This is a genomic window from Streptomyces sp. NPDC000348, assembly GCF_042898795.1.
GTDB lineage: Bacteria > Actinomycetota > Actinomycetes > Streptomycetales > Streptomycetaceae > Streptomyces.
Genome location: NZ_JBIAZD010000001.1, coordinates 631,075 through 686,777, shown reverse-complemented (window position 1 = coordinate 686,777; position 55,703 = coordinate 631,075). Strand labels below are relative to the sequence as shown.

The window sequence follows — 55,703 nt, the reverse complement described above, 5'->3', positions numbered from 1 at the left end:
AGGCCGAGCGGTGCCCCGAGCGCGGCCGACACGGCCCAGGACAGGGGAGGGGAGTAGGCCTCCGGATCGAAGATCCGGCCGCGCTTGGAGGAACGCCGGGCGGGATCGACGAACACGGCGTCGTATCCGGCCGTGCCCACCTCCGTCACGTCGGCCTCGCGCACCTCGATCAGGCCGGCGAGACCGAGCGCGTCGGCGTTGGCGCGGGCGGCCTCGCAGGTCAGCGGATCGCGGTCGACGGCCAGCACCCGGATCCCGGCGCGGGCGAACGCGATCGCGTCGCCGCCGATCCCGCAGCACAGGTCGGCGACGGACCGCACCCCGAGCGCCCGGAGGCACTCGGCCCGATACGCCGCCACACTCGCCCGCGTCGACTGTTCCACCCCGTTCGGCGTGAAGAACATCCGCCGCGCGTCCTCCGCCCCGAACTTCGCCACCGCCCGCTGCCGCAGCCGCGCCTGGCCCAGCGCCGCCGACACCAGGGCGGCGGGGTGCTCGCGGCGCAGCCGGGTCGCGACGGCGAGTTCGTGCGCCGGGTCGGTGTCGCGGACCTCGTCGAGGAGGGCGCGGCCTTCGGGGGTGAGGAGGGGAGCGAGGTCGTTCACCGGGTCATTGTGGGCCAGTCGGTGGACCGTGCGCCTCCGGCCGCGGTGTCGGACCGGGTCCGGACCGTCCGGCTGCGAGGATCCGGCACCATGCGAGCAGTAGGACAAAACGATAAAAAGCTTTCATTGGGTGGTGTGCGGATCGGTCTCGCGGCGCTGGCTCTCGCCTCCATCGCCTCGGGCTGCGGACCGGGCGGCGCCCCGGCCGAACCGGCGGGCGGCCAGCAGCCCCTGAAGGCGCCTCCGGCCCGCGCGCTCGACGCCTACGCCACCAAGCTGCGCGCGGCGCACGCCGCGAGGGTCGCCGCCGCGAAACGCTGGGGACTGGAGCGGGTGCCGCTGACCGCCCCGCCGCCCCCGGCGAGGAAGCCCCGGATCACCACCCGCGACGGCTTCGAGGTCGACGGCCACCTGCGGCTGGAACTCCCCCCGGTCTTCACCACCGTCCCCACCGAGGAGAAGGTCGTCTTCCTCACCATCGACGACGGCGCCGAGAAGGACCCGGCGTTCCTGCGGATGATGAGCGAGCTGAGGATCCCGTACAGCGCCTTCCTCAGCGACTACCTCGTCAAGGAGGACTACGGCTACTTCAAGGAGATGCAGGACCGGGGCGTCGCCCTGCACAACCACACCCTCCGCCACCCCTACCTGCCGGCCCTCTCCTACGCCCGCCAGAAGCGCGAGATCTGCGGCATGCAGGAGGTCATCGAGGAGCGCTACGACAAGCGCCCCGTCCTCTTCCGCCCGCCCTACGGCAACTACGACAAGGCCACCCTGCACGCCGCGAAGGACTGCGGGATCACCCACGTCCCGCTCTGGAGCGAGGAGGTCTTCGTCGACCGCTGGGAGTACCGGGAGTGGGACCGCGACCTGCACCCCGGCGACATCGTCCTCAGCCACTTCCGGGGCCGCGGGGACTGGAAGGGCACGATGCCGGACATGATCCGCCGCTTCCTGGACAAGGTCACGGCGGAGGGGTACGCGGTGGCCCGGCTGGAGGACTACCTGTGAGGGCCGGCCTCCTGGCGGGCGCCACCGCCCTGCTGGCCGTGATCGCCGGATGCGGTCCGTCGAGTGGGGCGGGGGACGGGACGGGCCGGCCACCCGGCGGCGGCCCGGCGCCGGGGGCCGGCGCCCTCCCGCCCGTCGTCGACCACGTCCCCACCCGCGACGAGGTCGTCTTCCTCACCTACGACGACGGCGCCGAACGCGACCCCCGCTTCATCGACCTGGTGCGCGAGCACCGGCTCCCCGTCAGCCTGTTCCTCACGGACAGCGTGGTGGGCCCCGGTTACGCCCACTTCGCCCGGCTGCGCTCGGTCGGCGCGAGCCTGCAGAACCACACCCTCGACCATCCCGCCCTGCGCGACCTGCCGTACGCCGGCCAGCGCGCCGAGATCTGCGGCCAGCAGCGCAAACTCGCGTCCCGCTTCGGCGTCCGCCCCCGCCTCTTCCGCCCGCCCTACGGCACGTACGACACCACCACCCTGCGGGCCGCCGCCGACTGCGGCATCCAGACGGTGGTCCTGTGGCGGGCCACCCTGGAACCCGACGGCCACCTCACCTACACCGACGGCCCCCACCACCTGACCCCCGGAGACATCATCGCCGTACCGTCGGGCGAGGCCCCGCCGCTGTCGCTGACGGAACGGACGACACGGCTGCTGGGGGAGCTGGAGGAGCGGGGTCTGAGGGTGGGCAGGCTGGAGGACTACGCCGGCCGAATCAGCCCGTCGGCGGCTCCTGGCGAGCACCGCTCACCCACCGGCCCGTCCGGGGGTGGAGCCTGAGGACGAGGCCGTTCAGGCCGGAGCGGGGGCCTGGGGGCGGCAGCCCCCGGTGACGGTCACCGCGACACCACCGGCCGCGGAACCCGGTGCCGAAAGGGAACCCACCCCGCGACGCGCCGCAGGCAATTGGCACTCCGCTTGACCGAGTGCTAACCGCAGTCATAGTCTCAGGTCTGGCACTCCCCCCTGGAGAGTGCCAACACACGCGACGGGCAGGTCCGGCACCCGCGACGACGGATCCACCTGGTCGCCACCTCAGACAGTTAACCCCGTGAGATCTCCGAAGGGGGAGGTCGGATCGTGACGACCACCAGCTCCAAGGTTGCCATCAAGCCGCTCGAGGACCGCATCGTGGTCCAGCCGCTCGACGCCGAGCAGACCACGGCTTCGGGCCTGGTCATCCCGGACACCGCCAAGGAGAAGCCCCAGGAGGGCGTCGTCCTGGCCGTGGGCCCGGGCCGCTTCGAGAACGGCGAGCGTCTGCCGCTCGACGTCAAGACGGGCGACATCGTGCTGTACAGCAAGTACGGCGGCACCGAGGTGAAGTACAACGGCGAGGAGTACCTCGTCCTCTCGGCTCGCGACGTCCTCGCGATCATCGAGAAGTAGTTCACCCGCTTCCACCGAAGCACATTGCTTTTGAGCTGCGCCCCGGGCCCCCGCGACCTTACGAAGCCGGGCGTCAGGGGCGCAGTTCGTTTCACCCACGTTTTCCGAGAGGGCTGAACCGCTCCCATGGCGAAGATCCTGAAGTTCGACGAGGACGCCCGTCGCGCCCTCGAGCGCGGCGTCAACAAGCTTGCCGACACGGTGAAGGTGACGATCGGCCCGAAGGGCCGCAACGTCGTCATCGACAAGAAGTTCGGCGCCCCCACCATCACCAACGACGGTGTCACGATCGCCCGCGAGGTCGAGATCGAGGACCCGTACGAGAACCTCGGCGCGCAGCTGGTGAAGGAGGTGGCGACCAAGACCAACGACATCGCGGGTGACGGCACCACCACCGCCACCGTGCTGGCCCAGGCGCTGGTCCGCGAGGGCCTGAAGAACGTCGCCGCCGGTGCCTCCCCGGCGCTGCTGAAGAAGGGCATCGACGCGGCCGTCGCCGCCGTCTCCGAGGACCTGCTCGCCTCGGCCCGCCCGATCGACGAGAAGTCCGACATCGCCGCCGTCGCCGCGCTGTCCGCCCAGGACCAGCAGGTCGGCGAGCTCATCGCCGAGGCGATGGACAAGGTCGGCAAGGACGGTGTCATCACCGTCGAGGAGTCCAACACCTTCGGTCTGGAGCTGGACTTCACCGAGGGCATGGCCTTCGACAAGGGTTACCTGTCGCCGTACTTCGTGACGGACCAGGAGCGTATGGAGGCCGTCCTCGACGACCCGTACATCCTCATCACCCAGGGCAAGATCTCCTCCATCGCGGAGCTGCTGCCGCTGCTGGAGAAGGTCATCCAGGCCAACGCCTCCAAGCCGCTGCTGATCATCGCCGAGGACGTCGAGGGCGAGGCCCTGTCGACCCTGGTCGTCAACAAGATCCGCGGCACCTTCAACGCGGTCGCCGTCAAGGCCCCCGGCTTCGGTGACCGCCGCAAGGCGATGCTGCAGGACATGGCCGTCCTCACTGGCGCCACGGTCGTCTCCGAGGAGGTCGGCCTCAAGCTCGACCAGGTCGGCCTGGACGTGCTGGGCTCCGCCCGCCGCGTCACCGTCACCAAGGACGACACCACGATCGTCGACGGTGGCGGCAACAAGGAGGACGTGACCGGTCGCGTCGGCCAGATCAAGGCCGAGATCGAGACCACCGACTCCGACTGGGACCGCGAGAAGCTCCAGGAGCGCCTCGCGAAGCTGGCCGGCGGCGTGTGCGTGATCAAGGTCGGCGCCGCCACCGAGGTGGAGCTGAAGGAGAAGAAGCACCGTCTGGAGGACGCCATCTCCGCGACCCGCGCCGCGGTCGAGGAGGGCATCGTCTCCGGTGGTGGCTCCGCGCTGGTCCACGCCGTCAAGGTCCTCGAGGGCAACCTCGACAAGACCGGCGACGAGGCCACCGGCGTCTCCGTGGTCCGCAAGGCCGCCGTCGAGCCGCTGCGCTGGATCGCCGAGAACGCGGGCCTCGAGGGCTACGTCATCGTCTCCAAGGTCGCCGAGCTCGACAAGGGCAACGGCTACAACGCCGCCACCGGCGAGTACGGCGACCTGGTCAAGGCCGGCGTCATCGACCCGGTCAAGGTCACCCGCTCCGCCCTGGAGAACGCCGCCTCCATCGCCTCCCTCCTGCTGACGACCGAGACCCTGGTCGTCGAGAAGAAGGAAGAGGAAGAGCCGGCCGCCGCGGGCCACGGCCACGGCCACGCCCACTGAGCGACCCGCTCACAGCGCCACGAGGGCCCGGTACCGCCGCTGTTCGGCGGTGCCGGGCCCTCGCCCCGTGCCCTACTGGTACGTGACCTCGGAGGTCTCGTAGACGCACGACGTGCCGTCGGGACCGCTGCCGAGCGCGGTCGGCTCGTCGCCGCTGTCGTTGCCCTTGAAGCGCTCGCAGACGATGATCTTCTTCTTGTCGTCGCCGACGATCGTCACGTCGGAGAGGGTCGCGGTGTCACCGTAGTTGGCGTTGACACCGGCGATGACCTTGCCGGGGCTCGTGACCAGGACGTCGTCGATCACGACGTGGCGCTCGTACTGGGTCCCGCAGTTGCCGCAGGAGCGGTAGAGCTTGCCGAAGTCGGACACCTGGAAGTTCCTGATGGTCAGGGTGCCGGCGCCGTTGTGCTGGAAGACCTTGTCGTCGGCCTTGCGGGCACCGCCGCCGTCGACGACGTAGGCCGCCGAGGCGGACTTGCCCTTGAAGCTGGCGGCGTCCTCGCCGACGTCCTCCCACCACACGTTGACCAGGGTGCAGCTGCCCGAGCAGTGCACTCCGTCGGCGGCGGGCGAGCCCAGGATCACGTTCTTCAGCGTCGCGCCGTCGGCGAGCTCGAACATCGGGTCCTGGCCCTCGTCCTGGCCGCTGCCGCCGAGGTCGCCCGAGCCGTGGAAGCGCTTCAGGGAACCGTCGTACACGCCGCTCACCTCGATGGTCGAGGAGACGGCCTGCTCGTCGGTGGCGGTGGGCCAGGAGGCGAAACCGGTGCCGCCGGCCGGCTCGTCGTCCGCGGGCGCGGTGGCGGTGGCGGTGACGGAGGGAGAAGCGGGGGCGGAGGGGGAGGCGGGGGTGCTCGCCGTCGGGGTCGCGGTCGCCGCCGGGGGCGTCGAGCCGTTCACCTCCCGCAGGGTCCAGGTCTTGCCGGCGGCCTTGTCGCAGGAGTTCTGCTGGAGCAGACCGTCCTTGGGGTTCAGGCACTTCTCGCTGTGCGCGTTGACCAGGTGGTGGGCGTCACCGACGGAACTCACCTTCCAGACCTGGGAGGAGCCCTCGTCGCAGGTCTGCTGCTGCACGGCCTTCCCGGCGGAGACCGAGTCGTCCTTGACGCCCGCGCACAGGCCGGTGGCGGACGACCGCACGGTGAAACCGTCGCCGGAGTCGGCCAGTTCCCAGCTCTGGTCCGTGCCCCCGTCGCAGTCCGCCAGGGCCAGCCGCACCCCGTCGTCCGTGCTTCCCGACGGAACCTCGAGACAGGTCCCGCTCGCCGCGTTCACCAGGCGGTAGGTACCCGCGCCCGGTTCCGCGGCGGACGCCGACATCAGCACGCCGCCGGCCACGGCGCCGCCCACGAGCGACGTGGTGAGGGCGCCGATCAGGACGGTGCGGCGCCGGCCGGTCTTTCTCCGGTGCCCCGAGCGCGGGGCGGTGTTCGTACTGCGCATGTCACGGCTTTCGTTCGATGTGCGATGGCCCTCGTTGTCCACCGCCCTGATGTCGCCGCCGCACGTGGATGGGTTGCCGCGTGACCGTGATCTTCTTCGACGAGGGTGCGGGGCCTGCCGGTCGGCCACCCCGGCCGCGCGGCCGGGGCCCGGTGTGTGAGGGTGGGGGCCGCCGGGCAGGCCGGGAGGCAGGAGGGGGACGCGATGAACCAGGTGCTCTACGGGGAACGGTCCCGGAACCCGTTGGCGCGGACCGTGGAACTCACCGAGGGCGGGCTGCGCAGGGGCGGCCGGACCACACCGCCGGCCGAGCTGAACCTCGGCGCCATGGCCGAGGCGTACCTGCGGGGGCGCTGGCTCGGCGGCGGCGGCAGCGAACGCCCCCTGGCCGCGCTGGCGCAGGGTCCCGGCATCGTGCCGGTCACCCGCGTGACCGGCACGACCAGACCTCTGAAGGTGCGCCGGGCCGCAGAATTCGCCCGCGCCCTGGGCGAGTTGGCGGTCCGCGGGTGCGGTGGGGCGGACCGGGTGGCCGCGCTCGCCGCGCGGGCGCACGCGGAGGGCGTACCGCTGTGGATCGCGCGGCGCCACGCGCCCGGCCCCGCCGGACCGGTCACCGTCGCCGTGGACCGGCGCCTGGTCCGCGTGGACGTGTGGGGCCCGCACGCCCCCGCCGTACGCCTGCGGGCACCGTACGGCTTCCGCGGCGACTCCGCCGCCCCGGACGGCGGCCTGCACCTGACCGTCGGCGGGGTCACCGCACGCCTCGAACTCCGCCGCACGTTCCGCAAGTCCAGGAGCAGCGTGGAGATACGCCTGCCCGACCGGCACTGGACGCTGCGGCGCGAGAACGCGGAGAGCTCGTGGCTGCTCCGCGACGACCTGCGGGTCGCGCTGCTGACCCGTCCGCCACGCCGGCCGGGTCCCGTCCCCGGCACGGTGCTGCTGCCGCTGGCCGCCGTGCACCACGAGAGCCCCGACCCCCTGGACGCCGTCATGGCCCACGCGGTCGCCGTCTCCTTCGGCCTCGGGGACACGACGGGCCGGGCCAGGTTCCGCACCCGCCCCCGGGTGGAGGGGGAGGACGTCACCTGGGACCTCCCCTGGTTCAGCAACCTCGGCACCGGTCGCGACGACAACGAACCCGGCGGCGGTGACGGCTGGGGCGGCGACGGCGGGGACGGCGGCGACGGTGGCGGGGGCGGCGACGGCGGCGGTGGTGACGGAGGCGGCGGCGGGGGCGGCGACTAGGTACCGTCCGGCGGAGCGTGGCCGGAGCCTGAGCGAATCGCCGCTGTGGTGACGGTGCCGTTCGCAGGCCGACGCCGGCGGCAACGACATCACCCTCGCCCGGACCCGGACCCGGACCCGGACCGCGGAGGGCGGGCGGGCAGGGCCTGGCGTGTACGGGCGGTCCGGGAGCGAGGAGAGAATGAGGCCATGGCGATGTGTAGGAAGTGCGGTGCGGACAAGCGCCGTTGGCCTCGTTCCTGTTCCCGGTGCCCTTCCCGGTCGGACCGGGAGGACACGGCCGCGGACGCTGCCGAGCTGGCCGTGGAGACAGGACTGCTCGGGTGGGTCGGGCGGGGGATCATGAGCGTGGTGCGGCTGGTACTGCGCGCGGTCGACTGACCGCCCCCCGCGGACGTGCCCCGCCGCCGAGCGCCTCGCCGCCGTCCGTCCGCGTCGCCCGGCCGGCTGTCCGCCGCCCGCGGGCCGGCCCACCGGCCCCGTATGGATGCCCCGGGGCCGCAGCGGCGCCTCGCCGTGCCCCGTGCCGATCCGGTCCTTCCGGCGACGGAACCCGGCCGACGGGGACTCAGCGCATCGCGACCAGGACGACGCTGCTGAGCACGCTCGTGGTCACGAAGAACGGCGCGTTGAGGACGCCGTAGTACAGCGGGCGCGGGATGTTCGGGTTGATGGCGATCTGGAAGGCCATCGCGCAGAGATAGCCGACGCCGACGAGGAGCCCGAAGACCACGGCGTCCCCCGTGCCCGTGATGTCGAGCGCCTCGACGAGCACGGCGCTGGTCAGGACGGTGACCAGGAGACACACCGGCGGACCCGCCATGGTGAGCGCCGTCTGCGCGGGCGCCGCCGCGCCCTCGCGGCCGAGGGCCACGGCGTACGGCTTGGCGATCACGACCGCGAACCACAGACCGGCGAGCACGAACGAGGCGACGGCGGCGATCGCGACGGCCGGCCAGTCGATGTCGGCGAGAACGGAGAACACGCGAGGACTCCTTGCGGAACGGGCGGCCCCTGTGGCCGCCGGGGGCACGAGTCTCGGCGACGTACAGGACAGGATGTGTCCGCTTCCCCCGCCGGGAGCACGGCGGAACTGGAGGCCCTGGCGGAGGACGGCGAGTGAGGGACGTACGGGTTCCGTCCCACTGGGTGGGAGGACCTTCTGTACCGGCAGGCCGCCGACAGGACGCTGCTCCGCAGGCTCGTCCGCCGGATCGTCGAGATCCAGCGGGACCCCTTCACCGGTATCGGCGAACCGGAGCCGCTGGAGGGAGACCTGTCGGGTCACCGGTCACGCCGGATCGACGACGAGCACCGCCTCGCCCACCGGGCCACCGAGAAGGCAGTCGTGACCATCGAGGCCCGGGACCACTACTGACGGACCGGTACGGCGGGTACCACGGCCCAGACGGTCTTGCCGGGGGCGCCGGGGCGTGGAGCCGTTCCCCACTGCTCGGCGAGGGCGGTGACGAGGAGGAGCCCCCGCCCGCCGTCCTCCCCGGTCCCGGCCTCCCGCGCCTCGGGCAGCCGCTCGCCCCGCGCGTCGTCGACCTCGACGCGTACGTGCCCGCCGTCCTCCCTGCTGAGCCGCAGCTCGGCGTCCCGCCCGGGCACCCGGCCGTGGGTCACGGCGTTCGCGGCCAGTTCGGCCACGACCAGCTCGACGGAGTCGTGCGCCGGGGTGCCGTACCGCCAGCCCCAGGCGTCCATCTGGCAGGAGGCGAGCCGACGGGCGAGCCGGGCACCGCGCGGGGAGGCGGTGAAGCGGAACGAGAACACCGTCTGATCGGCGAGGGGAAGCGGCAGCGCGGACCGCCGCTCCGTGCGGGGGGAAGTGGTCATGCCCCGAAGATCCCGTGCCGACACCCCCGTCCACCAGGTACGACGCCCTCACGGCGGTTGTCTGTCGGAGCGGCGGGCGGCGCTGTCGTGCCTGTCGGGGGTGACCTCCGGGCAGCCCGGTGCGGACCGTGCGAGGTGCTGACGCCTCAAGGAACCTGACGGCAGGCCTCGCGGCGGTTGCCCACGGTCAGGACCCACACGACGAGCCGGCCGTCCTCGACGGTGTAGACGACCCGGCAGTCACCGACCCTGAGTCGCCACCGGGCATCGTGCCCCCGGAGGGCTTTCACATCGAACGCCGCCGTGTCCCCCGCGTCCATCGCCTTCTGGAGTTCGGTCAGGCGGTACAGGATGCGCAGGGCGTCGGGGCGCGGGATCTTGAGCATGTCCCGCTGGGCGTGCGGGGTGAAGCGCGTGACGTACCCCATGCGGATCAGCGCTGCTGGTCGCGGAGCAGGGCGGCCATCTCTTCGAGCGAGACCGACCCGTCGGTGCCCTCGGACTCGGCTTCGTCGGCCAGCCGGTTGAGCCATGCCTCTTCGGCGTCCTCGGCGAGTTGGCGCAGCCGCTGGTACTCCCGGATGTCGATCACGACGGCTTCCTGCTTGCCGCGCCGCGTGATGATCGTCGGCGTCTCCTCGCGGCGGGCGCGGTCGATGACATCGGCGAGGTGGCTGCGGACCTCGGCCATGGATTCGACTACCGGCTCACTCATGTCACAAATGTATCAGATGTACATGAAGGTGGCAGGCTGTCGGCCCGACGGGCTTTGCGGACGAGACCGGGCGGCTCCTGCCCACCTTGCAGGACATGCCGCCGAACTGGACTCCGTACAGAGAGGCACGCGTCTCCTCGGCGGAGGAACCCGGACAGTGCCACCAGGGCCGGGCGGAGTACAAATCGACGGATCCGGACGTCGGGCATCTGGTCGCGGAGTTCACCGTCTACGCCTGCCCCAGCGCCGACACGGCCGGCACCGGGTACAAGGAACTGGTCCGTCGGCAGCAGGGTTACGACGAGACGACCCCGATCTCCATGCCGCGCTTCGGCGACGAGAGCACGGCACTCGTCTACTACAAGGCCCCCGAGGACAACACCACGGCGGTCACGGTGGTGCGCACCGGAACCGTTCTCCTCATGCTGAAGTACGCACACGTGGACGATCAACCCGAGTACGCGGCACACGTGCAGGAGCTGACCGCGATCTTCGCCGGCCTGACCACAGGCTGACCAACCGGTGTCCGGGTGATGCGGCCGGCGGACCGCACGTGGTCAAGTCTCACTGTACGAAGAGGCGTTCACTCGTACGACGCAACTCGTGGGGATTCCGGTCCGGTCGACACGGAGGGCGTCCTACGGTGCGAGCACGGGTGACCGGTGGACGGATGTGCTGAGGGGGCGGGTGCGATGGAGCCGGGAGCGGACTCGGGTGCGGGCGTGGAGGGCGGCGCGGGTGCCGATTCCAGCGGGGAGTTCCTGCGCTGCTTCGGCCGCCAGATGAAGCTGCTGCGGGAGGCCGCGGGGCTGACGCAGGCGCAGTTGGGCGAGCGGGTCGGGTACGGCGAGGCGCAGATCGCGGCGGTGGAGCAGGGGCGGCGGATTCCCCGGCCGGAACTGGTGGACGCGGTGGACCGGGAGGTGGGCGCGCGGGGCGTGCTGGTGGCGATGAAGGGGGAGGTGGCGAAGGCTCGGTATCCGGGTTTCTTCCGGCGGTACGCAGAGCTGGAGGCACAGGCGGTCGAGTTGCACGCCTACTCCGACCACGTGGTCAAGGGGATCCTGCAGACGGAGGAATACGCACGCGCCGTCTTCCGCATGTGGCGTCCGCTGTTGGACGAGGAGACGATCGAGCAGGGCGTGACGGCACGGATGGAACGCCGGAAGCTCTTCACCCGTCGGCCTGCTCCGTTGCTGAGCTTCGTCATTGAGGAACACGTTCTGCAGCGACCTCTCGGAGGTCCGGAGGTGCTGCGGGGCCAACTGGAACAACTGTTGCTGTACGGGCATGAACGCAACGTCGAGTTGCAGATCATGCCGACACGACGCGACGAGCACGCAGGACTGGCGGGCCCCTTCACATTGATCCATCTCGCCGATCAGCGCAGGATGGCTTATATGGAGGTGCAGGACGCAAGTGCCCTGTACTCGGACCCGAAGAAGGTCAGTCCGTTGGAGGCGACGTACAGAGTCCTCACGGCGCAGGCGTTGACTCCCAGGGAGTCGCTGGCCTTCATCGAAAAGCTGTTGGGAGAGCTATGAAGACAGGCAGCCCCGCGCCTGCCACTGGCGAACTGCGCTGGTTCAAGAGCAGCTACAGCGCGGGCAACGGCGGTGATTGCGTCGAAGTCGCGCACGCAGGTACGGCCGTACTGATCCGTGACTCCAAGCGCCCGGACGCGGCGGTCCTCAACGTGCCGTCCGCCCAGTGGACGGCGTTCGTGCGGATGGCCGCAGGCGTCTGAGGCGAACGAGGGGCGGTGGGAAGCCGTTTGCGCTCCCCACCGCCCCTCACCCATGCCCGGAGGGCGCTGCTCTGCTCACTCACTCCCGGGATCGGCACGTCCTTGGTCTTTCCTGCGCCGCCGCCCGTTCGGACGCGGCCCATCCGCTCACCGCCACGGCACCGCTTCCGCACGCCAGGACCCCCAGGCACCGGAGGCCCAGGCGAACACCGCGTCCTGGCCGAAGCGGTGTCTCAGCCCACGCGCCTCGGAATCGCCCAGGCCGAGGACGGCGACGCTCTCCGTACGAGGCCGGTTACGAGATCCGCGGCGGATGGACCGCCACCTGGGCGCGTTACCGCGTCCTTCTGGCCGACTGAGCCGCGTCAACGGATGTCGACACTGACCCGCTGTCGGCGCGGACAGGCGCCTCAGCGTCGCCACAGCCAGAACGGACGCGTCCGCGCGGCAGTCAGTTCTGCAGATGTGCCGGGACGATCTCCCGGACCAGTCGCCACATCCCGCTCGACGGATTCCGCTTGTGTTCCTCACCCGGTTTCGCCAGTGCCCGCGCCCGCTCCACGGCCTGCGGCCACGCCTCCCGGTAGAGGTCGAAGGCGAACCTGTTCGCAGCCTTGCTGTAACCGCCGTGGTGGGGGAGGAGATGCCGCTCGGCCTGCCGGAAGCCGTCGACCGGGGCGCGGTGGTCGCGGAAGTGGAGCAGCAACCACAGCTCGAAGCACGGGTTCGACAGGGCGATGTCGATGCGCTCGGTGTGGGCCAACCGCATTGCCTCGTCCAGGTGCGCGAAATCGTCCACGTCGAGAACACACCACGTGCGGTCGTAATGATCACGGGCCCGTGTGCGCTCACCGGCCGCGTGGCGGACCACGGACACCGGGTCCTGCGGACAGACCTTGACCCGCACATCGACGGCACGGTTGTCCACCACTCTCAACAAGCCCTTGATATAAGTCGGTTCGGTGTTTCTCGCTCCGCACACCACCAGGATCGTCGGTAACGCGTCCCGGTACGCAGGCCTGCGGCGTAGCGTGGACTCACGCCGTGGATTCCTCCGGCCGTCCTGCTTCGGATCCCTCGCCATCCGTCTCCCCCCGCCCGGCGATCGCCAGCGTGAACGTGTCATCGACCATGGGCACCGCGCCGTAGCTTCCGTTGAGATAGCGCCGCTCCCGGTTCTCGTCCTGGCGCGGCCGGAAGTCGGACAGCGGATACAGCGAGCTCTCCCCGAACTCGTTCTTCGCCACGAACCAGATCTGGTCCCGCTTCAGGATGTCCTCGCCGGCCCTGCGGCCCAGCAGGCTCACATCGTGGCTGGTGAACAACAACTGGGCTCCGTGCGGATTGCGTTCGGGGTCCTGGAAGAGACCGACGAGGAAGGCGCTGAGCCGCGGGTGCAGGCTGCTGCCCAACTCGTCCACGACCAGGGTGCCACCGCGGCGGGCCATCCCCTCCAGCGTGAACGCGTACTCCACCAACGCCTGCGTACCGGCGGACTCCGCGTTCAGCGGCACCTCGAACGGGCCGTTCCTGCCGGTGTGCCTCATAAGCAGTTCGTGGCGTGTCCGCCGGTACGTCCTCGGCATGTCGAAGAGCGCCTCCGTCTCGGCACCCCGGGAGACGGACCGCGGGGAGTACAGCTCCTCCTCGACCGTCTCCACGCGAAAGTCCTCGATGCCGAGGTCCGCGACGCGCAGCAGATCCCGCAGATGGGTCGGCTCTCCACGTTGGTCCAGTCGGCGTGCGAGATTCCTGACCATCAACGCGCGGTTCATCGGACCGTTCGTCAGAGGGCCGCCGAACACCAGGTCGCTCCGGAACCACCGGTACACCGGGGTGACCACGTCCGTGGCCGTCTTCGACCGAGCGGCCATGGAGAGGAACAGTGCGTTGGGAGCCGTCACGTCGGCGACCGTGTGCAGTTCCTTGGGACGGTCCTGCGAACTGCCGACACGGAAGTCGTCCCCGTTCCGCTCGAACACCACCCGTTTGCGTCCCTCCGGGTAGGCGTACAGCCATTCGCCGACGACGTGGTCGTCGTCCACCTCGAAGCCGTAGACGTACCTGACTCCGCGCACGAGGAGGTCGGCGACGTACCAGGAGGAATCCGTCTCCCGAACGTCGGAGAGGAAGGGCTGCCTGCTCACGCCCTCGCCGTCCTCCGCCAGGAGATGCGACCGGGTCACCATCTCCGCCATGTAGCGCAGTGCGTCGACGACGTTGGACTTGCCGGCCGCGTTCGAGCCGAAGACCCCCGCGACCGGCACCGCCTCCCACGCGGTGCCCGGTGGTCGGTCCCCTTCGTACACCGGTTGAAGTTGCCACTCCAGCTCGTCGCGAATGGAGCGGTGGTTGGCCACCCTGAAGTTCAAAAGCATGAGTACCCCCCTCGCGCAGGCCAGCTTCACCCGGTTTCGTGCAAGTGAATCGCCGGTAGGGCGGAGTGGCAAGCAAAACTGGGAAGTCAGGTGCCAGATTGAGCCTTAGGGGTGTACGCCCATGCCGTCAGGGCCGTACGGCCTCGGACCGGAGGTCCTTGAGGAAGAGTCCATTCGATATTTCCCACTCCGGCATCCGGTTCGCCACTTCCACTGTCCGCCCGTCCGGCACGGGCGTCGCACGCGGGTCTTCCGTGGGTAACAGCAGCCACAGGCCGTGCGGGGTGTCCGCCGGGCCGCCTGCTGGAGGCGTGCCGGCAGACGGTCCACCGGCGTCCCAAGAGCGGGCGACCAGACCGGCTCCGTGCAGCAGGATCACCGAGCGCGTGCCCGAATCCTCCGCGACGTCCACGACCCGCTGCCGTACCCGCTCCGCCGCCGGCCGCGTGTACGAGGCGAGCACCGCGCCCGGCGAGCCCGTCAACGGCACGGGCGGCAACACCTACGAGCACCGGCACCGGCCGGAACGGCGTCGCCGGTGGTGCGAGGGGCGGTTCGGCCTGTCAGTGGGGCCGGTTACCTTCGGCCCATGTCGATCACCGCACAACTGCGCGACTCGGTGAGGCTTCCGGGTGGGCGCGCACTGGTCAACGGCTTCGCGCTGGAGAACCGTGGGGACGGTTCGTGCCGCGCCCTGCTCCGGAACGGGCATGAGCTGGAGGTCTACGACCTCCGGGAGCTGTTCGCGGGGGAGCGCGCGCCGGCGGTCGTCTTCCCCCTTCCCTGGCCCCGGTGGGACCACGGCGTCCACTCGGTGAGCCCGGACGGCACCTTCGCGGTGTTCTCGGGGCAGCGCGCGGTGCGGGCCATGGGGACGGACGGAAAGACGCTGTGGGAGTACCGGCACGGCTGCTGGGGCCCGGAGCTCGGCCATCCGCACACGGGGGACGAGCAGGAGGTGTGCCGGGGCCTGGAGCACGGCTCCTGCCGGGTCTCGGACGACGGCCGGCTCGTGTGGGCGCACGTCGTGGCCGAGCCCGAGCCGGGCGACTGGCAGGAGCGCTGGGTGGTCCTGGACGCCCGGGACGGACGGGAACTGGCCCGGCTGCCGCTGGTGGACAGCGCGGCGGCCGGTTCGCACCACCTCTCCCACCCGGACGGTGTCCACATGGGGCTGTGCATCGGCATGGGCCAGGACGGCATCCTGCTGCACTGGGCGCGCCGGGACGGCGAGAAGCTGACCGGCTGGGACGTGAACGAGGGCCTGGACCGCATCCTGGCGGACGTCCACCCGGCACACCCCGGCTTCCTGACGGTCGAGCACTACGGGGCGGACCTGCGGCTGCACGCCCTGGACGGCACGGTGATCGCCGAGCGGGAGCCCGGACCGGCCGACGACGAGAACGAGGACGAGGACGAGGAGGCCTACTGGGACTACGGCTGCGGATTCGTCGACGCCGACACGGTCATCGCCTCGACGGTCGACGCCGACGAGGATCCCGAGCGGGCCCGCCACTGGCTGCTCGACGCGCACACGCTGCGCGTACGCGGGGTCATCACGTACCCGACGGGCCACGTCGACGGCTACGCACGCCCGCTCGGCGACGGGACCTGGCTCACCTACGACGACGAGAGCGGGACGCTCCACCGTTGGGCGCCGGCCGCGGCATCCCGAACGCCTCCGGCGCCCGGGACGAGGTGACCGGTCCGCCCCGGCGATCGTCCTGGACGTGCACGGGTTCGTGTACGTCGTGAGGCCGGAGTGGTCGAGCCGGTGCGCCCGGTCCGAGGGTGCGTCCGGCCTCATGAGGACGACGGGGCGGACGCGGTATTCGTTCGGTCGGCCTCTGGCGGGCTCACGCGTGAAGCCGTGCCGCGGGTCCCGGACCGGGGACCGGGCCGGTCGGACCGCGTACCCTCCGGACGCCCCTACCGGGGCCCGTACTTCCGCCCCGTCCGCGACGAGATCCCGCCCAGCAGTCCGCGCGGGACCAGCTTCGCCGCTCCCATCAGCGCCTTGTAGCGCGGATCCGGGATCGACAGCGTCTTGCCCCGGGCCAGGTCCGTGAGCGCCGCCGCGGCGACCTTGTCCGCGTCCAGCCACATCCAGTTCGGGATGTTGTCCGTGCCCATCCCGGCCCGCGCGTGGAACTCGGTGCGCACGAACCCCGGGCACAGCGCCATCAGCCGCACGCCGTGGCCCGCCAGGTCCTGCGCCGCGCCCTGGGTGAACTGCACGACCCAGGCCTTGGACGCCCCGTAGGTCCCGCGCGGCACGAACGCGGCGGTCGAGGCGACGTTCACGACACATCCGCGGCCGCGCTCGCGCATCGCCTCCACCGCCGCCGACGTCAGCCGGAGCACCGCCTCGCAGTGCACCTTGAGCATCCTCAGCTCGTCGGCCATGGGGACGTCGAGATAACGGCCCCGGTGGCCGAAGCCGGCGTTGTTGATCAGCAGGTCGACGGGGTTCTTGCGGTCGCCGAGGCGGTCGGCCACCGCCTCGATGCCCTCGTCCCGAGCCAGGTCGGCGGTCAGCACCTCCGCCTCGATGCCGTGGCGGTCGTGCAGCTCGGTCGCCTGTTCGCGCAGCCGGACGGTGTCGCGGGCGACCAGCACCAGATCATGTCCGTCGGCCGCCAGCCGCCGCGCGAACGCGGCACCGATCCCAGCCGTCGATCCCGTAATCAGAGCCGTTGTCATGGCGCAAGAGTAGTTACCCGGAGTGGAGCCGTCCGCTTCATGTCATTCCATGGACATGCCGTCAGGCCGTCGCGCCCGCCCCGTACTTCTCCACATACGTCCGCGCCGTCGCCAGCGCCTCCGGATGCAGCGCCCCGCCCGCCGCCAGCAGCCGGGGCAGCAGCGTCCGCTCGGTCGTCACCGCGCGGAACTGCAGCGCGACCGTCACCTCGTGCTCCGGCCGGTGCACGATCCGTACGGCGTCGCCCGCGCGCACCTCACCGGGCCGGATCACGCGGAAGTACGCCCCCGGCGCGCCCCGCTCCGTGAACCGCTTCACCCAGCCCTTCTCACCCAGATGGCCCTGGAAGGTGCGGCAGGGGATACGCCCGGAGGTGACCTCCAGCACCACCTCAGGGCCGACGGCCCAGCGCTCGCCGATCAGGGCGCCGGAGACGTCGATCCCCTCGGTGGTGAGGTTCTCGCCGAACACGCCGTTCGTCAGCGGGCGCCCCAGCGTGCGCTCCCACTCGTCGAGGTCCTCGCGGGCCACGGCGTACACCGCCTGGTCGTCCCCGCCGTGGTGCCGGGTCTCGCACACGGCGTCCCCGGCCAGACCGCTCGCGCCGGTCCCCTTCGGCCCCGGCGCGGCCACCCGCACCGGCCCGTCCACGGGCCGCTTGTCGATGCCGGTCACGCCGTCGCGCTGGTCCGTGTACGGCACGGCCCTGGGGCGACCCAGGTTCACAGACAGAAGCTTCATGAGTCGCACGGTAAGCGATGAACGTCAAAGCGTCGATGGATTATCCGGCGCCGTATCAAAGGTCGGCTTATCCTTGAGGGGTGATCGAAGCCCGTCATCTCCGCGTGCTGCGTGCCGTGGCCACCACCGGTTCCTTCTCCGCGGCGGCCCGCGAACTGGGCTGCACCCAGCCCGCCGTCAGTCAGCAGATGAAGGCCCTGGAGGCGTCCGTCGGCACGCCCCTGCTCATCCGCAGCGGCCGCGAGATGCGCCTGACGCAGGCCGGGGAGGCGCTGGTGCGGCACGCGGCCGGGATCATCGCCGGACTGACCGCCGCCGAGGAGGAGGTCGCCGCCATCGCCGGGCTCCGCGCGGGCCGGGTCCGGCTCGTCTCCTTCCCCAGCGGCAGCTCCACGCTCGTCCCCACGGCCCTCGCCGCCCTGCGCGCCGCCCATCCCGGCACCCGGGTCTCGCTGGAGGAGGCCGAACCGCCCCGCTCCGTGGAGATGCTGCGCGAGGGCGACTGCGACGTGGCCCTCGCCTTCCGGTACGAGGGGGCGGCGGGCGCCGAGGAGTGGAACGACCTCGTCGTACGGCCGCTGCTGTCGGACCGGCTGGTGGGGCTCGTGCCCGAACGGCACCGGCTCGCCCACGCGGAGTCGGTCGCCATCGGCGAACTCGCCGACGAGCCCTGGATCGCCGGCTGCCCGCGCTGCCGGGGCCAGTTGGTCGAGGTGTGCGAGACGGCCGGCTTCACCCCGCGCATCGACTTCGCGACCGACGACTATCCGGCCGTCGCCGGACTGGTCGGCGCCGGACTGGGGGTGGCGGTGCTGCCTCAGCTGGCCATCGAGTCGCTGCGGCCCAGGGGTGTGCGCACCGTGGCGCTGGAGCCCGCCGTGCGCCGGGAGATCGTCGCGCTCACCCTCCCCGACCTCGCCCAGGTGCCGGCGGTCACCGCGACGCTGGAGAAGCTGGCGGGGGCGGCCGCCCGGTGAGGGGGGTCCGGGTGCGGGGTCACCGCGCGTGAGAAGCGGTTGATCACCCCCAGTGACAAAACAAGGGCACGTGTACGTGCCCCGTGCTTCTGAAGAAACGTTCCTTCAGTTGTTCGAAGCGGCGTGCTCGCCGGAGGCGGACGCCGACACGAGCCGGTTGCGCGCCCGGCCCATCAGCTCTTCGCGCTCGTCCTCGGTCAGACCGCCCCACACGCCGTACGGCTCGCGTACCGCCAGCGCGTGTGCGGCGCACTCGGCGCGCACCGGGCACCTCATGCAGACCTCTTTGGCCGAGTTCTCGCGAGCGCTTCGAGCCGCACCACGCTCGCCCTCCGGGTGGAAGAAGAGCGAGCTGTCCACCCCGCGGCAGGCGGCGAGGAGCTGCCAGTCCCATAGGTCCGCGTTCGGTCCGGGAAGGCGGGAGAAATCTGCCATTGCGTGACCCCTTGTAGCCGTTCTGGGCGGATCCGGTGTCCACGACCGTACAACTACGATCCAAGGAGATGAAAATATGACTCATTGCGAATCTAGCCCCGGACACCAGCAAAGGGGAAGAAAAGGGGCTGAATGGGGCATGGGTTGTGATGAAAGTTCGAGGGTCCGCCGCGCATGTCTCCACCGTGTCCGTCTCCTCACGTAGAGTGCCGAAGATGGCAGACAGCCCCGTAACTCTTTCGAGTGACCGTCGTTGAGAGTGCGAGGCGGTTGAAGCAACAAGCGCTCGGACGGACGTCCGAGGCGGTCGACCGCACAGGTGACGATTTCGTACCAGCCTGGAGGCTCAAGGTGACGCGCATCAGCTGCGGAGGGCGGCCATGACTTCCGTCCTCGTCTGCGACGACTCCCCGCTTGCCCGAGAGGCGCTCCGCCGCGCGGTTGCGACCGTGCCCGGCGTCGAGCGCGTGACGACGGCTGCCAACGGCGAGGAAGTCCTCCGCCGCTGGGGAGCCGACCGCTCGGACCTGATTCTGATGGACGTGCGCATGCCCGGTCTGGGCGGCGTCGAGACGGTCCGGCGGCTGCTGTCCGCCGACCCCGGAGCGCGCATCATCATGCTCACGGTCGCCGAGGACCTCGACGGTGTGGCGCTCGCGGTGGCGGCCGGCGCGCGTGGCTATCTGCACAAGGACGCCTCCCGCGCGGAGCTGCGTGCGACGGTCACGCAGGCGCTCGCCGACCCGACCTGGCGGCTCGCCCCGCGCCGGCTGCGCTCCGCCGAGATGGGCGCGGCGCCCACGCTCACCGCGCGGGAGATCCAGGTCCTCGAAGGCATGAGCCACGGCCGCTCCAACGCCGAGATCGGCCGCGAGCTGTTCCTCTCCGAGGACACCGTCAAGACGCACGCGCGGCGGCTCTTCAAGAAGCTCGGCGCGTCGGACCGGGCCCACGCGGTGGCGCTCGGCTTCCGGTGGGGCCTGGTGCGGTAGGGCTCTGCGCGGCGATCACGCCGGGTGGCGGACAGGGCCCCGTGCCCTGCACCGCGGGACGGCGGCGGGGTGCGGGGCGCAGCGCCGGATGCCCGCGCGCTCCTGCCCGGCGCGGAGCCGGGGGCATGGGTGCGGCACGAACCGAGCGGGAGGTCCTGGGTCCTTCCCTCATCGGGCCGGCCTGCCTCCGCCTGTTCCGCTCCGGAGTGCGGCAGCCCGCGGCAGTCGATGCGCGGGGGCCTGCGAACGCTTCCGTCCGAGACCCGGCCACGGCCGCCGACGCCACACCCCTCGCGACCGGTCGTACACGCGCCGGGTCCGGGCGAAGCCCGTCGGCCGACGGCGCGGGGCTCGGCGGCCACGGGGTGCCGTGACCCGGCGGAGCCCGGTCCCGACGGGCGTGGAGCCTGCGGCTCCGCGTGGTGTGTCCTCGGCGGGTGCGCGGGTTGTGCCTCGGCGCGGTGGGTTTCCGGTGAGCCTGTGGGTTGTGGCTCCGCGTGGTGCGTCTTCGCCTGGTGTCCGGTTGGTGACTTCGCGTGGTGTGCTGCCGGTGGGTGCGTGGATCGTGGCTCCGCGTGGTGTGCTGTCGGCGGGCACGTGGATCGTGGTTCCGCGCGGTGCGCTGTCGGTGGGGCCGCAGTGCGTGGCCTCGCGCTGTGCGCCGTCGGCGCCCGGAAGTCCGTGTCGCCGGCCGGTGTGCCGCCGAAGGCGTGAAACCCGTGGCTCCGCGTGGCACACCACCGGGTCCGCGGACCCGAACCGAGCCGCACGGCGGTCCACGGAGCCGACCGGGTGGGTCCCGGGCGCGCCGGGCCGGCGCAACCGGACGGATCTGCCGCGCCCGGGGTGCGGGCGGGCCCGTCGTCCGCCGCGCCCGGGAGGTGAAAAACCCCGTCCCACCAGCGCATCGGCGGCAGCCGCCGGACGCACGCTGCTCGTTTCGCCGCGGATGCCGCATCCTTGAGGTGTGGAGTTCCTCGGGGACGAGTCGGTCGAGCGGAAGGGGAGGGCGCAAGGGATGAGTTCCGGCGCACCTGCTCATAACGCTTCGGTGCACAACCAGGGACACGGTGCCGCGGACCAGACGTCCGCAGGGCACCATGGACCGATGCGCGACGACGAGGCGGGCACTGCCCAAGGGGCGATCGGTGCGCTCGTCCATCGCGCCGTCGACGGGGACGAGCAGGCCACGCACGATCTGCTCGCCCATGTCCACCCCCTGGCCCTGCGCTACTGCCGCACCCGTCTGTCGCGCCTGCCCGGCGACGCCCGGCACTTCGTCGAGGACCTCGCCCAGGAGGTCTGCGTCGCGGTGCTCCTCGCGCTGCCCCGCTACAAGGACACCGGCCGGCCCTTCGAGGCGTTCATCTTCGCCATCGCCTCCCACAAGGTCGCCGACCTGCAGCGCGCGGCGATGCGGCACCCCGGCTCGACGGCCGTGCCCTCCGACGAGATGCCGGAGCGCCCCGACGACTCCCTGGGCCCCGAGGAGCGCGCCCTGCTCAGCAGCGACGCCGAATGGGCCAAGAAACTGCTGGCCAACCTGCCGGAGAACCAGCGCGAGCTGATCCTGCTGCGGATCGCCGTGGGCCTCACGGCGGAGGAGACTGGACAGATGTTGGGAATGTCACCCGGCGCGGTCCGGGTGGCCCAGCACCGCGCGCTGAGCCGGCTGCGCGCCCTGGCGGAGCAGTAACCCCGCCACCGCGCCGCCTCCTTGGCATATGAACGGAAGATCAGCCGTTCCCGTACGAACATACGAAGCCCGGAGCCGTGCGCAACCGTGGAATGAGACACCCACGCTTCCCGTTAGCATGGACATCCGCACCGATCAAGGCCATTTGGGGAAGGTGTCATGACTGCCAACGTCGACGGAGTGCCCGGTAAATTCGCGACACTCGGGCTGACCTACGACGACGTGCTGCTGCTGCCGGGCGCGTCGGACATGGCGCCCGACCAGATCGACACCGCCTCGTACGTCTCCAAGAACGTGCGGGTCAACATCCCGCTGCTGTCCGCCGCCATGGACAAGGTCACCGAGTCGCGCATGGCGATCGCGATGGCCCGCCAGGGCGGCGTCGGCGTCCTGCACCGCAACCTGTCCATCGAGGGCCAGGCCAACCAGGTCGACCTGGTGAAGCGCTCCGAGTCCGGCATGGTCACCGACCCGATCACCATCCACCCGGACGCCACGCTCGCCGAGGCCGACGCCCTGTGCGCGAAGTTCCGCATCAGCGGCGTCCCGGTCACCGACGGCAACAAGAAGCTGCTCGGCATCGTCACCAACCGTGACATGGCCTTCGAGACCGACCGCTCCCGCCGGGTGCGCGAGGTGATGACGCCGATGCCGCTGGTCACCGGCAAGGTCGGCATCTCCGGTCCGGACGCCATGGAGCTGCTGCGCCGCCACAAGATCGAGAAGCTTCCGCTGGTCGACGACAGCGGCGTCCTCAAGGGCCTGATCACGGTCAAGGACTTCGTGAAGGCCGAGAAGTACCCCAACGCCGCCAAGGACGCCGAGGGACGGCTGCTGGTCGGCGCGGCGGTCGGTGTCGCCGGTGACGCGTTCGAGCGCGCCCAGGCGCTGATCGAGGCGGGCGCCGACTTCATCGTCGTCGACACCGCGCACGGCCACTCCCGTCTGGTCGGCGACATGGTCGCCAAGATCAAGTCGAACTCCTCCGGCGTCGACGTCATCGGCGGCAACGTCGCCACGCGCGACGGTGCCCAGGCCCTCGTCGACGCGGGCTGCGACGGCATCAAGGTCGGCGTCGGCCCCGGCTCCATCTGCACCACGCGCGTCGTCGCGGGCGTCGGCGTCCCGCAGGTCACGGCGATCTACGAGGCCGCGCTGGCCGCCAAGGAGGCCGGCGTCCCGGTCATCGGCGACGGCGGACTGCAGTACTCCGGTGACATCGCCAAGGCCCTGGTCGCGGGTGCCGACACGGTGATGCTGGGCTCGCTGCTCGCGGGCTGCGAGGAGTCCCCGGGCGAGCTGATGTTCATCAACGGCAAGCAGTTCAAGTCGTACCGCGGCATGGGCTCGCTCGGCGCCATGCAGACCCGCGGCGACCGCAAGTCGTTCTCCAAGGACCGCTACTTCCAGGAGGGCGTCGCCTCCGACGAGCAGCTGGTCCCCGAGGGCATCGAGGGCCAGGTGCCCTACCGCGGCCCGCTCTCCTCGGTCGTCCACCAGCTGGTCGGCGGCCTGCGCCAGTCGATGTTCTACGTCGGCGGCCGGACCGTGCCCGAGCTCCAGGACAACGGGCGGTTCGTGCGGATCACCTCCGCGGGCCTCAAGGAGAGCCACCCGCACGACATCCAGATGACGGTCGAGGCGCCGAACTACAGCCGCAAGTAGGCGGCAGGCCTCCCGAGGGCGGTCCCGGAGCATCCGGGACCGCCCTCGCCGTACGTCCGGGGCGGTGGGCGCCGCGGCCGTCGGGGATACTGGAAGGCGCTGCAACGCATCAGGGAAAGGCCACAGACGTGACTGAGATCGAGATCGGGCGCGGCAAGCGCGGCCGCCGGGCGTACGCCTTCGACGACATCGCCGTCGTCCCCAGCCGCCGTACGCGGGACCCGAAGGAGGTCTCGATCGCCTGGCAGATCGACGCCTACCGCTTCGAGCTGCCGTTCCTGGCCGCTCCCATGGACTCGGTCGTCTCCCCGGCCACCGCGATCCGCATCGGCGAGCTCGGCGGCCTCGGCGTGCTGAACCTCGAGGGCCTGTGGACGCGCTACGAGGACCCGCAGCCGCTGCTGGACGAGATCGTCGGCCTGCCCGCCGAGGCGGCCACCCGCCGTCTCCAGGAGATCTACGCCGCTCCCATCAAGGAGGAGCTGATCGGGCAGCGCATCAAGGAGGTGCGCGACTCGGGCGTGGTCACCGCCGCCGCGCTCTCCCCGCAGCGCACCGCCCAGTTCTCCAAGGCCGTCGTCGACGCGGGCGTGGACATCTTCGTCATCCGCGGCACGACGGTCTCGGCGGAGCACGTGTCCGGCGCGCACGAGCCGCTGAACCTGAAGCAGTTCATCTACGAGCTCGACGTCCCGGTGATCGTCGGTGGCTGCGCCACCTACACGGCCGCCCTGCACCTCATGCGCACCGGTGCGGCCGGCGTGCTGGTCGGCTTCGGCGGCGGCGCCGCGCACACCACGCGCAACGTGCTCGGCATCCAGGTGCCCATGGCCACCGCGGTCGCCGACGTGGCCGCCGCCCGCCGCGACTACATGGACGAGTCCGGCGGCCGGTACGTGCACGTGATCGCGGACGGCAGTGTCGGCTGGTCCGGCGACCTGCCCAAGGCGATCGCCTGCGGCGCGGACTCCGTGATGATGGGCTCCCCGCTGGCCCGCGCGACGGACGGCCCGGGCCGCGGTCACCACTGGGGCATGGAGGCCGTCAACGAGGAGCTGCCGCGCGGCCAGAAGGTCGACCTCGGCACGGTGGGCACGCTGGAGGAGATCCTCACCGGCCCGTCCCACACCCCCGACGGCTCGATGAACCTCTTCGGCGCCCTGCGCCGCGCGATGGCCACGACCGGCTACAGCGAGCTGAAGGAGTTCCAGCGCGTCGAGGTGACGGTGGCGGACTCGCAGCACCGGCGGTAGAGCCGGCGCGGGCTTCGATACGGCGCTGAAGGGGCCGGTCACCAGGTGACCGGCCCCTTCAGCGTGTCCGGGGGCGCGCGTGGTGCTCAGGGGGCGCGCCATGGGCCGTCACCGCAAGCACACCGCCTGGGACCGTATCCGTCTGCGGATGGTGAAGTTCCGGAGGAGGTGCATCTTGTGGATTTACGGGAAGTGAGCGGCCACCCCTAGGAGAAATGGGGGTGGACACTCCGTTCACATCTCAGGAGCCTGCCGCAGTGCCCTCTGCGGTGGGCTCCACCTGTTTTCTACCGTACCCGCGGGGCGCCCCGCCCACCACCAACCCCCGTGGCACGGGCGGCACCCGCGCGCCCCCTCTCACAACCGGTGCGCCGCCCCCGTGGGAGTGGCCCCCCGCGTGTCCAGCAGCAGCTGGGCCTTCACCGACAGGCCCTGGAGGTCGTACGTGCGGTGCTGCTGGAGCAGGATCGTCAGGTCGGCGTCGGCGGCGGCCTCGTAGAGGGAGTCCGCGCGGGGGACGGGCCGGTCGAGGACGTTCCAGGACGGTACGTGCGGGTCGTGGTAGCTGACGGAGGCGCCCAGCTCCATCAGCCGGACGGCGATCTCCTGGGCCGGGGAGCTCTGCTGGTCGGCGAGGTCGGGCTTGTAGGTGACGCCGAGGAGGAGCACCCGCGCGCCGCGCGCGGACTTGCCGTGCTCGTTCAGGAGGGCGGCGGCGCGCTGCACGACGTAGCGCGGCATGCGGCCGTTGACCTCCTGGGCGAGTTCCGCCATGCGCAGGGTGCGGCCCGCGTGGGCGGTCAGGTCCTGGGGGACGGCGTGGCCGCCGACGCCGGGGCCGGGGCGGAACGCCTGGAAGCCGAAGGGTTTGGTCTCCGCGCAGCGCAGGACGTCCCACAGGTCGATGCCCAGGTCGTGGCAGAGGGTCGCCATCTCGTTGACGAGGGCGATGTTGACGTGCCGGAAGTTGGTCTCCAGGAGCTGCACGGTCTCCGCCTCGCGCAGGCCGCGCGCGCGTACGACCTTGTCGGTGATGCGTCCGTAGAAGGCGGCGGCCGACTCGGTGCAGGCGGGGGAGAGGCCGCCGATGACCTTGGGGGTGTTGGCGGGGGTGTGGTCGCGGTTGCCCGGGTCGACCCGGCTGGGGGAGTAGGCGAGGTGGAAATCGTGTCCCGCGCGCAGACCCGACACCGACTCGAGCAGGCGCAGCAGGGGTCCCTCCGTCGTCCCCGGGGGCACGGGGGACTCGAGGATCACCGTGGTGTGCGGGCGCAGCCGCGCGGCGAGGGTGCGGGCGGCCGTCTCCACCTGGCCCAGGTTCAGGCCGCCGTCCGCGCCGCGCGGCGTCGGTGCGCAGATGACCGCGGTGCGCACCCGGCCGAGCTCGGCGGCGTTGGCGGTCGTCCGGAAACCCTGCGCGAGCATGCGGCGCTGTTCGGCGGCGCTGAGGGAGCCCTCCTCGGGACCGGTCCGGTAACCGATGGTGGAGATGCCGGCGGCGACGGCGGCCTGGGCCAGGGGCAGGCCGTACGGGCCGAGTCCGATGACGGCGAGATCTGCGGGCATGGCGTGGGCCGTCCTTCCCAATAACCGGAGTGCGACAGGTGCGCAAGCCCTGTGGACCGGGCAGGCGCGCGCAATGTCAGACTAGGAGTAAATATGACCGATATGTGGGATTGGTCGGCCGAGTTTCGGTGAGTCGTTCCGCCGGGTTGTCCACAGGCTGGGGGCCGTGGTGGCTGAAGTCGGGCAAGCCGGTCAGAATCTGGGCATGAGGGTGGGGGACCGGGCTTCGCCCGACGGGTGCGGCCGATGCGACCGATGAGCGGGAGGCAGCGGTGAGGACAGCGACACTGGGGCCGGAGCAGCGTGCCGGAGCACTCGCGTCCATGGCCGAGCACGAGCTGGACGTGCTGGTGGTGGGCGGCGGCGTGGTCGGTGCGGGTACGGCCCTCGACGCCGCGACGCGCGGTCTGTCCACGGGCCTGGTCGAGGCGCGCGACTGGGCGTCGGGCACGTCCAGCCGGTCCAGCAAACTGATCCACGGTGGCCTGCGCTACCTGGAGATGCTCGACTTCGTGCTCGTCCGGGAGGCGTTGAAGGAGCGCGGCCTGCTGCTGGAAAGGCTCGCTCCGCATCTGGTGCGCCCGGTTCCGTTCCTGTACCCACTGCAGCACAAGGGCTGGGAGCGGTGGTACGCCGGAGCGGGTGTCGCGCTGTACGACACCATGGCGACGGCCCGGGCGCACGGGCGCGGCCTGCGCACGCACCGTCACCTGACCCGCCGTCACGCCTTGCGGGTGGCACCCTGCTTGAAGAAGGACGCGCTGGTCGGAGCCCTCCAGTACTACGACGCCCAGGTGGACGACGCCCGGTTCGTGGCGACGCTGGTGCGCACGGCGGCGGCGTACGGGGCGAAAGCCGCCAACCGTGCGCGGGTCACGGGATTCCTGCGCGAGGGCGAACGCGTCGTGGGCGCCCGGGTGCAGGACGTCGACGGCGGTGGCGAGTACGAGGTCCGCGCCAAGCAGGTCGTCAACGCCACCGGGGTGTGGACCGACGACACGCAGGCGATGGTCGGCGAACGCGGCCAGTTCCACGTGCGGGCCTCAAAGGGCATCCACCTGGTCGTCCCCAAGGACCGCATCCACTCCACGTCCGGGCTCATCCTGCGCACCGAGAAGTCCGTGCTGTTCGTCATACCCTGGGGCCGGCACTGGATCGTGGGCACCACGGACACCGACTGGGACCTCGACAAGGCGCACCCGGCCGCGTCCAGCGCGGACATCGACTACCTGCTGGAACACGTGAACTCGGTGCTCGCGGTGCCGCTGACGCGGGACGACGTGGAGGGCGTGTACGCCGGTCTGCGGCCACTGCTCGCCGGTGAGTCGGACGCCACGAGCAAGCTGTCCCGGGAGCACACCGTGGCGCATCCCGTGCCCGGGCTCGTCGTGGTGGCGGGCGGCAAGTACACGACGTACCGGGTCATGGCCAAGGACGCGGTGGACGCGGCGGTGCACGGACTCGATGTGCGCGTCGCCGAGTGCGTGACCGAGGAGACGCCGCTGGTGGGCGCCGAGGGCTACCACGCGCTGTGGAACGCGCGTGCGCGGACAGCCGCGCGCACGGGGCTGCACACGGCACGGGTGGAGCACCTGCTGCAGCGGTACGGCGCGTTGGCGGAGGAGGTCCTGGACCTCATCGCCGCGGACCCCTCGCTGGGCGAGCCGCTCCGGGCGGCCGACGACTATCTGCGTGCCGAGATCGCCTACGCCGCCTCGCACGAGGGCGCACGGCATCTGGACGACGTGCTGACCCGGCGCACCCGCATCTCGATCGAGACGTTCGACCGGGGGACGCGCAGCGCCCGCGAGGCCGCCGAGCTGATGGCGCCGGTGCTGGGCTGGGACAGGGACCAGGTCGAGCGCGAGGTGGAGCACTACGAGAAGCGGGTGGAGGCCGAGCGGGAGTCGCAGCGGCAGCCCGACGACCTGACGGCCGACGCGGCGCGGCTGGGGGCGCCGGACATCGTGCCGTTGTAGCCGCCGTAGTGGTGGTCGCGTCGCGGGCCACCGGCCTGAATCACTCGAACGGGTGGCGGGATCCGGGATCTTCGTTCGGAACCCGTCCGTTCAGGAAGTGCGAGGGCAGAACTCGGCCGCGAGCACCGCGGGTTCGAGACCGGGATCCGCTATCGAATCCGTGTTCACGCGGAAGGTGAGGACACGCCGGCCGTCGACCGTGGCCGCGGCGCGCACGTAGCTGCCGGAGATGCGTCCGTTGTGCCCCCACACCGTGATGCCGCACGGAAGCGTCACGGGAAACAGGCCCATGCCGTACGAGCCGTGTGCGGTGCGGGTGTCGAGCATCTCGCGCAGCCGGCGCGGGGGCAGCAGTTCACCGCCGAGCAGGGCCCCGTAGAAGCGGTCCAGGTCGGCGAGCGTGGTCACCAACTCGCCCGCGGCGCCGGCCACCCGCGGGTCGAGCCGGGTGACGTCGGTTCCGTCGACCGTGTAGGAGCGGCCGTGCGGCGAGGGCAGAGAGGTCCGGGAACCGGGGAAGGAGGTGTTCCTCAGGCGCAGTGGAGCGATGACGCGGCGTTCGGCCTCGGCGGCGTACGGGCGGCCGGTGACCTGTTCGACGACCAGGCCGAGCAGGACGTAGTTGGTGTTGGAGTAGGAGAAGCGGCCAGGGCCGGCCGGGGGGTGGGTGAGCGCGATGCGTACGGCCTGAAGGGGAGTGACCGGTACGGTGCCCCGTGTGTCGGTGGAGAAGTCGTGGAGGCCGCTGGTGTGGGTGAGCAGGGAACGCAGGGTCAGCGCGCGGCCGTCGTTGCCCGCTCCCCGCACCAGGCCGGGCAGATGCTCCTCCACGGTGTCGGACAGCGACAGGCGGCCCTCGTCGGCGAGTTGCAGGACGACCGTGGCGACGAACGTCTTGGTGATGCTGCCGGCGCGGAAGTGGTCGGCGCGCTCGATACCCTCACCGGCGGCGGTGTAGCGGGCGCCGGTCTCCTCCAGGGCCAGCAGGGCCGCGGCGGGGGCGCCGCCCCGCGTGACCAGGAGCGGAAGGAGCGTGTCCGTGGGCGGGACGGCCCCGGCCGGACAGGCGGTCGAGGCCAGGAGGAGCAGGGCCAGGGACACGGGAACGGCCAGTAGCGTCCGAAGCGGCGGCATCCCGGCTCCTCCCATGTCGGAGGCCCATCATGCAGGTCAGGGGAAGGCGTCCGTCACCCGGGTGCCGTGCGCGAGGGGCCCGGTGAGCGGCCAGAGGCACCCTGGGCGTCGACCACTTGTCGGGTGAGGGACAATGAAGGCTCTGTCAGGGCGGGTTGCATGAGGGGACGCATGTCGGAGGCGGAGCGGGCGGGGACATCCCGTCAGGACAAGAGCGCACGTCTCCTCGCCGGGCGGTACCGGCTGGGAGACGTGCTCGGCCGCGGCGGCATGGGCACGGTGTGGCGGGCCCAGGACGAGACCCTGGGGCGGACCGTCGCCGTCAAGGAGCTCCGCTTCCCGTCGAACATCGACGAGGAGGAGAAGCGGCGGCTGATCACACGGACCCTGCGCGAGGCCAAGGCGATCGCGCGGATCCGCAACAACAGCGCCGTGACCGTCTTCGACGTGGTCGAGGAGGACGACCGGCCCTGGATCGTGATGGAACTCGTCGAGGGCAAGTCGCTCGCCGAGGCCATCCGGGAGGACGGCCTGCTGGAGCCGCGGCGCGCGGCGGAGGTCGGCCTCGCCATCCTGGACGTCCTGCGCTCCGCGCACCGCGAGGGCATCCTGCACCGTGACGTGAAGCCGTCGAACGTGCTGATCGCCGAGGACGGCCGGGTCGTGCTCACGGACTTCGGCATCGCCCAGGTCGAGGGCGATCCGTCCATCACCTCGACCGGCATGCTGGTCGGCGCCCCCTCCTACATCTCCCCGGAGCGCGCCCGCGGGCACAAGCCGGGGCCGGCGGCCGACCTGTGGTCGCTCGGCGGGCTGCTGTACGCGGCGGTGGAGGGCACTCCGCCGTACGACAAGGGGTCCGCGATCGCGACGCTCACGGCGGTGATGACCGAGCCGCTCGAGGAGCCGAAGAACGCGGGACCGCTCAGGGACGTCATCTACGGGCTGCTCACCAAGGACCCCGCCCAGCGGCTCGACGACAGCGGCGCCCGGGCCATGCTGAACGCGGTCATCAACGCGCCCGCGCCCAAGGAGGCCGGGGAACCGGCGGACGCGACGAAGGTCGTGCCGCTGCCCGAGCAGCCGGACGCCGGAGGCAGGCGCGGCGAGGAGGCCGGGGAGAAGCTGCGGGGCGCGTTGCGTTCCGTGCGGAAGGCGGCGGTGGCGGCCGGCTCGGCCGGTGCCGCCGCGGCGGCCCGCGCCAAGTCCGGCAGCGGCGGCGCCGAACCGGCCGCGGGAACCAGGGGCACGCAGGCGGGTGCCTCCGGGGCGCGCCCCGGCGTGGCATCGCCCTCCGCCCCCGCCGCGAAGCCGGCCCAGGCGTTCGGCTCGGGTGCGCAGGGCGCCGCGGGGCAGAAGCCGGCCGCCGGTGGCCGTAGTTCGGGCTGGCCGGTGATGACGCCGCCGGATCTGCCGGCGAGGGCCGTGCCGCGGGCTCCGCTCACCGATGTGGTGCCGCGGCGGACCCTGGTCATCATCGTGGTGGTCGTGGTGCTCGCCGTGATCGGCACCGTGCTGGCCCTCACGCTCGGCGGCGACGAGGGCGACAAGGGAACCGGGGGCAGTGGCGGGACCGTCGCCGGCGGCACCCCGAGTGCCGACACCAAGGGCGACGAGAGCGACGGCACCCGCACCGACGGCACGGCGACCGAGTCGGCGGACACGGGAGCGGGAGAGGGTTCGGCGACCGCCACCGCCGGCGCCGGCGGATCGTCCGGGACCGAGGACGAGGACGAGGACGAAGCCGAGGAAGAGGAAGCGGACGGCGGCGGTACACCGGCGGCGGAGACGTACCGCGGGAACCAGGGGTACTCGATCGGGCTGCCCGAGGGGTGGAAGTACCGGTCGACGGGTACCGCCGGGGACCGGTTCACCGGGCCGAACGGGCAGAAGCTGCTCATCGGCTGGACGACCACGCCGAAGGACGACCCGGTCGCGGACTGGAAGAACCAGGAACGGGCCATGGTGCGCGCCCAGTACCAGCGCATCCGCATCGAGGCGGTGGAATACCGCGGCTGGAACACGGCCGACTGGGAGTTCACCTATGTGGAGAGCGGGACCAAGTACCGTTCCATCGACCGGGGGACCGTCGTCGGCGACCGGCTCGGGTACGGGCTGATGTACACCGCCAAGGCCGCCGACTGGGGCAGCGATCAGCGCAAGGACACCTGGCGGACGCTGACCGAAACGTTCCAGCCGAAGTCCTGAGCATGACCGGCCCGCGGAATGGGGAGTCAGATGTGGCATCCCCGCTCTGCGGGTCGCCTCCGGCACGTATCGTGAATGCCTGCGGACCGTACGCAGCCGGAACGGCCCGCCGGGTGAACGGAACCGATCGACCGTAGTGCCGGGGGAGGCAACGTGGACGACTACGCGGGACGGGTTCTCGCCGACCGCTACCGCCTGCCGCTGCCGCCCTCCGACGAGTACGAACTGACCGAGACCCGCGCCTTCGACACCTACAGCGGGCAGGAAGTCCTGGTCCGGCAGGTCCCGTTGCCGGAGGTCGTCGAGGCCGAGGTGCTGGACGCGGAAGGGCTGCCCGACGGTTTCACCGCCCGTGACGGGGGTGCGCGGCGGGGCGGGCCCGCGCGCGGGGGCACGCGGCGGCCCGCCGACCCGGTCGTGCGGCGCGCGGTCGAGGCCGCGCAGGCGGCGGCCGCCATCCCCGACCACCCGCGCCTGGACCAGGTCTTCGACGTGTTCGCGGAGGGCGGTTCGCTGTGGATAGTCAGTGAACTCGTGCCCGCGCGTCCGCTCGCCGCCCTGCTCGCCGAGAAGCCGCTGTCCCCGTACCGGGCGGCGGAGGTCGCCTCCGACGTCCTGACCGCGCTGCGGGTACTGCACTCCCACGGCTGGGTGCACCGCAACATCACCGCGCGCACGGTGCTCGTCTGCGACGACGGCCGGGTGATGCTGACCGGTCTCGCGGTCGGTGCGGCGGAGGAGGCGCTGTGCGGGTACGACCCGGTGCCCCCTCCGGACGAGGAGCCGGGGGAGGCGGCGGGGACGCTCGAGGCCCTGGGGCCGGTGCCGTCCGCGGGCACGCCGGAAGCCGGGCGCGGCCCGTCCTGGCCGCCCGGGTTCACCGCCGGCCCCGACCCCGACCCCGATGCCGCGCGCCGGGCCGCCATCGAGGCACGGGCCGGCCGGATGTCCGGCGGCGGGGCGGACACGGCGGGCGGTCTCTCGCCCGTGGCGGCCCCCAAGGCCCTCGACAGCGCGGGCGACGTGCGGGCGGCCCGCGCGGGGGCGATCGCCGCGTACCGGGCGGGCACCCGCGCCGCGGCCCGGGTGCAGGAGGCCCAGCAGAACGGCCGTGCCGCCCTGCCCGGCGCCCGGCCCGCCCCCGAGGACGGCCACCCGGCCCCCGCCCCCCGGCCCGGCGACGGCTCCGCGCAGCCGCCGTACGTCACCCGGCCCGACGACGAGGACGAGGGCACGGCCGCCGCCGCGGTCCCGCCGGGACAGATAGCCGACCCCTACGGTGTGGGCGCCACCGGCCGGTACGGGGCCGGGCCCCGCACGGGCGGCGGCAGCGGACGCACCGCCCCCGGCACATCCGAGGCCCCCACCGCCCTCGAGCCGGCGGCCGCCGCCGCCCCGCCCGCACGCTGGGACGACCTGGCGGCACACGCCCCCGCGCGCCGCGGCCCGGCCACCGCGCTGGCCGCCGAGCGGGCGCGGCAGGCGCGCATGGCCGTCATCGGCCCCGTGACCGAGCGGTGGGCGCCGGAGCAGGCCGGCCCCGTGCACGAGAACTGGCAGCTCGCCGCCCCGATCGGCCCCGCCACCGACCTCTGGGCGCTGGGCTCCCTGCTGTTCCGGGCCGTCCAGGGACACGCGCCCTACCCGGAGGAGTCGACGGCCGAGCTGGTGCAGATGGTGTGCGCCGAGCCGCCCGCGTTCGCCGAGGAGTGCGGGCCGCTGCGGCCGGTCGTGGAGTCGCTGCTGCGTCAGGACCCCACCGAGCGGCTCGACTTCGAGGAGCTGCGCGGCTGGCTGCGTTCGCTGGTGAGGTCGGCGCCCGAGCCCGAGGCGGGTGTGCACGTCATAGCGGCTCCCCCCGTGGACACGAGCCGGCTGCCCGTCATACGGCGCCGGGGCGAGCTGGTGCGCAGGCGCCGCGCCGGGCTCCCCGCGCACCACGGGCGGCACAAGCGGGCCAGACAGGACGCCGGTTCCCCGCGCCGGCTCGGCCGGACCCTGCTTCTGCTGGTGCTGCTCGCCATGGCGGCGGCGATCACGTACGCCATGCTGTTCATGCCGAAGTCCGGTGAGGATGTGTCGGGTTCGGCCGACCGCACCGGAGCCGCCGGTGAGGTGAGCCCCGCACCGAGCCCGCCGGAGGCCGGCGGGGAGCCGGACGGCGGGAAGAACTCACCCGATCCGGAGGGAAGTTCGCAGGACGGCCCCGGGGAGTCGGCGGCCTCCACCGAGACGCAGACCACCGGCCCCGAGGTCGCCGACGGCTTCATCCTGGCCAAGGACCCGGAGGGCTTCCGGGTCGCCGTCGCCGAGGGCTGGCAGCGCACCGCGAAGAACGGCAGCGGCCAGGTCGTCTACGCGAGCGGCGACTTCGAGCTCATCGTCGTACCGGGCCGGGACAGCGCGCAGAGGTACGGCAGCGACCCCATGGCCTACCAGCGGGACGACGAGCGCGAACTCCAGCCCTACCGCGACTCCAGCTGGGCCACCTCCACCGGTCTGAAGACCATCGAGGTGGGCGGGCGGACCATGGCCGAGGGCCAGTTCACCTGGACCGGCGACGGCGGCGAGCTGTACATCCGCAACCTCGCGGCGCTGATCGACGGCCGCTACCACGTGGTGCAGGTACGCGGGCCGGAGGCCGAACGGGACGAGGTGACACGGCTCTACGAGCAGGCGGCGGCGACCTACCGGTTCACCGGCTGAACCACCGACTCCACGCAGTCACGGGGATTTTGGTTGCCTCCCACCCCATACAGCGACAACTGTCACAGTGCGGTCTCCATGGCACCCCCTCGGTTCCCAGGAGGGGCCGGGATACTTACGCTGACCCTGTCAAGACCATTGCGGGGCAACGTGAATCAGATGCAGGGCTCGCTCGTCGCGGGCCGCTACCGGCTCGGCGAATCCATCGGGAGCGGTGGCATGGGCCGGGTGTGGCGCGCCCACGACGAGGTGCTGCACCGGGCCGTCGCCATCAAGGAACTGACCGCGGCGCTCTACGTCTCCGACAGCGAACAGGCCATGCTGCTGGCACGCACCCGCGCGGAGGCGCGGGCGGCCGCGCGGATCAACCACTCCGCCGTCGTCACGGTGCACGACGTGCTGGAGCACGACGGCCGGCCGTGGATCGTGATGGAGCTGGTCGAGGGCCATTCGCTGGCCGACGCGGTGAAGGAACGGGAGCGCGTCGACCCCCGCGAGGCAACGCGCATCGGCCTGTGGGTGCTGCGCGCACTGCGCGCCGCGCACACCGCCGGCGTGCTGCACCGCGACGTCAAGCCCGGCAACGTGCTCCTCGCCCGGGACGGCCGGGTGCTGCTCACCGACTTCGGCATCGCGCAGATCGACGGCGACACGGCCATCACCCGCACCGGTGAGGTCGTCGGTTCGGTCGACTACCTCGCGCCCGAGCGGGTCCGCGGCCACGACCCCGGCCCCTCCTCCGACCTGTGGGCGCTCGGCGCGACGCTGTACACGGCGGTGGAGGGCAGATCGCCGTTCCGCCGTACCTCACCGCTGACCACCATGCAGGCGGTCGTCGAGGAGGAGGCCGAGGAGCCCCGGCACGCCGGCCCGCTCGCGCCCGTCATCAGCGCACTCCTGCACAAGGATCCGGCCACCCGCCCCGACGCGGACCGGGCCGAGCAGATGCTCGCCGAGGCCGCCGAGGGACGCCGGCCGCCCGCGGCGCAGGAGTACGTGCCGACCCGGGCCGTCGACGCCCACGTGCCCCTGCCGTACGAGACCAGGCCGGAGGCGGTTCCGCAGGTCCCGCACCCCTCGTCGTACCCGCAGCACCCGCAGGGCGGTCCCACGGCCGTCCAGCAGTCGTACGGGCCCCCCGCCGCGGCCCCCCGCCGACGGGTGCGCGGACGGGTGGTCGCCCTGGTCGTCGCCCTGGCGGCGATCATCGGCGGGGGAACCGCGGTGCTGCTCCAGCAGGGCGACCGGGGCGGCACCACGGCCGGACCGTCCCCGACGGCCACCTCTACCTCCACGCCCGGCCCCACCGAGGCGGGGGAGACCGAGTCGCCGGGAGGCCTCCCGGAGGGTTGGGTCCGCCGCAGCGACCCCTACGGCTTCAGCATCGCCCTGCCCGGCGACGACTGGGAGCGCGTGGTCTTCGACGAGGCGACCCGGCAGGTCGACTACACGCCCGACGGCGGCGAGCACTTCATCCGCATCGCCGTCGACGACTCGCCCGACTTCGACGACCCGTACGAGCACCTGCGCGATCTGGACCAGCAGATAGGGCAGCGCCTGGTCGGCTACGAGCGGATCGTTCTGGACCGCCGCGTCTACCGGGACCGCGAGAGCGCCCGGCTGGAGTACGGCTGGACCGCGCTGGCCAAGGACACCGACTTCCCGGGGCCGCGCCGGGCGGTCGACCAGATGTACCTCTCGCGGAACGGCGTCGAGTACGCCCTCTACATGTCCGGGCCGGTCGAGGACTGGGCCACGACCAGCGGGCAGTTCGAGACGGTGCTGAAGGGGTGGCGCGAGCCCTGACGCCGGTGGCGGGGGCGGACGCGCGCCGCTTGGCCGAATCGCCGTACCGGAGGGGACACATCCGGTGGGGCATGATGGGCCCATGGGGACCGACGGGGAGGCCGAGAACGCGACCGCGAGGACCAACGGCCGTGTCATCGCTGGCCGTTACCGGGTGGAGGCGAGGCTCGGGCGTGGCGGCATGGGTGTGGTCTGGCGGGCAACCGACCAACTGCTCGGACGGGGTGTCGCCGTCAAGGAGCTCCCCCTGGACGAGACGCTCTCGGCGGCGGACGCCCGGCGCCACCGGGACCGCACCCTGCGCGAGGCGCGCGCCCTGGCGCAGTTGAGCCATCCGCACATCATCGTCGTCCACGACGTCGTCGAGGACGACGAACGCCCGTACATCGTCCTGGAGCTGATCGACGGCCCGTCCCTCGCCGACCGGGTCGCCGAGCAGGGCCCGGTCGACGCCGCGGAGGCCGCGCGGATCGGCATCGCCCTGCTCGGCGCGCTGCGCGCCGCCCACACGGCCGGTGTGCTGCACCGCGACCTCAAGCCCGCCAACGTCCTGCTGGAGAACGGCACCGGCCGGGTCGTCCTCACCGACTTCGGCATCGCCCGGCTGTCGGGCTCCACCACGCTCACCGAGACCGGCTCCTTCGTCGGCTCGCCCGAGTACACCGCCCCCGAGCGGATGTCCGGCGCCAGGACGGGACCGGAGTCCGACCTGTGGTCGCTGGGCGCGCTGCTGTGCACGGCGCTCAGCGGCGAGTCGCCGTTCCGGCGGGACTCCCTCGGCGGGGTCCTGCACGCCGTCGTGGTCGACGAGATCCGCCCGCCCGCCGAAGCGGGACCGATCCTTCCCGTGGTGCGCGGCCTGCTGGAGCGCGATCCCGACCGCCGGCTGGACGCGGACCGGGCCGAGCGGATGCTGCGGGCGTTCCGGGAGACGGGCCGCACGCCGGAGTCGGCGCCCCCCGGACTGCTGCCCCCGCACCGGGGCGCGCCCCGCCGGCGGCCCCCGGTGCGGCGGGAGGAGACGGGAGGGGGCACCGGGGCGCGTCCGGTCCGGCGGCAGCCCACGAGGGGCGCGCTCGTCGCGGCGCTGGCGGTCGCCGCGATGGCGGGAGCGGGGGTGTCCACGGCGGCGCTGCTCATGCAGGACCGGGGCGGCGACGGGGGCGGTACGCCGACGAGCACGGCGCCGGAGACACCCGCGAGCCAGTCGCCGTCCGGTTCCCCGGGTCCCTCGGACGGTCCCACGCCGACCGGTTCCCCGGTCCGGCCGGAGGGTCCCGTGGAGGGGAGCTGAGTTCCCGTCCGGGTCACGGGTCTGTGACCGGTCGGCATCCGTGGTGGATCCCCGGGGGCCCGGCGCGATAGGGATGGACCATGAGCAGCGACGGGGGAGCCCGCCACGGGGCCGACGAGCCAACCAGTTTTGGTCTGCGACCGCCGAACCCGAACCCGCCCACGGCCGTGCCGCACCCCGGCAACCCGTACGCGGTACCGACCCAGGTGGTTCCGCCGCGGACGCACGACCGTTCGCCGGACCGGACGCGGCACCAGCCGCCGCCCCCGGAACCCGCGTCCGACCCCGGCGCCGGCCGGCTGATCGCCGGCCGCTACCGGCTGCTCGCCAGGCTCGGACACGGCGGCATGGGCACGGTGTGGCGGGCCAAGGACGAGACCGTGGACCGCGAGGTCGCCGTCAAGGAGCCCCGCGTCCCGGACCACCTTCCCGAACGCGAACGCTCCAACGCCTTCGAGCGGATGCGCCGTGAGGCCCGCGCCGCCGCCCGGCTCGACCATCCCGCGGTGGTCGACGTCCATGACGTCGCGGTGGTCGACGGCCGGCCGTGGATCGTGATGGAACTGGTCCGGGGCCGTTCCCTGGGCGCCGTGCTGCAGGACGAGGGCACCCTGTCCGCGCGCGAGGCGGCCAGGATCGGCCTGGAGGTGCTCGGCGCGCTGGAGGACGCCCACGCGGCGGGCATCCTGCACCGCGACGTCAAACCGGACAACGTCCTGCTCGGCCGGCACGACCGGGTCGTCCTCACCGACTTCGGCATCGCCCGGATCGAGGGCGAGACCGATCTGACCGACACCGGTGGCTTCGTCGGTTCGCCCGAGTACATCGCCCCGGAACGGGTGCTGGGCCGGCGCCCCGGCCCCGCCTCCGACCTGTGGTCGCTCGGCGTGGTGCTCTACGCGGCGACGGAGGGCGTCTCGCCGTTCCGCCGCAGCAACACCCCCGCCACCCTCCAGGCGGTCCTCAACGCCACGCCGGCGCCGCCCGCCGCCGCGCGGGGCCCGCTGGCCGAGGTCATCACCGGGCTGCTGCAGAAGGACCCGGCGCGCCGTCCGGACGCCGCCCGGGTCCGCGCCGCACTGGAAACGGCCGCGAACCCGCCCGCCCCCCGGCCCACGCAGGGCGTTCGGTTCCCCGACGGAGAACCCGGCGGCAAGGGCGTCCGGATCGGCCGCAGGACGCTGACGGTGCTGGGCGCGGCGGTCGTCGCGGGAGCGGTGGCCGCGTACCTGGTGGTCGCGGACCCGTTCGCGGGGCCGCTGCCGGACGGCTGGAAGCGGCACGAGCTCCCGGCCAGGGTGGGCGCCGCCGTCGCGGTGCCGGCGGACTTCGTGGAGGACGAGCAGGCCGAGGACTCGGACGGGACCGTCGCCTCCTTCACCGACCCGAGCGGGCTGGTGCGGGTCGAGGTCGACCGCGACATCAAGGCCGAGGACGAGAACGGCGAGATCGAGGCCTCGGCCCCGGAACGGGCGTTCGCCCACTGGGAGGAGCTCAGGGACGGCGAGTACGGCTGGGACATCGCCGACACCCCGGCCCCGAAGGGCAGACCGCGCGAGACCACGTACCGGGACCGCGAGGCGGCCACGAACACCATCGTCTACACGACGACGACCGATCCGGCGCTGGTGCGCGAGGCACAGGTCGTGTACTACCGGAACGAGGACGGTGACATGTACCGGCTCTGGATCGTGTACCCGGGCAAGGGCTACTTCGCCGAGGACGGCCGGGAGATCGCCCGCACGGTCGTCGACTCCTGGGACATCCACCGGCTCTGAGCGGGACGATCTCCGCCAACGCGCTGATCAGGGGCTTTGTTGCCAGTGCCCACTGGCGCGATGGGCGAGCGGCGGGGGAATCCGTTACCGACGGGTACACAAAGTGTTCCCCCGGGCATACCCTGCGGCTCATGACGGACGCGCAGACCCGGGAAAAGACCGGCACCAACCCCCTCGCCCCCGCGCCGGCGGGTGCCCGCACCGCCGCCGACGTGGTCACGCCGGAGCTGGTCGCCCGGCTCACCAAGGGCGTGGCCGGCTCCGGCCGGACCGCCAACCACACGCCGTTCACCGGCGAGAAGCTGGCCGACCTGCCCGAGTCGACGCCCGAGGACGTCGAGAAGGCCTTCGAGGCGGCCCGCGCCGCCCAGGCCGTCTGGGCGCGGATTCCGGTCCGGGAGCGCGCCGCCGTCCTGCTGCGCTTCCACGACCTGGTGCTGAGCCGCCAGGCCGAGGTGCTCGACCTGATCCAGCTGGAGACCGGCAAGGCGCGGCTGCACGCCCACGAGGAGGTGCAGGCCGTCGCCGTCGCCGCCCGCCACTACGGCCGCCGGGCCGCCGCGTACCTGCGGCCCAAGCGGCACGCGGGCGCCCTGCCGGCCCTCACCAAGGTCACCGAACTGCGCCACCCGCGCGGTGTGGTGGGCCAGATCGCGCCCTGGAACTACCCCCTCGAACTCTCCGTCGGCGACGCCCTCCCGGCGTTCGTCGCGGGCAACGCGGTCGTGATGAAGCCCGACACGGAGACCTGCCTCACCGCGCTGTGGGCCCGTGACCTGCTGATCGAGGCCGGACTGCCCGCCGACGTCTTCCAGGTCGTCCTCGGCGAGGGCCCGGTCGTGGGCCCCGAGGTGGTCCGGCACGCCGACTACGTCTCCTTCACCGGCTCCACCCGCACCGGCCGCGAGGTCGCCCGGGGCGCCGCCGACCGCCTGGTCGGCGTCTCCCTCGAACTCGGCGGCAAGAACGCCATGCTGGTGCTGGAGGACGCCGACCTCGACAGGGCCGCCGCGGGCGCCGTCCGCGCCTGCTTCTCCTCCGCCGGCCAGCTGTGCATCTCCATCGAGCGGCTGTACGTCCACGAGTCGGTCGCGGACGCCTTCCTGGAGCGCTTCGCCGCCCGCACCAGGGCGATCCGCCTCGGCACCTCCCTCGCCTACGGCGCCGACATGGGCTCGCTGGTCGGCGAACGCCAGCTGGCCGCCGTCACCCGGCACGTCGACGACGCCGTCGCCAAGGGCGCCAAGGTGATCGCGGGCGGCACGGCCCGCCCGGACATCGGCCCCTACTTCTACGAGCCGACCATCCTCGACGGCGTCGAGGCCCCGATGAGCGTCTGCTCCGAGGAGACCTTCGGCCCGGTCGTCTCCGTCTACCGCTTCTCCTCCGACGACGAGGCGGTCGAACGCGCCAACTCCACCCCGTACGGCCTGAACTCCTCCGTCTGGACCGGGAACGCCCGGCGCGGCCGCGAGGTCGCCGCCCGGCTGCGCACCGGCACGGTGAACATCAACGAGGGGTACGCGCCCGCGTACGGCAGCGTCCAGTCGCCGATGGGCGGCATGAAGGACTCCGGGCTCGGCCGCCGGCACGGCTCCGAGGGCATCCTCAAGTACACCGAGGCCCAGACCGTCGCCCACCAGCGGCTGCTCCCGATGGCCCCTTCGCTCGGCATGGACGACGAGGCGTACGCCCGGTTCATGAGCACCGGTCTCCGCCTCATGAAGGCGCTCCGGTTCAGATGACCAGCCGCGGGGGCGCGGGGCCGCACCGGTATGCGGCCCCGCCGCGCGAGCGTGAGAAACCACCTACGACCCGCACGTGAACTCAACGAGGAGACCCCGTGCCTCAAGACGCTTATGACTACGACGTCCTCGTCGTCGGCTCCGGCTTCGGCGGCTCCGTGACCGCCCTCCGCCTGACGGAGAAGGGATACACCGTCGGCGTCCTCGAAGCCGGCCGCCGCTTCACCCGCGAAACCCTGCCCAGGAACTCCTGGGACCTGAAGAACTACCTCTGGGCGCCGAGGCTCGGCATGTACGGCATCCAGCGCATCCACCTGCTCGGCAACGTCATGGTGCTGGCCGGCGCGGGCGTCGGCGGCGGCTCGCTCAACTACGCCAACACCCTCTACGTACCGCCGAAGCCGTTCTTCGAGGACCCGCAGTGGGGGCACATCACCGACTGGCAGGAGGAGCTGGACCCGTACTACGACCAGGCCAGGCGCATGCTCGGCGTACGGCTCAACCCGACGACGACCCCGTCGGACGTGCACCTGAAGGCGGTGGCCGAGCGGATGGGCGTGGGCGAGAGCTTCCACATGGCCCCGGTCGGCGTCTTCTTCGGCGACGGCGAGGACGCCGACGGGAAGACGAGGGCGGAGCCGGGGCAGGAGGTGCCCGACCCGTACTTCGGCGGTGCGGGGCCGTCCCGCCGGGCCTGTGCCGAGTGCGGCGAGTGCATGACCGGCTGCCGGCACGGGGCGAAGAACACCCTCAACGAGAACTACCTCCACCTCGCCGAGAAGGCGGGCGCGGTCGTGCACCCCATGACGACGGCCGTGTCGGTCACGGAGGACTCGCGGGGCGGGTTCGCCGTCGCCACGCTCCCGACCGACGACCGCCGCAAGGGGAAGGGACGCACCTTCCGCGCCCGCCGGGTGGTGCTGGCGGCCGGCACCTACGGCACCCAGACGCTGCTGCACCGGATGAAGGCGGGCGGCCGGCTGCCGTACCTCTCGGACAGGCTGGGCGAGCTGACCCGCACCAACTCCGAGGCCCTCGTCGGCGCGCAGACCGACGACCGCCGCTACCGCAGGGCCACCGGCGCGCCGAAGGCCGACTTCACCCGCGGGGTGGCCATCACCTCGTCGATCCACCCGGACGAGAACACCCACATCGAGCCGGTCCGCTACGGCCGCGGCTCCAACGCGATGGGCGGGCTGTCCATCCTCCAGGTGCCGTACGCGGGCGGCGGCTCGGGCGCCGCCCGGGTGCTCGGCTGGCTGGGCAACGCGGCGAGGCACCCCTGGCTGCTCATGCGTTCGCTGTCCAACCGGCGCTGGTCGGAGCGGACCATCATCGGCCTGGTGATGCAGTCGCTGGACAACTCCCTCACGACGTACCTCAAGCCGTCCGGGGCCGGCCGCGGGCTGCTCACCGCCCGACAGGGGCACGGCGCCCCCAACCCCAAGCAGATCAAGGCGGCCACGGACGGCGCGTCGGCGCTGGCGGCCGAGATCAACGGCTTCGCCGGCTCCAACGTCGGCGAGCTGACGGGGATGCCGCTGACCGCCCACTTCCTGGGCGGCTGCCCGATCGGCGCCTCCCGCGAGACCGGTGTGATCGACCCGTACCACCGTCTCTACGGCCACCCCGGCATCTCGGTCGTGGACGGGGCGGCGGTCTCGGCGAACCTGGGCGTCAACCCCTCCCTGACCATCACGGCGCAGGCCGAGCGGGCGATGTCGTACTGGCCCAACAAGGGCGAGACCGATCCGCGCCCCGCGCAGGGGGAGGCGTACCGGCGCCTGGAGCCGGTCGAGCCGAAGTCCCCGGCGGTCCCGGCGGAGGCGTTCGGCGCGCTGCGGCTGCCGTTCCTGGGGATGCCGGCGGTGCCGCCGAAGAAGTAAAGGGAAAAGGACCTGTGCCCCCCTCCGAGCTCAGGTCCTTTTCCCTTGTCCGGGTGGTGCCGCACGGGGTGCGGCCGGGTGGCGTTACGCCTCCGGACCGGTCTTGCGCCGGCGCACCACGAACACCGCACCGGCGCCGACCACGACGGCGGCGCCGCCGACCAGGCCGATCACCGGAAGGGCGGAGCTCGAACCGGTCTCGGCGAGGCTGCCGGTGACCTCGACGGCCTTCACCTCGTCGAGCGCGACCTTGCCGCCGGTCTGCGGCTCGGCGTCGTTCGGCTCACCGGGGTCGGAGCCGGCGGCCAGGATGTCGAAGAAGTAGATCCAGCCGTCGGAGTCGTCGGCCACCCAGCAGCCCTCGTCGTCCGCGTACTCGGCGAAACCGCCGGTGATGCCGAGCGCGTCGGGCACCGTACCGCTGACGCTCAGCCGCAGCTGGTACGAGACCGACTGGCCGGCACCGAGCGAGAACGCGGCGAACGTGCCGCCCTCACCGGCGGCGTCCGCGAGGGTGTTCCACGTTCCGGCGGCCCTGTCGAAGACCTGGACCGTGATCCGCCCGGAGTAGTCCTTCTCGTCCCAGCCGAGGGCCGCGACGCCGATCAGCGGCTTGATGTCCTCGATCTCGTCGTCGCCGCGGTTGGACACGTCGAACGAGAACGCCGTCCAGCCGCTGCCGGCGACGATCGTCTCGGGCAGCCCCGACAGACCGCTGCGCAGGTCGGCGCTGAGCTCGGCCGTGCTGTTGCCCTCGTCGTCGGTGCACAGCTCGACGTCGTCCTCCGCGGGCGCGCTCCCGCTGGGCGACGGGGTGCCGGTCGGCGAGCCCGTGGCCGTGGCCGACGCGCTCGCACCGGACAAGGGGGTGGTGTCCTCCCCGGCCGGGGTGCTCGCCTCGTCGGTGGCGGGGCTGCTCGGGTCCTGCTCGGCCGGGCTGCTCGGGTTCTGCTCGGCCGGGCTGCTCGTGGCGTCGGTGGGGGAGCCGGTGTCCGTCGCGCCGGTGTCCGGGGTCTCGGCCGCGGTGCTCTGCTCGGCCGCCGGGCCGGTCGGCGTCTCGTCGGACGCGAACGCAGCCGGGGCCGAGAGCAGGGCCAGCGGCGCTATGACGGCCGTCGCGGCCGCCGTGGCCATGGCACGGCGAAGCTTCATGAAGACCTCGGTGAATCCGGTGTACCGCTCGGGCGCGGTACGGGGTGGGAGACGCCTCCGGGTGGGGCGTCACGGCTGCGGTCCGTGAGGATGCAGTGAGTTCGATCAACCAGCCCCGTGGATGGTTGTCCCGGCCCTCACGGAATTCTTATGTGAGGTGGATCACAGGTGGGGGGTGATCGTCGGCGGCGTACGCTCGGCCGCCCACGACCGCCGCCGGGAGGAGGCCCTCGACTCCGTGACCGAACGCACGTCCGAAGAGCGTGGCCCGGAGTCCTCGTTCCTTCCCGATGACGTCTGGGAGAGGTCCGTCCGGGACGGTGAGCGCGACATCCGTGCCTCCGCCTCCAAGGAGCCGTCGGCGCGGGCGCGCATGGTGGCCGAGCGGCTGTGGGCCATGGACGAGGCGCAGGCCGCCGGGACGGCCGCCGGCGGAGGACGACGCGGGCTGCGGCGTCGTCCCCCGCACCTGAGGCGTACGGCGGGTTCCCGCCGGCCGGTCCCGGGCGTCCCCGGGACCGGCCGCCCTCCGGGTGACCGGGCCGCTGTCCCCTGCCGTCCGGTCACCTGCCCGGGGCGAGGTCCCGCGGCGGAGCCGCACGCCTCATCGCTCCGGCGGGCCACGCGTGGTGCTCCCGGGCCCGCCCCCGGCCGGCGCGGACACCGGTACCGGCGAAGCGGTTCCCCCACCGGTCACGCACCGCGCGGGTGCGGGACGCCGCGGCCGTGCGGGTGCGGGACGACGCGTACGTCCGTACCGCGCACGCGGCGTCAGATCCTGCCGCGGCACAGCTCCAGCAGGGTCATCGCGAGCGTGGTGCCCGGCTTGCCCAGGGCGTCCCGGTAGGTGGCGAGGACCTCCATCTCGCGGGACAGGTTCACCCGCCGCCCGCCGGAGGCGATCCGTTCCTTCTGGATGACGGCCGACACGGCCATCCGTTCCTGCACCAGACCGATGATCCGGTCGTCGAGCGCGTCGATCCGCTCGCGGGCGCCGGTGATCAGCGCGGCGGCCTCGGTGGTGCGGGCGCCGGTCTTCTCGGTCGACTCCGTCGTGGTGGCGGTCATGCCGGGGCTCCTCGTGGGTGGGTGCGGTGCCCCGGAGCGGCGAGGTCCGGAGGAAAACGCCAGGCGCCCCGGACCTTGTCGGCCCGGGGCGCCTGGGAAGTCGCTTGTCAGTTGCTCAAGCAGCACGACCATGGCAGCCGGTGGGCCGGTTGCCATAGGTAAAGAGGAAGGTCGGGTGCGTGAGCATGGGGCAAGTATGCCCGGACGGCCGTGGCCGTCCAACACCGATCGCATGGTGAGACGGGGCCCGGCGGGGCCGCCGTCCCGGTCCGGGACGTGTTCCGCCGCCACCTCGGTAGAATCGGGAGGCACAAGACCCCCGCCCCACCGCCGGAAGGCACCTCGTGTCATCAGCGTCTCCCGCTGCCAACGCGCCCGACACCGTCCTGGTCGTCGACTTCGGCGCGCAGTACGCCCAGCTCATCGCCCGTCGCGTCCGCGAGGCGCGGGTCTACAGCGAGATCGTGCCGAGCACCATGCCGGTCGAGGAGATCCTCGCCAAGAACCCGGCGGCGATCATCCTGTCCGGCGGCCCCTCGTCCGTGTACGAGGAGGGCGCCCCACGCCTCGACCGCGAGATCTTCGAGGCCGGCGTCCCCGTCTTCGGCATGTGCTACGGCTTCCAGCTCATGGCCCAGAGCCTGGGCGGCCAGGTGGACAACACCGGCGCCCGTGAGTACGGCCGTACGGACCTGCACGTCTCCCGGACGTCCTCCACCCTCTTCGAGGGCACCCCCGACGAGCAGGCCGTCTGGATGTCGCACGGCGACGCCTGCTCCGCCGCCCCCGAGGGCTTCACCGTCACCGCCTCGACGGACGTCGTCCCGGTCGCCGCGTTCGAGAACGACGACAAGAAGCTCTACGGCGTCCAGTACCACCCCGAGGTGATGCACTCCACGCACGGGCAGCAGGTGCTGGAGCACTTCCTGTACCGGGGCGCGGGCCTCACCCCGGACTGGACCACCGGCAACGTCATCGACGAGCAGGTCGCCGCCATCCGCGAGCTGGTCGGCGACAGGCGCGCCATCTGCGGTCTCTCCGGCGGCGTGGACTCCGCCGTCGCCGCCGCCCTCGTCCAGAAGGCCATCGGCTCCCAGCTGACCTGCGTCTACGTCGACCACGGCCTGATGCGCAAGGGCGAGACCGAGCAGGTCGAGAAGGACTTCGTCGCCGCGACCGGCGTCCAGCTGAAGGTCGTGGACGCGGAGGAGAGGTTCCTCACCGCGCTCAAGGGCGTCTCCGACCCCGAGGAGAAGCGGAAGATCATCGGCCGGGAGTTCATCCGGGTCTTCGAGCAGGCCCAGGCCGAGATCATCGCGGACGAGGGCCCGGCGGTGGAGTTCCTGGTCCAGGGCACCCTCTACCCGGACGTCGTCGAGTCCGGCGGCGGCACCGGCACCGCCAACATCAAGTCCCACCACAACGTGGGCGGTCTGCCCGAGGACCTCGAGTTCAAGCTGATCGAGCCGCTGCGCAAGCTGTTCAAGGACGAGGTCCGGATGGTCGGCCAGGAGCTCGGCCTGCCCGAGGAGATCGTCCAGCGCCAGCCGTTCCCCGGACCCGGCCTGGGTATCCGCATCGTCGGCGAGGTCACCAAGGAGCGGCTGGACCTGCTCCGCGAGGCCGACGCCATCGCCCGTGAGGAGCTGACCGCGGCCGGTCTCGACCGGGACATCTGGCAGTGCCCGGTGGTGCTGCTCGCGGACGTGCGGTCCGTCGGCGTCCAGGGCGACGGCCGTACCTACGGCCACCCGATCGTGCTGCGCCCGGTCTCCAGCGAGGACGCCATGACCGCCGACTGGTCGCGGCTGCCGTACGACGTCCTCGCGAAGATCTCGACCCGGATCACCAACGAGGTGCGGGACGTCAACCGCGTCGTCCTCGACGTGACCTCCAAGCCGCCGGGCACCATCGAGTGGGAGTAGTCCCCGCCGTCATGTCCGCTTGAGGGTGCGCACCGGCCCTCCGGGCTGCCAGACCTGGACGACCAGGTACGTGTCGTCCTCGACGCAGGTCCGTACGACCTCCGTCAGCTCGGTGCGGAAGAGGTGGAACGGCTCCGGCGGTTCCACCTCTTCGGCGTACCCGGCCCGGGTCCGCGTGTCGTCGTCGGCGATCTCGACCGCCCGGCCGCTGATCCGGACGTCGCCGCCGCCCATGCCCGTGCCGCCGCCGGGGTTCGCCTGGAGCGCGAAGCGCGGGTCGCGGCGCAGGTCGAGCGCCTTGAGCGAGCCCGGCATCATGCCGAGCCACAGCTCCCCGTCCAGGAAGCGGACCTCCAGGCCGGTGGTGCGCGGTGAGCCGTCCTTGCGCAGGGTCGCCAGAACGTGGTGGGTGTAGGCGGCGAAGCGCTCCTCCACGGTCTTCGCGAGATCCGGTTCGGCGGCGGCGAAGGCCGCCCAATTCGTGTGCATGGGCCGAGTGTGGAGGGGATACCGGACATCTTGTGTCGGGTATCGGCGGCGTCCTCCGGACGGAGCAGCGGGCCCCGCACCGCATCTTTACGGAAGAGAGCTGTCGTACGGGGCGGCCCCCCGGTAACTTCCGCCCCGTACGCACACCCCCCGCGGGAGGACTCATGCACGGGCCCACGCCGCCCCTGCCACTGCCCACCGGCGCACTGCGCTTCGCCATGCCGCCCCGGCACGAGTCGGTCGAGGACGAGCGCCGGCACCGCAAGGAGCGGCTCGCGGGCGCGCTGCGGCTCTTCGGGAGGCTCGGCTACGAGGACGGTGTCTCGGGGCACATCACGGCACGCGACCCGGAGTTCAGCGACTGCTTCTGGGTCAACCCGTTCGGGATGTCCTTCCGGCAGGTCACCGTGAGCGACCTGGTGCTCGCCAACCGGGACGGCCAGGTCGTCGAGGGCGGCCACCACGTCAACCAGGCCGCGTTCACCGTGCACGCCCAGGTGCACGCGGCCCGGCCCGACGTCGTCGCCGTCGCCCACTGCCACTCGGTGCACGGGCGGGCCCTCGCCGCCCTCGGTGACCTGCTGGACCCCCTCACGCAGGAGAGCTGCGCGTTCTACGAGGACCACGCCCTCTACGACGCCTACAGCGGCGTCACCGTCGACGCCGAGGAGGGGAGGCGGATCGCGGGTGCGCTCGGCTCCCGCAAGGCGCTGGTGCTGCGCAACCACGGACTGCTCACCGTGGGCGACTCGGTGGACGCGGCGGCCTGGTGGTTCGTGACGATGGAGCGGTCCTGCCAGGTGCAGCTCACCGCGAGGGCGGCGGGCCGGCCCGTCCTCATCGACCACCGGCAGGCGGTGGCCACGCGGGAGCAGCTGGGCGGGGACCTGGTGGCGTGGATCAGCTACCAGCCGATGTGGCAGGACATCAGCCGGAGCGAGCCGGATCTGCTGACGTAGGCGGCGGGTCAACCCGGCGCCGCGAAGTTCACCCGTCCGGGCTGGGCCTGCCGGACGGGGAGAGTGCGGGGTAGGGCACAATTCGCTCTCGTCACCGGGGACTTGCGTGGGGCCGGTGACAGTGGTCGTGGGTCGATGCGTGGTTGTGACGGCGGGGAAGGCGGGCTTCGGGCGTGGCGGTGCAGGAGGCGAGACAGGGCGGTCCCGACGTGGGCGCCCACGAGGGCGGCTGCACCTGCGGGGACTGTCCGCACGGGGTGCGTGAGGGGCATCGGCGCGCGGTCGCCGCGTTCCTGCTGAAGCGGGACGAGTTCGCGGCCGGGCAGGGGGTGCCGGCCGCGGTGGCCCACTCCGCCTCCGCCTCCCGGCAGTGGGTGTCCGAGGAGCTGACGCAGGCCGCGGAGGCCGTCGCCGAACGGGGGCGGGCCGAGGGCGCGGCGTGGCCGGCGCGGCTGTGGCCGCGGACCGCGGGCGCGGTGTGGGCGGGCGTCGCGCTGCTGCTTCTGGGGCAGGCGCTCACGGCGGTCGGGGCGGGGTGGACCGCCGCGCGCACCGCCGGGTTGCTGGCCGCGCTGGTGGTGGCCGGGGCGCTGACCGCCGCGTCGTGGTTCCACCGGGCGCGCGGGGGTGCGCTGGCGCCGGTGATCGGGGAGGACAACCGGCTCTCCACGTCCCGTGCGGTGGCGGCGTGCTGGGTGCTGTTCCTGGCGTTCGCGGTGCTCGTCCTGGTGGGGCGGCTGGCGGCCGCCTCCGGTGACCGGGAACGGGACGCGCTGATCGACGGGCTCGAACTCGCCCGCGGTGCCGGTGTGGTGACCGTGCTGGCCGTGGTGTGCGGCATCGCCGTGCTGGTGCGGCGGGTGGTCGTGCTGCGGGTGCTGGGGCAGCGGCTGCAGAAGGTGCGCGCGTACCGGCCCAGGGCGGCGGACCTGCTGACCGACGACTCGGGGCGGGGGAGCTTCACCGACATCCAGTACGTCGTGATCAGCGGTGTCGCCCTGGCGTTCGCGGCGGTGCGGCTGGCCCGGCGGCCGGACCAGTTGCCGGACCTGCCGTGGGGGCTCGCGGTGGTGGTGCTGGTGTCGGCGGCGACGTATTTCGCGGGGAAGTACGCGGAGGGTGGGCGTCCGGTCATTCTGTCGGTGGTCCGGGCGCGGGAGGCCGGAGATCTGGACGCGCCGATCCGGACCGGTGACGACATCGAGATCCGCGGGGCCGGGTTCGTGCCGGTGGGGGCGCAGGGGGCGGACCGGCTGTCGCGGATGGTGGTGCGGGTGGGGCCGGTGCACGTGCACGTGCCGCTGGTCCCGGTGAGGGGCGGCTTCGACAACCCGACGGACACGCTGCTGACCGTCCCCGTGCCGGCGGACGTGGAACCGGGGCGGGTGGAGGTGCAGGTCGTCACGGCAGCGGGCGTGGAGACCAACCGGTACGCGATCGACGTGACGGACTAGACCGCATCGCAAGCCGCGGGCAGTCGTGCCGCAGGGCGGCACGGGCGGGCGCGACAGCACCCTGTCGGCGCCGGGCTGTGCGAACGCCCCCCGGCGCACACCAATGCGGGGCGCCCCCCACCGACACCGGCACGCCTGCAAGCACCACGTCCGAAGAAAAACCCCGCCCCCAGGGTTGAGCCGCCCTCATTCGTCGTACGTATGGACTGACGCGGAGGCCCCGGCACGGCGGTGAGAGGCGGCGGACAGCGATGACCCACGGTATGCGCGCGGACACGCACTCCCCACACCTCGACGAGGACAGGGACTGGCGGGACACCGCCACCCGCTACGCCCTCGTGCCCCTGCGCATCTTCCTGGGCGTCACCTTCCTCTACGCCGGCCTCGACAAACTCACGGACAGCGCGTTCATGAAGGACTCCGGCGCCGGATCGATCGGCGACATGATGCGCGGCGTCCGGGATTCCTCCGCCGTTCCCGCGCTGGTCGACATGGCGTTGCAGAACCCTGTCGCGTTCGGCTGCGCCATCGCCCTCGGGGAGCTGGCCGTCGGCATCGGCACCCTGCTCGGTCTGCTCACCCGCATCGCCGCCCTGGGGGGCGCGCTGATCTCCCTCAGCCTGTGGCTGACCGTGAGCTGGGCCGCCGATCCGTACTACTACGGCAATGACCTCCCGTACCTGATGGCCTGGATTCCGCTGGTGCTGGCGGGCGCTCCGCTGCTGTCCGTGGACGCCGCTCTCCGTGCGCGGCGGCAGCGGACGGGGGAGCACCGGTAGCGCCCGCTCAGGGTGTCGTCTCCGCGTCGGTCCTCCGGGGGGCCGGCCTGCCCCGGCGGCGGCGTACGAGGCCGGTCAGGGAACCCACCGCGCCGGCCAGGCAGAGCCCGCCGGTGACCACGGGGATCACCACGAACCACGGGGTGTCCCAGGCGCCGCCCGCGTCGCCGGCGTAGATCACCGCGGCGAGGGTGAGGAAGGCGCCGGCCACCAGTCTGCCCGGCTGGAACTCATGACGCAGCACGGCTCACCTCCGCCTGTCCCGCGCCGACCTGGAGATCGAGGTCGAGCGTGCCCGCCTCCCCGACGCCGGCCGGCGGCTCCAGGGTCACCTCCTCGTGCTTGCCCGGTGCCACGTCCACGTCCTTCCGCCTGTCGCCCGGCAACTGGATGTCGCCCACTCCCACGTCGATGCTCAGTCTCACGGTCACGTCCCTGGGCACGATCACGTGGATCCGGCCGAGGCCGACATCGGCCCGCGTCGAGACGGTGCCGTCCGCGGGAACGCGTATCGCCGACAGGTCCAGGACGCCTTCGCCGGTGCCCAGGTCGTAGGCCGGGCGTATCCGCGCGACCGAGGCGGGCTCCCAGGTCGTGTGCGTCCAGTCGGTGCCGATGTCCTCGGGCAGGGCGGCCGAGCCGGCGAGCAGGCCCGCCGTGACGACCGCCAGGATGATCGATCCCGCTCCGGTGCGGCCGAGGAACGCGCTGACGGCCACGCCGATGCCGAAGACGGCGAGCGCGCAGGCGAGACCGGTCTGCAGGCTGGTGCCGAGGGGGTGCTGTTCCCACGTCAGCCCGGTGCCGAGGCCGCCGGCGAGCAGGGCGAGCAGGAAGATCCAGCCGCCGGTCCCGCGGGGGCCGCGCGGCTTCGGCGGCCGGTGGAACGGTGCGTACGCGGCGTCGCGGGCGCCGGTGCGGGGACCGAGGCCGATGGTGACGGCGGCGGCGATGTCCGTGTCGCGGGAGTCCCGGGGACCCCACAGATAGCCTGTGCCCCCGACGTGTGTGCCGTCCTTGACGATGGGATCACGCCACCACGACGGGAAGGCGGAGGGAGCCGGCGGCGCCTGGGGCTCCGGCGGCGCGTCGGCCACGGCCTGGGCGGCGATGGGGTCGGGGCCGGGCGCGCCGCGCCGCCGTGACCAGTACCCGGCGCCGGCGAGCAGCAGGGACAGTATGACGGCGAAGCTCAGCACTCCGTCGTTGCTCAGCATGGTGAGGAAGACGCCGCAGCCGACCAGCGCGAACAGCACGGCCGTCAGGGTGTGGCCGTCGACCCGGCCGGTCAGCAGCCGGCGGATCCCGTTCTCCTCCTCGTCGTCGTACGGGACGAAGAGCCAGGCGAAGCCGTAGAAGATGAGGCCGATGCCGCCGGTGGCGGAGAGGACCGCGAGCGTGATCCGGAAGATCACCGGGTCCATGTCGCACTGCCGGCCGAGCCCCGCGCACACCCCGCCGAGCATCTGGTGACGGCGGTCGCGCCGGAGGCGTCCGCTCTCGTCGGCCGGCCCCGGTGGCGGGGAGGCCGCTCCCTCCGGGGCGGAGACGGGTCCCGGACCCGTCGCGGCGTGCTGGTGATCGGTCATGGGTCCATGGTGACGGGCGAGCCGCCGCGGCGGCAGTCGGTACGACCCTGGCCGGACCCTGATATCGGTCCCCGAGGGGGCCGGGGGAGCTTCGACGGACCCGGCCCGTGGAGATCAGGGGAGTCTCCGGGACCGACCCTGATGCTCCGGTACTTCGGGCGTGTGACCATCATTGGCATGTCGGAAGCCGCAGCAGCGCCCGTAGCCGAGCCGCGGCCACCGCGCAAGCTCTACCGCAGCAGTGACGGACGCTGGCTCGGTGGCGTGGCACGGGGGCTCGCCGGACACCTCGGGCTGCCCGTGATCTGGGTACGTCTCGTCTTCGTCGGCCTGTTCATGGCCGACGGTCTCGGCGCGCTGCTGTACGCCGCGTTCTGGTTCTTCGTACCGCTGGGCGTCGGCGGTGTGGACGCGCAGAAGCCGCCCTCGCTGGTGACGACGGAGACCTCGCCGGACGGCCGGCGCAGACTCGTCACCCGGAAACCGGACAAGGGCCAGATCGTCGCCCTGCTCCTCATGGTCGTGGTGGCCATGATCTTCGTGGGCAGCGTGAACCTGAGCAACGGCGCCAGGGCCTACCTCTGGCCGACCGTGCTGGTCGGTGCGGGCGTCGCCCTGGTCTGGCGGCAGGCGGACAACGCCCGCCGGGCCCGCTGGATGGAGGTCGGCCGCCGGCGGCGCACGGTCACGTTGCTGCGGGCCGTGGCCGGCGTGCTCCTGGTGACGGCGGGCGCCTCGGGCATCTTCGTCCTGCGGGGCTCCGGCAGCCACCTCGGCTCGGTGCTCCAGGCGGCCCTCGCGGTCCTCGTCGGCGTCACCCTCCTCGCCGGCCCCTACCTCGTGCGCATGACACAGGATCTCTCCGAGGAGCGCCTGATGCGCATCCGGGCCCAGGAACGCGCGGAGGTCGCCGCCCATGTCCACGACTCGGTGCTGCACACCCTCACCCTGATCCAGCGCAACGCGGACAACGCGGGCGAGGTGCGCCGCCTGGCCCGGGCCCAGGAGCGCGACCTGCGCGCCTGGCTCTACAAGCCGGAGGGCAACGGCAAGGACGAGGACGACGAACCCGCCACGCTCGCCGAGGCGGTGAGGCGCAACGCCGCCGAGGTGGAGGACAAGCACGGCGTCCCCCTCGAGGTGGTGGTCGTCGGCGACTGCCCGCTCGACGAGAGAATCGGCGCACAGATGCAGGCCGCGCGTGAAGCGATGGTCAACGCCGCCAAGTACGGTGGCGAGGGGGGTGCGGTGCAGGTCTACGCCGAAGTCGAGGGAAGGACGGTCTTCGTGTCCGTCCGGGACCGTGGACCCGGCTTCGACCTGGACTCGATACCCGCCGACCGCATGGGCGTCAGAGAATCGATCATCGGCCGCATGGAGCGCAACGGCGGCACGGCGCGGCTGCGCGCGGTGCCCGACGGCGGCACGGAGGTCGAGCTGGAGATGGAGAGGGCGGAGAAGACGTCATGAGCGAGCCGACCGAGGCGAACGGAACAGCGGGGGCGGCGGAGGGTGCCGGGCGGCATGTGCGTGTCGTCCTCGTCGACGACCACCGCATGTTCCGCACGGGCGTCCAGGCGGAGATCGGGCAGACCGAGCAGACCGGTGTCGAGGTGGTCGGCGAGGCCGCCGACGTCGACCAGGCGGTCACGGTCATCACCGCGACCCGGCCCGAGGTGGTCCTGCTCGACGTGCACCTGCCCGGTGGCGGCGGCGTCGAAGTGCTGCGCCGTTGCGCCCCGTTGACGGGCGACGCCGAGCGGCCGGTCCGTTTCCTCGCCCTGTCCGTGTCGGACGCGGCGGAGGACGTGATCGGGGTGATCCGGGGCGGTGCCCGCGGATACGTGACCAAGACGATCACCGGCACCGACCTGATCGACTCGATCTTCCGGGTCCAGGAGGGGGACGCGGTCTTCTCGCCGCGGCTGGCCGGCTTCGTCCTGGACGCCTTCGCCTCGACCGACGCCCCGCCGGTCGACGAGGACCTCGACCGCCTCACCCAGCGCGAGCGGGAGGTACTGCGGCTGATCGCCCGTGGCTACGCCTACAAGGAGATCGCCAAGCAGCTGTTCATCTCGGTGAAGACGGTCGAGTCCCATGTCTCGGCGGTCCTGCGCAAGCTCCAGCTGTCCAACCGCCACGAACTGACCCGCTGGGCGACGGCGCGGCGGCTGGTCTGAGAGGGCCGCTCGGACCACGCGCGTGGCGCCCGCGAAGGACATCCCGTCGAGGGGGAGCCACGCGGACCACCGGGTGACCGTGAGTGACGAGGGCCCTGCTCCGCCTTCACCGTCCTCACTCGGGGTGATGGCCGGCAGGGCGGAGGACGGACGGATGAGGGCGCCGGAGTGCCACGGGGCGGCCATGGCTAGGCTCCGGCCTCATGGACGTACTCATCCACCTCTTCGTCGGTCTGCACATCATCGGCATCGCGTCGCTCCTCGGTGGTTTCCTCACCCAGATGAAGGCGATGGGCGCGGGCACCGCCCGGTTCGTCCCGGCGATGCTGCACGGTGCGCTGACGATGCTGGTCACCGGTGTGGTGCTGGTCGGCCTCAACCAGGCCCAGGACTACTCCGTCGACAACATCAAGATCGGCGTGAAGCTGGCCCTGCTGATCGTGATCCTCGGCCTGGTCTACGTGAAGCGGGACGAGGAGAAGGTGGACAAGGGCCTGTTCGGCCTGGTCGGGCTGCTGACCGTGACGAACGTCTTCATCGCGGTGCTGTGGACCTGACCCCTCCTCCACGGGCCCGGACGTGACCGCGGTCCGCACGGCGGCCACCGCCATCCACGACAGCACATGCCCCGGGCCTCCGAGCCACGGGATGCCGACGGCGGTGGACGCGGACGGCGTCACCGCCGTCGGCGTTTGCCGGGGGAGTGCGGGCGCCAGGCGCCGCGTGCCGTGGCGCGGACCAGCACGGAAAGGGGAGGCGCGGCGGGGACGATGCCGGAGGACCGTCCCCGCCCTTTTGGGCGGGTCAGGCGGGGCGCACCACGCTGTGGATCGAGGACTCGCCGTCGTAGTAGATCGACTCCTCGCGGACGTACGTGCCGGGTTTCGGCGCGTGGATCATCATCCCGTTGCCGATGTAGATGCCCACGTGGGTGACGTCGTCGTAGAAGAAGACCAGGTCACCGGGCTGGGCCTGGGAGACGGGGACCGTCGTGCCCGCCTCGACCTGGTCGTAGGTGGTGCGCGGGACGGTGACGCCGGCGGCCTTCCAGGCGGCCTGGGTGAGGCCGGAGCAGTCGTAGGAGCCGGGGCCGGTGGCGCCCCAGACGTACGGCTTGCCGATCTGCGCGCGGGCGAAGGCGAGGGCCTTCTCGGCCTTGGTGGCGTACGAGGAGTCCGTCGACGTCGACGGCGAGGTGGCCGAGCCCGAGGTGTCCGAGGTGTCTGAGGTGCCCGAAGTGCCGCTGTCCTGCTGGGCGGCGGCCTCCTCCTGGGCCTTCTGCCGCTCCGCCTGCTGCCGGGCGAGTTCGGCGGCCTTGAGGGCGGCCTCCTCCTGCTCCTTCTCCTCGATCGCCGCGAGCCGCGCCTTCTCCTCGGCGGTCAGCTTCGACATCAGCTCGCGCGCGTCG

51 protein-coding genes and 1 pseudogene (2 of these 52 only partly in view) are annotated in these 55,703 nt (G+C 72.4%); 30 read left to right on the top strand and 22 right to left on the bottom strand.

Features of this window, described 5'->3' with window-relative positions; all coding sequences use genetic code 11:
* A protein-coding gene (locus ACFY3N_RS03180; protein WP_390814915.1) for a methyltransferase domain-containing protein crosses the window boundary here: on the bottom strand, positions 1-605 show its 5' portion. It extends 583 nt beyond the left edge of the window; the window shows 605 of its 1,188 coding nt (coding positions 1-605); its start codon is at positions 603-605; the stop codon falls past the left edge of the window.
* 135 nt (positions 606-740) lie between these two features.
* Here ACFY3N_RS03180 and ACFY3N_RS03175 point away from each other — a divergent pair, with 135 nt between their 5' ends.
* The 4 genes from ACFY3N_RS03175 to groL all read left to right on the top strand — a co-directional run bounded on the left by ACFY3N_RS03175 (position 741) and on the right by groL (position 4,756).
* Positions 741-1,616 carry a polysaccharide deacetylase family protein gene (locus ACFY3N_RS03175; protein WP_390814914.1) on the top strand — a complete coding sequence of 292 codons (876 nt, stop codon included), beginning with the start codon at positions 741-743 and terminating at the stop codon, positions 1,614-1,616.
* Entirely contained in the window at positions 1,613-2,395 is a 783-nt protein-coding gene (locus ACFY3N_RS03170; RefSeq protein WP_390814913.1) for a polysaccharide deacetylase family protein, read from the top strand. The genes ACFY3N_RS03175 and ACFY3N_RS03170 overlap by 4 nt, the downstream gene beginning before the upstream one ends.
* A gap of 300 nt (positions 2,396-2,695) precedes the next feature.
* Positions 2,696-3,004, top strand: coding sequence for a co-chaperone GroES (gene groES, locus ACFY3N_RS03165; protein ID WP_003998759.1), 309 nt, complete (start codon positions 2,696-2,698; stop codon positions 3,002-3,004).
* Positions 3,005-3,130: 126 nt separating this feature from the next.
* Complete coding sequence (gene groL, locus ACFY3N_RS03160) at positions 3,131-4,756, top strand: chaperonin GroEL (RefSeq protein ID WP_390814912.1); 1,626 nt, start codon at positions 3,131-3,133, stop codon at positions 4,754-4,756.
* A 72-nt stretch (positions 4,757-4,828) separates the two neighbouring features.
* Here groL and ACFY3N_RS03155 read toward each other — a convergent pair whose 3' ends face one another.
* Entirely contained in the window at positions 4,829-5,659 is an 831-nt protein-coding gene (locus tag ACFY3N_RS03155; protein ID WP_390815034.1) for a pectate lyase, read from the bottom strand.
* Between the two features lie 45 nt (positions 5,660-5,704).
* Positions 5,705-6,079 (bottom strand): annotated as a pseudogene (locus ACFY3N_RS03150) (RICIN domain-containing protein); the annotation flags it as partial.
* Between the two features lie 327 nt (positions 6,080-6,406).
* Here ACFY3N_RS03150 and ACFY3N_RS03145 point away from each other — a divergent pair.
* A complete protein-coding gene (locus ACFY3N_RS03145; RefSeq protein ID WP_390814911.1) occupies positions 6,407-7,453 on the top strand; it encodes a hypothetical protein in 1,047 nt (348 codons plus the stop codon).
* 568 nt (positions 7,454-8,021) lie between these two features.
* Here the strand turns inward: ACFY3N_RS03145 and ACFY3N_RS03140 are convergent.
* Entirely contained in the window at positions 8,022-8,438 is a 417-nt protein-coding gene (locus ACFY3N_RS03140; RefSeq protein WP_390814910.1) for a DUF1761 domain-containing protein, read from the bottom strand.
* Between the two features lie 177 nt (positions 8,439-8,615).
* Between ACFY3N_RS03140 and ACFY3N_RS03135 the strand changes: the two genes are divergently transcribed.
* Positions 8,616-8,831 carry a Txe/YoeB family addiction module toxin gene (locus tag ACFY3N_RS03135; RefSeq protein ID WP_390815033.1) on the top strand — a complete coding sequence of 72 codons (216 nt, stop codon included), beginning with the start codon at positions 8,616-8,618 and terminating at the stop codon, positions 8,829-8,831.
* On the opposite strand, the gene ACFY3N_RS03130 is transcribed toward ACFY3N_RS03135, so the two are convergent.
* The 3 genes from ACFY3N_RS03130 to ACFY3N_RS03120 all read right to left on the bottom strand — a co-directional run bounded on the left by ACFY3N_RS03130 (position 8,825) and on the right by ACFY3N_RS03120 (position 10,010).
* Positions 8,825-9,295, bottom strand: coding sequence for an ATP-binding protein (locus ACFY3N_RS03130; protein ID WP_390814909.1), 471 nt, complete (start codon positions 9,293-9,295; stop codon positions 8,825-8,827). The genes ACFY3N_RS03135 and ACFY3N_RS03130 overlap by 7 nt on opposite strands.
* Positions 9,296-9,441: 146 nt before the next feature.
* Positions 9,442-9,723, bottom strand: a complete 282-nt coding sequence (locus tag ACFY3N_RS03125) for a type II toxin-antitoxin system RelE/ParE family toxin (protein ID WP_390814908.1) — start codon at positions 9,721-9,723, stop codon at positions 9,442-9,444.
* A gap of 5 nt (positions 9,724-9,728) precedes the next feature.
* On the bottom strand, positions 9,729-10,010 hold the full coding sequence (locus tag ACFY3N_RS03120) for a type II toxin-antitoxin system Phd/YefM family antitoxin (RefSeq protein WP_390814907.1): 282 nt from the start codon (positions 10,008-10,010) through the stop codon (positions 9,729-9,731).
* A 95-nt stretch (positions 10,011-10,105) separates the two neighbouring features.
* On the opposite strand from ACFY3N_RS03120, the gene ACFY3N_RS03115 reads away from it, so the two are divergent.
* The 3 genes from ACFY3N_RS03115 (at position 10,106) to ACFY3N_RS03105 (ending at position 11,757) form a co-directional block, all read left to right on the top strand.
* A complete protein-coding gene (locus ACFY3N_RS03115; RefSeq protein WP_390814906.1) occupies positions 10,106-10,525 on the top strand; it encodes a hypothetical protein in 420 nt (139 codons plus the stop codon).
* A 177-nt stretch (positions 10,526-10,702) separates the two neighbouring features.
* Complete coding sequence (locus ACFY3N_RS03110; RefSeq protein WP_390814905.1) at positions 10,703-11,554, top strand: Scr1 family TA system antitoxin-like transcriptional regulator; 852 nt, start codon at positions 10,703-10,705, stop codon at positions 11,552-11,554.
* Complete coding sequence (locus ACFY3N_RS03105; RefSeq protein ID WP_390814904.1) at positions 11,551-11,757, top strand: DUF397 domain-containing protein; 207 nt, start codon at positions 11,551-11,553, stop codon at positions 11,755-11,757. Before ACFY3N_RS03110 ends, ACFY3N_RS03105 begins: the two co-directional genes overlap by 4 nt.
* A gap of 451 nt (positions 11,758-12,208) precedes the next feature.
* Here the strand turns inward: ACFY3N_RS03105 and ACFY3N_RS03100 are convergent, their stop codons facing one another.
* From ACFY3N_RS03100 to ACFY3N_RS03090, 3 genes are all read right to left on the bottom strand, one after another.
* On the bottom strand, positions 12,209-12,841 hold the full coding sequence (locus ACFY3N_RS03100; protein WP_390814903.1) for an RloB family protein: 633 nt from the start codon (positions 12,839-12,841) through the stop codon (positions 12,209-12,211).
* Positions 12,795-14,135 (bottom strand): ATP/GTP-binding protein, encoded by a 1,341-nt coding sequence (locus ACFY3N_RS03095; protein ID WP_390814902.1) that lies wholly within the window; start codon positions 14,133-14,135, stop codon positions 12,795-12,797. Before ACFY3N_RS03095 ends, ACFY3N_RS03100 begins: the two co-directional genes overlap by 47 nt.
* Before the next feature lie 127 nt (positions 14,136-14,262).
* Positions 14,263-14,625 (bottom strand): hypothetical protein, encoded by a 363-nt coding sequence (locus tag ACFY3N_RS03090; protein WP_390814901.1) that lies wholly within the window; start codon positions 14,623-14,625, stop codon positions 14,263-14,265.
* 99 nt (positions 14,626-14,724) lie between these two features.
* Between ACFY3N_RS03090 and ACFY3N_RS03085 the strand changes: the two genes are divergently transcribed.
* Positions 14,725-15,837 (top strand): hypothetical protein, encoded by a 1,113-nt coding sequence (locus ACFY3N_RS03085; RefSeq protein ID WP_390814900.1) that lies wholly within the window; start codon positions 14,725-14,727, stop codon positions 15,835-15,837.
* A gap of 227 nt (positions 15,838-16,064) precedes the next feature.
* Here the strand turns inward: ACFY3N_RS03085 and ACFY3N_RS03080 are convergent, their stop codons facing one another.
* Together ACFY3N_RS03080 and ACFY3N_RS03075 are read right to left on the bottom strand one after the other, a co-directional pair.
* Positions 16,065-16,838: an SDR family NAD(P)-dependent oxidoreductase gene (locus ACFY3N_RS03080; protein WP_390814899.1), complete on the bottom strand. Its 774-nt coding sequence runs from the start codon at positions 16,836-16,838 to the stop codon at positions 16,065-16,067.
* A gap of 61 nt (positions 16,839-16,899) precedes the next feature.
* Complete coding sequence (locus ACFY3N_RS03075) at positions 16,900-17,580, bottom strand: MOSC domain-containing protein (protein ID WP_390814898.1); 681 nt, start codon at positions 17,578-17,580, stop codon at positions 16,900-16,902.
* An 80-nt stretch (positions 17,581-17,660) separates the two neighbouring features.
* Between ACFY3N_RS03075 and ACFY3N_RS03070 the strand changes: the two genes are divergently transcribed.
* Complete coding sequence (locus ACFY3N_RS03070) at positions 17,661-18,557, top strand: LysR family transcriptional regulator (protein WP_390814897.1); 897 nt, start codon at positions 17,661-17,663, stop codon at positions 18,555-18,557.
* A gap of 105 nt (positions 18,558-18,662) precedes the next feature.
* Here ACFY3N_RS03070 and ACFY3N_RS03065 read toward each other — a convergent pair whose 3' ends face one another.
* Positions 18,663-18,992, bottom strand: a complete 330-nt coding sequence (locus ACFY3N_RS03065; RefSeq protein ID WP_390814896.1) for a WhiB family transcriptional regulator — start codon at positions 18,990-18,992, stop codon at positions 18,663-18,665.
* 380 nt (positions 18,993-19,372) lie between these two features.
* On the opposite strand from ACFY3N_RS03065, the gene ACFY3N_RS03060 reads away from it, so the two are divergent.
* The 4 genes from ACFY3N_RS03060 (at position 19,373) to ACFY3N_RS03045 (ending at position 24,598) form a co-directional block, all read left to right on the top strand.
* Positions 19,373-19,984, top strand: coding sequence for a response regulator transcription factor (locus tag ACFY3N_RS03060; RefSeq protein ID WP_003948568.1), 612 nt, complete (start codon positions 19,373-19,375; stop codon positions 19,982-19,984).
* 1,108 nt (positions 19,985-21,092) lie between these two features.
* Positions 21,093-21,680, top strand: coding sequence for a sigma-70 family RNA polymerase sigma factor (locus tag ACFY3N_RS03055; protein ID WP_145867694.1), 588 nt, complete (start codon positions 21,093-21,095; stop codon positions 21,678-21,680).
* A gap of 159 nt (positions 21,681-21,839) precedes the next feature.
* Complete coding sequence (gene guaB / locus ACFY3N_RS03050) at positions 21,840-23,345, top strand: IMP dehydrogenase (RefSeq protein ID WP_390814895.1); 1,506 nt, start codon at positions 21,840-21,842, stop codon at positions 23,343-23,345.
* Between the two features lie 128 nt (positions 23,346-23,473).
* Positions 23,474-24,598: a GuaB3 family IMP dehydrogenase-related protein gene (locus tag ACFY3N_RS03045; RefSeq protein WP_390814894.1), complete on the top strand. Its 1,125-nt coding sequence runs from the start codon at positions 23,474-23,476 to the stop codon at positions 24,596-24,598.
* Positions 24,599-24,955: 357 nt separating this feature from the next.
* On the opposite strand, the gene ACFY3N_RS03040 is transcribed toward ACFY3N_RS03045, so the two are convergent.
* A complete protein-coding gene (locus ACFY3N_RS03040; protein WP_390814893.1) occupies positions 24,956-26,164 on the bottom strand; it encodes a nucleotide sugar dehydrogenase in 1,209 nt (402 codons plus the stop codon).
* Positions 26,165-26,436: 272 nt separating this feature from the next.
* On the opposite strand from ACFY3N_RS03040, the gene ACFY3N_RS03035 reads away from it, so the two are divergent.
* Positions 26,437-28,143, top strand: coding sequence for a glycerol-3-phosphate dehydrogenase/oxidase (locus ACFY3N_RS03035; protein WP_390814892.1), 1,707 nt, complete (start codon positions 26,437-26,439; stop codon positions 28,141-28,143).
* Positions 28,144-28,233: 90 nt separating this feature from the next.
* Here ACFY3N_RS03035 and ACFY3N_RS03030 read toward each other — a convergent pair whose 3' ends face one another.
* The gene (locus ACFY3N_RS03030) at positions 28,234-29,277 is read right to left on the bottom strand and encodes a serine hydrolase domain-containing protein (protein WP_390814891.1); all 1,044 of its coding nucleotides are present in this window, start codon (positions 29,275-29,277) and stop codon (positions 28,234-28,236) included.
* A 171-nt stretch (positions 29,278-29,448) separates the two neighbouring features.
* On the opposite strand from ACFY3N_RS03030, the gene ACFY3N_RS03025 reads away from it, so the two are divergent.
* The 6 genes from ACFY3N_RS03025 to ACFY3N_RS03000 all read left to right on the top strand — a co-directional run bounded on the left by ACFY3N_RS03025 (position 29,449) and on the right by ACFY3N_RS03000 (position 40,814).
* Complete coding sequence (locus ACFY3N_RS03025) at positions 29,449-31,485, top strand: protein kinase (RefSeq protein ID WP_390814890.1); 2,037 nt, start codon at positions 29,449-29,451, stop codon at positions 31,483-31,485.
* Positions 31,486-31,638: 153 nt separating this feature from the next.
* The gene (locus ACFY3N_RS03020) at positions 31,639-34,191 is read left to right on the top strand and encodes a protein kinase (protein WP_390814889.1); all 2,553 of its coding nucleotides are present in this window, start codon (positions 31,639-31,641) and stop codon (positions 34,189-34,191) included.
* A 159-nt stretch (positions 34,192-34,350) separates the two neighbouring features.
* The gene (locus tag ACFY3N_RS03015) at positions 34,351-35,997 is read left to right on the top strand and encodes a serine/threonine-protein kinase (protein WP_390814888.1); all 1,647 of its coding nucleotides are present in this window, start codon (positions 34,351-34,353) and stop codon (positions 35,995-35,997) included.
* Positions 35,998-36,079: 82 nt separating this feature from the next.
* On the top strand, positions 36,080-37,291 hold the full coding sequence (locus ACFY3N_RS03010) for a serine/threonine-protein kinase (protein ID WP_390814887.1): 1,212 nt from the start codon (positions 36,080-36,082) through the stop codon (positions 37,289-37,291).
* 80 nt (positions 37,292-37,371) lie between these two features.
* Positions 37,372-39,069 (top strand): serine/threonine-protein kinase, encoded by a 1,698-nt coding sequence (locus tag ACFY3N_RS03005; RefSeq protein WP_390814886.1) that lies wholly within the window; start codon positions 37,372-37,374, stop codon positions 39,067-39,069.
* Between the two features lie 131 nt (positions 39,070-39,200).
* Positions 39,201-40,814 carry a succinic semialdehyde dehydrogenase gene (locus ACFY3N_RS03000; protein WP_390814885.1) on the top strand — a complete coding sequence of 538 codons (1,614 nt, stop codon included), beginning with the start codon at positions 39,201-39,203 and terminating at the stop codon, positions 40,812-40,814.
* Between the two features lie 63 nt (positions 40,815-40,877).
* Here ACFY3N_RS03000 and ACFY3N_RS02995 read toward each other — a convergent pair whose 3' ends face one another.
* Positions 40,878-41,003: a 50S ribosomal protein L32 gene (locus ACFY3N_RS02995; protein WP_390815032.1), complete on the bottom strand. Its 126-nt coding sequence runs from the start codon at positions 41,001-41,003 to the stop codon at positions 40,878-40,880.
* On the opposite strand from ACFY3N_RS02995, the gene ACFY3N_RS02990 reads away from it, so the two are divergent.
* Complete coding sequence (locus tag ACFY3N_RS02990; protein WP_390815031.1) at positions 40,973-42,700, top strand: GMC oxidoreductase; 1,728 nt, start codon at positions 40,973-40,975, stop codon at positions 42,698-42,700. The genes ACFY3N_RS02995 and ACFY3N_RS02990 overlap by 31 nt on opposite strands.
* 84 nt (positions 42,701-42,784) lie before the next feature.
* Here the strand turns inward: ACFY3N_RS02990 and ACFY3N_RS02985 are convergent, their stop codons facing one another.
* Positions 42,785-43,852, bottom strand: a complete 1,068-nt coding sequence (locus tag ACFY3N_RS02985; protein ID WP_390814884.1) for an LAETG motif-containing sortase-dependent surface protein — start codon at positions 43,850-43,852, stop codon at positions 42,785-42,787.
* Between the two features lie 771 nt (positions 43,853-44,623).
* On the bottom strand, positions 44,624-44,920 hold the full coding sequence (locus ACFY3N_RS02980) for a chorismate mutase (protein ID WP_390814883.1): 297 nt from the start codon (positions 44,918-44,920) through the stop codon (positions 44,624-44,626).
* A 344-nt stretch (positions 44,921-45,264) separates the two neighbouring features.
* Here ACFY3N_RS02980 and guaA point away from each other — a divergent pair, with 344 nt between their 5' ends.
* Positions 45,265-46,845, top strand: a complete 1,581-nt coding sequence (gene guaA, locus ACFY3N_RS02975; protein WP_390814882.1) for a glutamine-hydrolyzing GMP synthase — start codon at positions 45,265-45,267, stop codon at positions 46,843-46,845.
* Positions 46,846-46,854: 9 nt separating this feature from the next.
* On the opposite strand, the gene ACFY3N_RS02970 is transcribed toward guaA, so the two are convergent.
* Positions 46,855-47,334 (bottom strand): pyridoxamine 5'-phosphate oxidase family protein, encoded by a 480-nt coding sequence (locus ACFY3N_RS02970; protein WP_390814881.1) that lies wholly within the window; start codon positions 47,332-47,334, stop codon positions 46,855-46,857.
* A gap of 164 nt (positions 47,335-47,498) precedes the next feature.
* Here ACFY3N_RS02970 and ACFY3N_RS02965 point away from each other — a divergent pair, with 164 nt between their 5' ends.
* The 3 genes from ACFY3N_RS02965 to ACFY3N_RS02955 all read left to right on the top strand — a co-directional run bounded on the left by ACFY3N_RS02965 (position 47,499) and on the right by ACFY3N_RS02955 (position 50,526).
* Entirely contained in the window at positions 47,499-48,293 is a 795-nt protein-coding gene (locus tag ACFY3N_RS02965; protein ID WP_390814880.1) for a class II aldolase/adducin family protein, read from the top strand.
* Between the two features lie 173 nt (positions 48,294-48,466).
* Positions 48,467-49,747: a hypothetical protein gene (locus ACFY3N_RS02960; RefSeq protein WP_390814879.1), complete on the top strand. Its 1,281-nt coding sequence runs from the start codon at positions 48,467-48,469 to the stop codon at positions 49,745-49,747.
* 251 nt (positions 49,748-49,998) lie between these two features.
* Positions 49,999-50,526: a DoxX family protein gene (locus ACFY3N_RS02955; RefSeq protein ID WP_390814878.1), complete on the top strand. Its 528-nt coding sequence runs from the start codon at positions 49,999-50,001 to the stop codon at positions 50,524-50,526.
* Between the two features lie 7 nt (positions 50,527-50,533).
* Here the strand turns inward: ACFY3N_RS02955 and ACFY3N_RS02950 are convergent, their stop codons facing one another.
* Both ACFY3N_RS02950 and ACFY3N_RS02945 read right to left on the bottom strand, forming a co-directional pair.
* Positions 50,534-50,770, bottom strand: a complete 237-nt coding sequence (locus ACFY3N_RS02950; RefSeq protein WP_390814877.1) for a hypothetical protein — start codon at positions 50,768-50,770, stop codon at positions 50,534-50,536.
* Complete coding sequence (locus tag ACFY3N_RS02945; RefSeq protein WP_390814876.1) at positions 50,757-52,115, bottom strand: PspC domain-containing protein; 1,359 nt, start codon at positions 52,113-52,115, stop codon at positions 50,757-50,759. The genes ACFY3N_RS02950 and ACFY3N_RS02945 overlap by 14 nt, the downstream gene beginning before the upstream one ends.
* 177 nt (positions 52,116-52,292) lie before the next feature.
* Here ACFY3N_RS02945 and ACFY3N_RS02940 point away from each other — a divergent pair, with 177 nt between their 5' ends.
* The 3 genes from ACFY3N_RS02940 to ACFY3N_RS02930 all read left to right on the top strand — a co-directional run bounded on the left by ACFY3N_RS02940 (position 52,293) and on the right by ACFY3N_RS02930 (position 54,852).
* The gene (locus ACFY3N_RS02940) at positions 52,293-53,585 is read left to right on the top strand and encodes a PspC domain-containing protein (RefSeq protein ID WP_390814875.1); all 1,293 of its coding nucleotides are present in this window, start codon (positions 52,293-52,295) and stop codon (positions 53,583-53,585) included.
* The gene (locus ACFY3N_RS02935) at positions 53,582-54,295 is read left to right on the top strand and encodes a LuxR C-terminal-related transcriptional regulator (RefSeq protein WP_390814874.1); all 714 of its coding nucleotides are present in this window, start codon (positions 53,582-53,584) and stop codon (positions 54,293-54,295) included. The genes ACFY3N_RS02940 and ACFY3N_RS02935 overlap by 4 nt, the downstream gene beginning before the upstream one ends.
* 203 nt (positions 54,296-54,498) lie before the next feature.
* Entirely contained in the window at positions 54,499-54,852 is a 354-nt protein-coding gene (locus tag ACFY3N_RS02930) for a hypothetical protein (protein ID WP_390814873.1), read from the top strand.
* A gap of 247 nt (positions 54,853-55,099) precedes the next feature.
* Here ACFY3N_RS02930 and ACFY3N_RS02925 read toward each other — a convergent pair whose 3' ends face one another.
* Positions 55,100-55,703 carry the 3' portion of an NlpC/P60 family protein gene (locus ACFY3N_RS02925; protein ID WP_390814872.1) on the bottom strand. 584 nt of this gene lie beyond the right edge of the window, so only the last 604 of its 1,188 coding nucleotides appear in the window; its start codon lies off the right edge, out of view; the stop codon is at positions 55,100-55,102.

Excerpts from the sequence above, each read along its gene's own strand:
- groL (WP_390814912.1), top strand. The coding sequence starts at position 3,131 with ATGGCGAAGATCCTGAAGTTCGACGAGGACGCCCGTCGCGCCCTCGAG.
- ACFY3N_RS03145 (WP_390814911.1), top strand. The coding sequence starts at position 6,407 with ATGAACCAGGTGCTCTACGGGGAACGGTCCCGGAACCCGTTGGCGCGG.
- ACFY3N_RS03130 (WP_390814909.1), bottom strand. The coding sequence starts at position 9,295 with ATGACCACTTCCCCCCGCACGGAGCGGCGGTCCGCGCTGCCGCTTCCC.
- ACFY3N_RS03125 (WP_390814908.1), bottom strand. The coding sequence starts at position 9,723 with ATGGGGTACGTCACGCGCTTCACCCCGCACGCCCAGCGGGACATGCTC.
- ACFY3N_RS03120 (WP_390814907.1), bottom strand. The coding sequence starts at position 10,010 with ATGAGTGAGCCGGTAGTCGAATCCATGGCCGAGGTCCGCAGCCACCTC.
- ACFY3N_RS03115 (WP_390814906.1), top strand. The coding sequence starts at position 10,106 with ATGCCGCCGAACTGGACTCCGTACAGAGAGGCACGCGTCTCCTCGGCG.
- ACFY3N_RS03110 (WP_390814905.1), top strand. The coding sequence starts at position 10,703 with ATGGAGCCGGGAGCGGACTCGGGTGCGGGCGTGGAGGGCGGCGCGGGT.
- ACFY3N_RS03105 (WP_390814904.1), top strand. The coding sequence starts at position 11,551 with ATGAAGACAGGCAGCCCCGCGCCTGCCACTGGCGAACTGCGCTGGTTC.
- ACFY3N_RS03100 (WP_390814903.1), bottom strand. The coding sequence starts at position 12,841 with ATGGCGAGGGATCCGAAGCAGGACGGCCGGAGGAATCCACGGCGTGAG.
- ACFY3N_RS03095 (WP_390814902.1), bottom strand. The coding sequence starts at position 14,135 with ATGCTTTTGAACTTCAGGGTGGCCAACCACCGCTCCATTCGCGACGAG.
- ACFY3N_RS03085 (WP_390814900.1), top strand. The coding sequence starts at position 14,725 with ATGTCGATCACCGCACAACTGCGCGACTCGGTGAGGCTTCCGGGTGGG.
- ACFY3N_RS03080 (WP_390814899.1), bottom strand. The coding sequence starts at position 16,838 with ATGACAACGGCTCTGATTACGGGATCGACGGCTGGGATCGGTGCCGCG.
- ACFY3N_RS03075 (WP_390814898.1), bottom strand. The coding sequence starts at position 17,580 with ATGAAGCTTCTGTCTGTGAACCTGGGTCGCCCCAGGGCCGTGCCGTAC.
- ACFY3N_RS03065 (WP_390814896.1), bottom strand. The coding sequence starts at position 18,992 with ATGGCAGATTTCTCCCGCCTTCCCGGACCGAACGCGGACCTATGGGAC.
- ACFY3N_RS03060 (WP_003948568.1), top strand. The coding sequence starts at position 19,373 with ATGACTTCCGTCCTCGTCTGCGACGACTCCCCGCTTGCCCGAGAGGCG.
- ACFY3N_RS03055 (WP_145867694.1), top strand. The coding sequence starts at position 21,093 with ATGCGCGACGACGAGGCGGGCACTGCCCAAGGGGCGATCGGTGCGCTC.
- guaB (WP_390814895.1), top strand. The coding sequence starts at position 21,840 with ATGACTGCCAACGTCGACGGAGTGCCCGGTAAATTCGCGACACTCGGG.
- ACFY3N_RS03040 (WP_390814893.1), bottom strand. The coding sequence starts at position 26,164 with ATGCCCGCAGATCTCGCCGTCATCGGACTCGGCCCGTACGGCCTGCCC.
- ACFY3N_RS03030 (WP_390814891.1), bottom strand. The coding sequence starts at position 29,277 with ATGCCGCCGCTTCGGACGCTACTGGCCGTTCCCGTGTCCCTGGCCCTG.
- ACFY3N_RS03025 (WP_390814890.1), top strand. The coding sequence starts at position 29,449 with ATGTCGGAGGCGGAGCGGGCGGGGACATCCCGTCAGGACAAGAGCGCA.
- ACFY3N_RS03015 (WP_390814888.1), top strand. The coding sequence starts at position 34,351 with ATGCAGGGCTCGCTCGTCGCGGGCCGCTACCGGCTCGGCGAATCCATC.
- ACFY3N_RS03010 (WP_390814887.1), top strand. The coding sequence starts at position 36,080 with ATGGGGACCGACGGGGAGGCCGAGAACGCGACCGCGAGGACCAACGGC.
- ACFY3N_RS03005 (WP_390814886.1), top strand. The coding sequence starts at position 37,372 with ATGAGCAGCGACGGGGGAGCCCGCCACGGGGCCGACGAGCCAACCAGT.
- ACFY3N_RS03000 (WP_390814885.1), top strand. The coding sequence starts at position 39,201 with ATGACGGACGCGCAGACCCGGGAAAAGACCGGCACCAACCCCCTCGCC.
- ACFY3N_RS02985 (WP_390814884.1), bottom strand. The coding sequence starts at position 43,852 with ATGAAGCTTCGCCGTGCCATGGCCACGGCGGCCGCGACGGCCGTCATA.
- ACFY3N_RS02980 (WP_390814883.1), bottom strand. The coding sequence starts at position 44,920 with ATGACCGCCACCACGACGGAGTCGACCGAGAAGACCGGCGCCCGCACC.
- ACFY3N_RS02970 (WP_390814881.1), bottom strand. The coding sequence starts at position 47,334 with ATGCACACGAATTGGGCGGCCTTCGCCGCCGCCGAACCGGATCTCGCG.
- ACFY3N_RS02965 (WP_390814880.1), top strand. The coding sequence starts at position 47,499 with ATGCACGGGCCCACGCCGCCCCTGCCACTGCCCACCGGCGCACTGCGC.
- ACFY3N_RS02955 (WP_390814878.1), top strand. The coding sequence starts at position 49,999 with ATGACCCACGGTATGCGCGCGGACACGCACTCCCCACACCTCGACGAG.
- ACFY3N_RS02945 (WP_390814876.1), bottom strand. The coding sequence starts at position 52,115 with ATGACCGATCACCAGCACGCCGCGACGGGTCCGGGACCCGTCTCCGCC.
- ACFY3N_RS02940 (WP_390814875.1), top strand. The coding sequence starts at position 52,293 with ATGTCGGAAGCCGCAGCAGCGCCCGTAGCCGAGCCGCGGCCACCGCGC.
- ACFY3N_RS02935 (WP_390814874.1), top strand. The coding sequence starts at position 53,582 with ATGAGCGAGCCGACCGAGGCGAACGGAACAGCGGGGGCGGCGGAGGGT.
- ACFY3N_RS02930 (WP_390814873.1), top strand. The coding sequence starts at position 54,499 with ATGGACGTACTCATCCACCTCTTCGTCGGTCTGCACATCATCGGCATC.